The organism is candidate division KSB1 bacterium (assembly GCA_034506395.1).
GTDB lineage: Bacteria > Zhuqueibacterota > Zhuqueibacteria > Thermofontimicrobiales > Thermofontimicrobiaceae > Thermofontimicrobium.
This window is the reverse complement of sequence record JAPDPQ010000003.1, coordinates 1-57,671: the sequence shown is the minus strand read 5'-3', so window position 1 is coordinate 57,671 and position 57,671 is coordinate 1. Positions and strand designations below refer to the sequence as shown.

Here is a 57,671-nt window from a genome sequence, read left to right as displayed (position 1 = left end):
GTTGGAACTACTCGGCTACATCACCCTTGCGATCTTTATTGTGACAATGGTTCTCACGCTGTTCAGGAAGATCAATCTTCCTGTGCAGACGGTGCTGGTGCTGGTCAGTCTGGTCAATTTGCTGATTGGATTTCTGTTCCGAATTGCCAGCGATGGTTTTACCAGCGCTATTTTGCTGCCCAATGAAATGATCGGCGGGATCATCCTGCATCCGATCACGGCGCTGCTGGGCGGGTTGTTTCTGGCAGGTGCATTGGAAGCCACCAAAGGCTTTGATGCGCTGAAAGTCATCATCGCCAAATTGCAAAAAAGCCCCATAGGGCTGGCGGGAACGCTGGTCATTATCATCAATTTGCCTGTCATCGCATCGCTGCCTTGCGGGAGAATTATCGCTGCTGCACTGCTGCCGTTGCTATTTTCCTTTGGCTGGGAAGGCGGCATGGGCTTGCTGACCAAAACCCAATTGGTAGTTCTAATCGGCGCTTTCACCCGCAATGCCATGGGCTCCTGCGGGCCATCCCCGATTGGCGGTGTGGGACAGATAGGGGAGGGGTTCCTCGGCGCCTTTTTCCCGACGGCCAGCGACGGCATTTTGAGATCGCCACAAGCATTTTCGCTGATGATCGGAACCGCCATCACCGCCCTGTTTTTGAAAATTATTTCCCAGAAATTATATCCCAACGATGTCACGCTCCGAGATAAACCCACCACCATTGGTTTTGAGGAAGAAAAGAAAATCACCAAAATCAAAGCGCCGTTTCGAGGCTACCTATCGCTGATCATCTTTGTCGCCTCGTTGCTCATCGCCATTTTCCAGCCGTTCGGCAAAATGCCCGTCCAGACCGTGCTGGTGGCGGGCGGAATTTTAATTATCCTGTTTTGCCGAGCTTCTATTCAGGATTTGATGGGTGGGATCATCTTGCTGCCCGTCACGGCGATGGCGTCGGGATTTCTCGCAGCGGGCGTGCTGGCGGCTACAGGCGGATTCGATGCGCTGGGCGTGATTTTGAAAAGCCTGTCAGCGATCCAGATTCTCGGTGTGGCAGGAATGCTGGCCATCTTCGTTCAGATGCAGACGATTCTGCCGCTATCCTGCTCCCGAATTTTGACGGCAGCGCTAGTGCCTGTGCTTTATTTGTTTGGCCCAGCCAAGTTCAATCTCATCACCTGGCCGCAATTGGCGATCGTCATGGCAGCCTATATGATCAATGCCACGACATCCTGCGGGCCCTCGCCATTGGGCGGCGGCGGCACCATGGGCGAAGGCCAGATGCGAGCCGAAACTGGCTTTATCAAAGGCGCCTATACCTTCGCTTCCATGGCGATCATGGCGCCCATTGCAGCGATTTACATGAAGTTCATGAACTTTACGGTCTTTTCACCCGAGAATCCCGAATTCTCTCAGAACCTGTTGGTATTGGCGCTATTCACGCTCGTCATCATCGGCATTTCGGGCGGGATGATGGGGATCGTCAGCCGTTCCATTGGCAAAGACGTCGCAAAAAATTGGAATCTGCAGTTGATCTATTTTCTGATTAGCGGTGGGATCGCTGGGGCAGTGTTGGCGCTGGCCGTTTATGAAATAAAAATCTTGCAGATCGCCCAGGGCTTCATCGGCGGCGTGATCGCAGCGCTGCTAATTGGATTGATGGTGCCGAAGACGTTGGCGGCGGTGAGGCGAGCAGCTTAGTCTTTTGGTATTTTGAACTACAAATAGCATCGAGTTGAATGAAAATGGAGTTCTGGAGTAATGGAGTAATGATTCTCTGGGTAATCCAAAGTCAATACTCCATCACTCCAATACTCCAATAAAATGTGAGGGTGCATCATTGTTAACATTTGTCTCATTTCTTTTCGCAGGTGCGGTCTCTGGGGTGATTATCGCTTACGCTATGGACATGAAATCGACGAAGGAATTAATTCAGGGTGCAGTCGGTGGATTGATCGCTGGGCTGCTCATGGCGTTGATGTTGCCTCGTTAGTTTGAATTTTTTCGATAAAATGTGAAAGCAAATTTGGTCGATCCTGACTCAACTACTCAACTCACTTAACCACTCAACTAAGAAAAAAATGACCGAAGATAAAGACACAAAAAAAGACGAACAAGAAGACAAACCCATTGGTGCCCGCTTTGAAGAAGACCAGCCGTACGTGATGCCTGGCATTCGGCGGTTTCAGTTTTTCACCAATGTGAACGATCGAGCATTGACGAAAAATCTCAATCGGGCGGCCATGCTGGGTATTGCCTCGATGCTGGCGATCGATGTGGGCAAGGCAGTGGTCAATAAAAATCCGCAGACGATCTATTGCTACGAGTGTCGAGCCTGCTATGGCACGCAGGATAAATGTCCTGTGGGCATTGCGTTTCAAGCCGAGCTGGTGGTTTCAGCGAGAGTGGCAGATTACAATCGCTTTCTCCGCAACGGCGGATTGAAGTGCATCCGCTGCGGCAATTGCCAGAGCTTCTGCGTGCAATATTTGAATCTGCCCCAGATTTTCGGCACGATGCAATTGCAAACGATGGAAGCCCTTCGGGAAGGTAAGATTCCCAAAAGCATGGTCAAAAAAGCGTTTGAAAAAGGGCTGATCAATCAGGCGTTTATCGATGAAGTGGCGGAGTTTTTGGAAATGCCCTAATTGAGTTAGCAAAAAGCAAAATTGTTAAAATGAATAAGCTGGATTTTATCAATTATTGAGTTGAAAGCTCGAAGCACGATTTGGATGTTGCCCGATCACTTTTTAATGCCAAGCATTTTGATTATTGTTTGTATTTGTGTCATCTTTCGCTGGAAAAATTATTAAAGGCGCTTTGGATTAGATACAATATCGAAAATAATCCGCCAATGACTCATAATCTGGTTTATTTGGCTCAACAGGCGAATCTTGATTTAAATGATGAACAACTAAAATTCCTACAATTTGTCAATAGCTTTAATCTGGGGATTCGTTATCCCGATTACAAATTCAGAATCTATCAGATGTGCGATGAAAGTTTTACCCAAAAAAATTTTAGGAAGGTAGAGGAATTTCAGCAATGGCTGATGAAAAAATTATAAATGCAATTCAAGATTTTATTGCCCAATTGAAAAACGAAATTAGTATTAAATCGGTGTACTTGTTTGGTTCTTATGTCAAGGGCACCAATAAAGAATATAGCGATATTGATGTGGCAATTGTATCTGATAGTTTCAAGGGCTCGACTCTGGTTGATATTGAAAGGATTTTGAGCTTGACAAAAAATATTAACCGAATGATTGAGCCGCATCCATTTCGTAGCGAGGATTTTACCGAGGATGATCCTTTTGTTAAAGAAATCATTACTACGGGAATCAAGGTCGCTTGAAGAAAAAATATTATGGTGAGATAATATAGATTCAATTATTGATCATGATAAAGAACCAGAGTGAAAAAATAAGCAATAAATTTGACATGTCCCCCGAAGCTATCGACCGTCGGCTGAGAGAATTGGCACAATTGTACAAGCTGGGGATGGCAATTCAAAAAGCGAAGCATCTTGCAAAATTCAAAAATTTTATTCAAGAAGAAAACAAAATCAACAAAGGTGCGGAATGTGAATTTGAAAGGCGGTGATCTGTAATGAAGGCATTAACTAGAAAAGAAGTGAAAAAAAATATATTTGAGCTTTTAGAATTGGTTAAAAAAGGCGAAGAAATTTTCATCCAGAGTGACAAAGATCTAGAGACTGAAGCAGTGATCATTCCCTTCAGAAAATATAAAAAAGAAAGAAGACCTTTAGGCATCTTAAAAGGCAGAGCAAGCTATAAGATCAAAGATGATTTCAAAATGACTGATGAGGAATTACTTACGGCATGAATTATCTACTTGATACTCACACTTTGCTTTGGGTCCTATTTGAAGATGAAAAATTATCTGAAAAAGCAAAGGAAACGATAAGTAATCCTGAGAATAGGATTTTTGTTAGCCTAATAAGCTATTTTGAGATATCATTGAAATATAGTTTAGGAAAGATCGAACTTGAAAATATAACCCCAGATGAAATCCCTGATAGAGTTGAAGAGGTTGGAATTGAAACCTTAGAGGTTACTGAAAAAGAAGCTGCAAGTTTTTATAAGCTGCCTAAGGCCAAACATAAGGATCCATTTGATCGATTGATAATATGGCAGGCTATCTCAAAAAATATGGCTCTTATCTCAAAAGACCAAGAAATGAGTGAATACCAGAAATTTGGACTTAAAGTACTTTGGAATTGATGAAATAATTAAAAACCAATCTGATTACCCAATTTCCTTTTGATCGAATTACCCAAATAAGAGGAAGAAGTTGCTAAAACTGGCAGTTGAAAAAATATTCGAGCGACCCTGGCGGTTAGCCATTTTGATGATCATCACAGCCCTGGCATTTGTCTCGGGCCGAATGATCTTGTTCGCATTGTTAGGGTTATTGATTTTCATTTCAGCCATCAAAACTTATATCGTTCATAAAAAATCCTATTTCATGATTATCATCCCCGCCATTTTGGTGCTGCTAGTCACTGGCATCTACTACCTGGTGCAATACGGCAAGGTGGCGAGGTATATCAGAGATAATTATCCATTCAAACTGGAATTGGTGGATAATGGCGTTTACGAGGGTGTGGGCCAGGGACTGAGAGGCCCGATCAAAGTGGCGGTCAAGATCGAGGATGCGAAGATAGCGGATATCAAAATTCTTCAGCATCAGGAGATGATCAATGCGCTGAAGGGACTGCCCGAGCAGATCATTGCTACGAATAGATTGGACGTCGCATTGGTTCCACCCACGATCCACGGCTCCATAGAAACGACCGAAGGATTTCGAGAAGCGGTGACCAATGCGGTTTTAAACGGAATTCCCGATCGTCCGCATTTCAATACAGTCACCCAGATTATTCACAAATTTTCCCAATTTCGTTTCGGCATGACGACGTGGAATGCCCTGGCGATTTTATTTTGTATCATTTTGGTATTCGACTATACGTTGCAGCCGACCCTGGTGAGCGGCACAGGCCAGGCGTTGAATTGCTACAACTGTCAGACCTGTGTCGGCGTCTGTCCTGTGAAAATTGTGGACGGCGAGCCGTATCCCATGACCATGATTCTGGCGACTCGATTAGGGGACTATGAAAAGGTGAAGCGGCTGGCGAAATATTGTGTGGCCTGCTCCCGCTGTGCGGGCAAATGTCCCGTGGGAGATTCGGGACCCAGCATTGCGGCGGCGGCGATTTCGTATGTTCGAAAGAATAGAGCAAAGCATTTGGCATAATAATTATAGAGTACTGATGATTCACATAATCCGTTCTCACGCCTCTGCACAAGAGCTAAATGAGATGTTGGAGGCTTTAGGCAGCTATATTAAGCTGGCCGTGGATATTCGTCGGGGTATTTTAGCGGGTGGGGGAGTGCTTCATGCGGATTGCGAATCAGCGCTATTGGATGATGGGAGTTACCAAGCGGATATTTGGGGTGCCGATTGGAACCCAGAGACGAGGCAGGTGACTTATGAATCCTTGATTAACATTCGCCCGCAGCAAAATAATCGCTCTCTGGAAATTTTAGATCCTATTATTCGGGATCGACTGACTCAAATTGTTCGACAACTGCTGGATTGATCCATGAAAAATCTGAATGTGATTCGTGAAAGATATTTGCGGGATAAATTACCGATTCGTTTGGGCGGGCTGGCTGCCAATCTCAGTCGCATCAAATCATTTGCTGCCAATGAGGCGAATCGGGAGGCAGTTCTGGGATTAATCGAGGAAAGCAAGTTTTTTATCGAGTGGACTGCTGCTGAAGCCGAGATTGAGAAGGCGGCTGAATTGATTGCGTTGCAAGTTGAATTAGCTCGGTGGCAACGAAATTGGGAGAATATCTGGAGCGATACTGAGCAACGGCAGCAGGTTGCTGAACAATCGAGGCGTTGGTCAGAGAAAGTTTTAGAGATATCGGGTTTGTTCGAATAAGCTGTAGGACAAGATGCCATCTTGTCCCACATTAACAGAATAACCAGAACAGATGGATGTTCGCCAATTGGGCGAATAAGCTGGAATCTGGACTAGATACATGGTAAGGAGACGGCGCCGAGTACTTGGTACGAAAATCGACATTTGTACGTTACGCTGGTGGAGAGAGGATCAGACTTCTCGATTGATTGTTTTCTGAATTTGAGATGGAGGAGGATTGTCTCTGGTTATTCTGTTTTGATTTTTAAAATACAGGACCGTCTCTTTCGAGAAATAAATTAGAATAAAGATCATTGAGTAATATTTGTCATTCCGAACGAAGTGAGGAATCTTTCGAAGTTATGCACCTTCCGAACGAAGTGAGGAATCTTTTTCGGCTATGCATCTTCTTGAAATAGAGATTCCTCATTCCGCTTCGCTTCATTCGGAATGACAGTAATCTAATCAGGTTTAACACATACTTCTGAATCAATGGTTGCGTTGCCAACCATTTGTCTGGAGGCTTGTTTTGGCAAAAGTACGTTACGGATTTCTGATTGATTTGCGCAAATGCATCGGTTGCAACACGTGTTCGGTAGCCTGTAAAGCTGAAAACGATGTGCACCTCGGCGTATGGCAATCGTGGGTGAAACAGATTCAGAAAGGCGAATATCCCCATGTGAGGAGATCTTTTCTGCCGCTGCTGTGCAACAATTGCGAGGAGCCTATCTGTGTGACCGTCTGTCCTGTCAATGCTAATCGCATCGAGGAAAATGGCATTGTCAGCACCGACCCACACCGCTGTGTAGCGTGTCGCTATTGCATGGCAGCCTGCCCGTACGAAGTGCGATATGTTCATCCGATTAAAAAAATTGTGCAGAAGTGCAACTGGTGTATGCATCGGGTGCTCAAGGGAATTCCGCCCGCCTGCGTGGAGGCCTGCCCCGCAGGCGCACGGGTGTTCGGCGATTTGAACGATCCCGAAAGCGAGATTGCGAAGCTGATGGCCACCCAGCCTGTGCAGGTTTTGAAGCAAGAGATGGGCACCAAGCCGCATGTGTTCTACATCGGTCTTGACGTCGACGCTTATGAAATCAAACGTGAGGTAAAAGTTTTATGACCGAGCTGCTATACGATGTTGATCATCAGGTTACTTTTCGCTGGTTGATCGCCCTGTATTTTTACTTCACAGGTATGAGCGCTGGGTCATTCGTCATCTCCACCCTGGCGTACGGCTTCGGCATGACCAAATTCAAGCCCGCTGGCAAAGTCGGCGTGGTGATGGCCACGGTGCTGCTATTTATTGCCCCAGTGATGCTGCTGCTTCAGGTCGGTTGGCCTGTTCGCTCGATCTGGAACCATTTCACTTATTTGAATTTTCACTCGCCGATGACTTACGGCGCCTTCCTGCTCGTGGCTTATCCGATCAACTGCGTAATTTACGCTTATTTCATGTTCAAAGGCGACATGAAGCATACCAAAATTTTCGGTTTAATCGGTATCCCATTGGCAATCACAGTTCATGGTTACACAGGATTTATTTTAGCGTTCGGCAAAGCTCGTGCCTTCTGGAATACGGCGCTGATGCCGTTCCTGTTTCTCGTCTCTGCTGTGGTCTCTGGCCTTGCATTGATGATCCTGATTTTGATGATCAAAGATCGATTCTTTTCGAAAGAAAAGAAGGTTAATACCGAAATCGTTTATACATTGGCTAGCATGTTGGGCTGGATGATTGTGTTCGATCTGTTTCTGGTTTTTTGTGATATTTCGACGCTGTCGATTTCCCATGCCGAGGCCAAGGAGACCGCTCATCTGATTTTATTTGGCGAAATGAGCCCGCTATTTTTGGGGATCGAAAATTTATTTGGCAAAATTATCCCGATGATCATTGTGCTGACGCCGAAATTCCGAAACATCAAGACCATTGCCATCGCCTGTGCATTTGTAGTGGTTGGAATTTTGTTCATGCGGTTTGTGGTCGTTTACGGTGGTCAGGCACTGCCTATTATATAATACAATGAATGCAAAAGGCGTGACCGTCACCTGCGAGGTGACGGTCACGCCTCAATACAAAGGAATTTGAATATGAATAAAATTAATCGTCGTGACTTTTTGAAGCTTGGTGCATTGGGGGCAACGGCGATTCAGTTTAGCGGTTTGGTGCCAATTTTTGGAATCCGAGGCAGAAATGTCTCGATTTTTTCCAATGATTTTCGAAAGAGTGTGGCCACGATTTGTGACCTGTGTCCTGCCCGCTGCGGAGTGCTGGGATTTCTCAATTATGAGCGATTGGCAGCCGTTCAGGGGAATCCGAAGCATCTCAATAATCGGGGTCGCATTTGCGCCCGTGGGATTGCAGGCATGAACCTGGTCTATGATCCCGAGCGGATTTTATATCCAATGAAGCGAACAGGAAAGCGGGGTGATGGCAAATGGCAAAAGATCAGTTGGGACGAGGCGCTGAATGAACTAACGATGAGGCTCAAAGCTGTTCAGAACCAGAATAGGGGAGAGGCGTTCGTCTTTCATGCCGATCGCTTTCAAATTTCAGGTTTGACCCGAAGATTTCTCGATAATTTTAAACCAGTGACCATTCTAACCGATGATGGTTATGAGCATCCCAATAAGACCATGGCCCAGCAGAAAACCTGGGGTGAGAGCTGCGAAGTGATCGACGCTGCCAATTGCCGCTATTTCCTCGCCTTTGGCAGTAATCCGTTCGAGTCCCATCCGTTCTTCATCAATTTCAATCAGCGGCTCATCGATGGCCGAATCGACCGTCATGCACGATTGGTGACTGTTGATCCTCGGATGTCCAATACTGCGGGGCGAAGTGACGAGTGGATCCCCATCAAGCCTGGCACCGATGCTATGCTCGCCCTGGCCATGGCCAATGTGATTATGCAGAAGAACTTGTACAACGCCCAATTTATCAGCCAATGGACCAATGTTTCGGTGGCTGATTTGAAGAGCTACCTGGCTCAATTTACAGTAGAAAAAGCAGCAGAGATCACCCAGGTTCCTGCCGAGACCATCGAAAGGATTGCTGTGGAATTTGCCACTACGCAGCCTGGTGTGGCGTTCTCTGGCGGCGGTGTGGTCGATCATGTTAACGGCGTCGAAAACGAGCGCTGCATCATGCTGCTCAATGCCATCGTGGGCAACATCGATGGGCAGGGAGGCTATTGTCTGCCCAGAAAATATCAGCTCAAAGATTTCGATCCAGATCAGAAATTGGCTGACGAGCAAAATCCAATTGAGTTTCTCAAATCGATTCAAAGCAAGAAGCAAAAGGTCGATCTCTATTTTGCTTATAAAACCAATCCCGCTTACGAGCATCCCGATTGCCATTTTACCCAATCGGTGCTGAAAGATGAATCGCTGTTGCCGTTCACCGTGGTGATGGATACGGTAATGAGCGAGACGGCGGCGCTAGCGGATCTGGTTTTGCCCGCCACCACGTTTCTCGAGAGCTGGTCCCTGGATTCGGCGCCGTCGTTCGAAATGATCCCGTTTGTGACATTGGGGCAGCCAGTGATCCAGCCGCAGGGAGAATCGAAGCCACTGTACGAATTATGCTTGTCGCTGGCGCAGCGGATGGGCGGTGGCTTTGCAGCGATGGTGAACCATTCCAATGTTGAAGACTACATCAAAGCAATTGTCACACAAGTTCCAGGATTAGCCTATGATCGGCTGAAGAAAAATGGTATCTGGTATCAGGAAAATCAGAAAGCGGAATATCAGATTTATCGAACTCGGGGCTTCAATACCCCATCAAAGAAATTCGAGATCGCCCAGCGGCGCAATGGTTTGACTGCCTTGCCGAGCTATCAGCCGATCCAGGAGCATATCCATCTAGCCAAGGATGAATTGATTTTAATCCCATTCAATGTCAATGTGATGCGGTCTGATCTGGCCAATGCCAAATGGCTGGCGGAGATCCATCATGCCAATGCGGCGTTGATCAATTCGAAGACGGCTCGAGCGCTAAAGATCAAACCAGGGGATGATATTATTTTAGAATCGTCGGCAGGGGAGTTGAAAGTTAAAGCGCATGTGACCGAAGGAGTGCATCCTGAAATCATCGCTATCGCAAATGGCTGTGGGCATTGGGAATTTGGCAGGATTGCCCGAGCCGAAAAATTTGATAGCGATGATCCTGACACCAAGTTTATCTGGTGGCCGAAGAAAGGCAAATTTGGAGTTCATCCCAATTGGGTCATTGCAGCGGCTACCGACCCTATGGGCAAGGGACAAGCTTGGATGGATACGAAGGTGAAGGTGAGAAAGGCATAATGTAAAATTGTCATCCCGAACGAAGTGAGGAATCTGCTGGATAAATGAACTTTGCAAAATATAGAGATTCCTCACTGCGCTGCGCTTCGTTCGGAATGACAGAAAGATCAGGAGTTTTAAATTTCAAATGAAAATTTTCAAGACACCAACATTTGAAAAAATCAAAGATTTCGTCATCAAGCATCACATCAAAATCGTACTGATAGCGGCGCCGATTCTAGCGGTGTTGGGATTCATTGGGATGATTTATTACAATCAGATTCCATCAACATGCCTGACGTGCCATTATGTAAAAGGACCCTACGTCAGTATCGATCTCAATACCGAGCCGCATAAAGGCATTGCCGAAGGGGATGCCACAGGCTGTATGAGTTGCCATCCTGATAAATCAGTAGAGCACTGGGCTTGGCGTGGGGTCAATCAGGCCGCAGTGTTATCCCAGCGGTTTGCCAATCTGAAATTCACCGAGCCGACCAGCCCCAAATCGTTTTACACCAGCGATCAATGCCTGAAATGCCATCCCGATCGGCTCAATGTGATGGAACGAGCACCGTATCTTTTGGCCAGCGAAAAATTGGCCGAAATCGGCTTGAAGCTGAACAAGCGGCTGCATTACCGATTCGAATATTTTCGACCTGAAGATCAAAAGTTGTATCATGAACTGAAGGCCAAATCTTCGTTGAACGAAGATGAAAAAGAGCAATTGGCCTTGATCGAAAAGATCCAGTTGGGCAATTGCGGGCAATGCCATCTGCGGGAGAAGGTCGATGCGTCAGGCAAGAAGCTGGTAGATAAAACGGTGAATTTCGCTGCCCGAAATCCGATTGCATGCTCGGGCTGCCATGAGAACGTCACGCCACTGAACCACCCAGGCAAGCCGCTGCCTATGCCAACGGAGGAGGTCTGCCAGAAGTGCCATCATGGCAAAATTCATGGGAAGTTTGTGATCTTTCGGGCCGAGTGTGAGGATTTGTCGGATCAGACGAATTGTGTGAAGTGTCATCCGTATATTGGGAATTTGGTGGTTAGATGATCGAGCAATTATTGCTTTGCCTAAGGATCAAAATTTTTGACAGCAAATGTCACGAATCAACCAAAATTGCGCGAATTTTATTGGTATCAAATTGGCAGAATTGGCCTAATTCGCGGAATTAGCGGTTTATCATCTGGATGATTTTGTTTTGTGTAATTAATGTTTTAAGGAGCAAGCCGTGGCTTATATAACCGCAAAAGAAGAAAAGTTAAGTCCCGAGACCATCCGAGTGCTCAATACTGTTCTGGATATTAAAGAACCGCCAGTAGCTCGTTGTCGGTTGCTTTCGAGAGGGATCGAGCCGTATCATCGGCTTTATTTGCCACCGAATGTTCAAATCGATGGTGATCGGGCATGTATTGCTTGTGGCAATTGCATCGACTCCTGTCCCGTGCTCAGGCGAGAGCCCGATCGACGGGCAAGAACCGTGCAGCGGACTTCGTTTGCACTGGAAGTGCTGGTGGCTGAGGACTGCGAGCAATGTTACGCCTGCGTCATGGCCTGTCCTCAGGTGGATACAGGGATCAAAGATTTTGTGGTGGAGGAAAGGGTGGTAGAAGTGATTCCGCAGAAGAAAGCGTTGAAGTGGTTGGACAACTATTTTATGGTTTTTGTGGCGTTGATTATCGGAATTGTGATTGGGGTTTTTATAACATGGTAATTTTTATCCAACGGCTGATATGACGACAACGGATATGAAGAATTGAAATATCAATTGCAGTCTTATCAGCCGTTGGGTTGTTTCAATCCATTGGAAAAAATCCAGGAGGCTTTTAGATGAGCAATACCGAACAAAATACAGAAACCAAAAATTTGATTCCGATTTTTATTATGGGTAAGCGGTATGACGTCCCCCCATCGCTGACGATTCAGAAAGCGATGGAGTATGCGGGTTATCAATTGATCCGTGGCTGCGGCTGTCGAGGTGGCATCTGTGGCGCTTGTGCGACGATCTATCGTTTCCCCAACGATTACCAACTGCACTATGGTTTGGCCTGCCAGACAGTGGTCGAGCCGTACATGTACATCACGCAGATTCCGTTTTTCCCTGCCAATAAAGCAGTTTATGATCTGGAGCAGTTGCAGCCGACTGGCGAAACGGTGGCCCGATTGTATCCCGAAATTTTCAAATGCATGGGGTGTAATAACTGCACCAAGAGCTGCCCCATGGACATCAAGGTGATGGATTATGTTGCGGCGGCCATGGCTGGGGATATCAAGAAGGCGGCTGAATTATCGTTCGATTGTGTGATGTGTGGACTCTGTGCAGCGCGCTGCCCTGCGGAAGAAGTGCAATATAATATTGCCATTTTAGCGCGGCGCTTGTATGGTCGATATATTTTGCCCAAGGCAGAGCATTTAGCCCAGCGAGTCCAGGAGGTAGAATCGGGCAAATACGAAACGATGCTTCAGGAACTAATGAAGGCGGACAAAGCTACGCTAATGAAACTCTATAAGGAGCGGGAGACAGAGCCTGATAATGCGGATGAAATGTGGGAGCCTGCGGAAAAAGCATTTCTTTGATTTGTTGCAGGGAAAAATTCCAAGCACCAAATTACAAATTCCAAATAAATTGCAATTTCTAAAATGTCAAATTCCAAATGTCGGTGAATAGCATTGGCTTCTTTTTTTTATTCAGATAGCTTTTGAGTTGATCTGGTTCTATTGGTTTCGGAAATTGAATATTCAAGTGTGAGATCTATTTGGAACCTGGATTTTGTGATTTGGAATTTTGGTGACTATAGAACTTGATAAACAAATCTAATATATGAGGTATTAACATGCCATACACACCGGAGCTAAAAAATCTGATCAAAATCGTTGAGAAGACCCGTCCTGAGCGCGTGGCGAGAAAAAAACGCGGGGAAGAGTTTCCTGCGATTCCAGTGGATCAGCGCCAGGAAATCCTGCGGAAATATCACCCTGATTTTATCGAGGGGACACGCCGCCCTATCCGAGTTGGTCCAAGCAAAGGATATAGCATCGCCAATGAATATGTAGACATTCTGGAGACGAAGAGCCGTGTTGACCCGGATAAGATCAATCTTGACGAAATTGCTATGGAGACCGATGTGCTGATCATCGGCGGCGGCGGCGCTGGGAATTCGGCGGCGTTATTAGCCCGGGAGCATGGGGCAAAGGTGATTTTGGCGACCAAGTTGCGCAACGGCGATGCCAATACCATGATGGCCGAAGGCGGGATTCAGGGCGCCAGCAAAACGTGGAAAGACTCGCCCTATTATCATTATTTGGATGTCATGGGTGGCGGTCATTTTGTGAATGATCCAGAGTTGGTTTACACCCTGGTGACTGAAGCGCCGAAGGTTTTGGCTTGGCTGGAGAAGCTGGGCATGATTTTCAGCAAATTCCCCGATGGCCGATTGAAGTCAATGCACGGTGGCGGCACATCGCGCAAGCGGATGCACTATGCTGGAGATATCACCGGTGCCGAAATCATGCGCACACTTCGGGACGAGGTGCGCAATCATCCCGATGACATCAAGGTCATCGAATTCTCGCCTGCGGTTGAAATCGTGCTGGACGATCAAGGCAGAGCGGCTGGTGCAGTGCTTTATAATCTGGAGACTGAAGAATACTTTGTGGTAAAGGCGAAGGCCGTGATTCTTGCAACGGGTGGCTCGGGCAGGTTGCATATTCAAAAATTTATGACTACGAATCATTACGGTGCCACAGGCGATGGGTTGGTAATGGGATATCGCGCTGGTGTGCCTGTATGTTTCTTGCATACAGTTCAGTACCATCCCACGGGAGCAGTATTTCCAGAGCAAGCGGAGGGGCTGCTGATCACAGAAAAGGTGAGAGGAGCCGGAGCAAACTTGGTCAACATTCATGGTCAGCAATTCGTGTATGAGCGCGAACCGCGCGATGTGGAAGCAGCAGCCATCATCAGAGAATGCTCGCCAGAGCGAGGAAATGGGGTGCCAACGCCCACTGGCAAATTCGGTGTCTGGCTCGACTCGCCGATGATTGATGAACTTCATGGCGAAGGGACGGTGCGTCGGGAATTTCCTGGCAAGCATATTCTATTTCGGCGATATGGGATCGATATCTCCAAAGAGCCCATGTTGATCTACCCAACGCTCCATTATCAAAATGGCGGTCTGGAGGCGAACAACAAATGTGAAACCTGTGTTCCTGGGCTTTATGTGGCAGGTGAAGTGTTAGGCGGCGTTCATGGAGAAAATCGACTGATGGGCAACTCACTGCTGGATGTAACTGTTTTTGGACGCATTGCTGGAATGAATGCTGCGGAATACATTAAGGGTTATCAGGGAAACGGGAAGTTGTCGCTGGAGCATGTTAAAAAATATAATAAAGAAGTCGAGAGACTTGGTATTAAGGATCGGGTTGGACCAATGCTATTGCCAGATTATTCCAATCCAGAAGTCCGAAAGCGCCAGTTGACCACCCATTATTTGGGAACTATCCGCTAACTCGGTTCAATTTTTATCTTGAAACATTAAGCTGAAAAGCCTCGCCATTTACAGGCTGTCCGAAAATAGGCGCTGACCGATCGCTTACCAATTTGGTATCGATTAAATTTCAAAGATATGGATTACTTTAGCAGGTAAACGAGCGATCAGCTTTTTTAACGTTTCGAACAGATTTTTTAGAGTGAGGCTTTTTTCTTTTGATCTAATTTGCCTTGCAAATTATGAAAGAAAAAATTTACCAATATCTCAAGAACAAAGCGGAAGCTGTCACCACCAACGAGTTGATTCGGCATTTCTTTCATGTTCCGAATTCATATCCCTCACAATTCGAAATGATTTTGTCCTCACTTCTCAAAGATGATCCTCGCTTTATTTTCGATAGCAGTGGATACTGGCGGATTCGGTTACAATCCGAGCAGCCAAATTTGTCTGGTATGACTTTTTCGTTAATTGATGTCGAATCAATTCAGCTCAGCCGCGGCCACGTGATCCCCATCGCTCTTGGGGTCGTTTTGTTGAAAGATGGTTCTGAGCTCAAACGTGAAATCTTTAGGCTTCCATCACAAGAGAAATATGGCTCGCAGTTGAGGCGATCGATATCGGTACTCAGCAACCCGTTTGCCACCGCTCCTCGAATTGAGCAACATATTGACGCGCTTTATCAGGAGCTGCAAAATACCATCTTGGTGAGCGATTGGTCAGGGAAGAAACTGGCAATATTGAATGTTTGGTTTCGGCTTATTCTTGGTGTTGAACTCGAACTCGAGCGCCTCTCTTTAATCAGCCTAGCTCGTTTACTATCTCCAAAAAACAAAATTAAATCGCTCTCTGATATTGCAGTTTCCTTAGCAATGGTTTATTCGGAACCTTTGGAATTGAATGCAAGGCTTGATTTAATGAAAGAATTGACATGGCACTTTATTCATCAGCTTGATCGCCTGTCTCTGCGATCGTGGTCGGATGTGAAGAATTTCGTGGAGCGCGCCAAAACTTGGGTGAATTTTTCTCGCTACTATTTTGATCAAGATTTCATTAGAAAGTTACCTGATCGACCTGGCGTTTATTTCATGAAAGATCGTTTGGGCAATGTCTTTTACGTGGGCAAAGCGAAAAATCTGAGGGCGCGGGTAGAAAGTTATTTTATCAATCGGCTTGATTTGGATGAAAAGGGAAGGACCATTCTGGATCAGATCGCTGATTTGAGCTATGAGGTGGTTGGTTCGGAGTTGGAAGCGTTGTTATTAGAGAATCATTATATCAACGAATATCACCCGACACTGAACACGCAGTTAAATGTGCATTCAATTTCCACCCCACCAAGGGAGAAACGAAGGGTAATCGCATTTTTGCCTGGGCTCTCAGAGAAAGAAATCGTGCTGTTTTTAGCCGTGGGTAATGAGAGATTGGTCAAGTTGTCGCTCGACCGAGAACAATCGAATTGGCAGGGGTTACTGTGTGAATTGGACCATATTTTCGGTCATGATAATGATCGCACGAGCGATTATTCGAGCGAACAAATTGAAATCTTTTGGCGGTGGTTCGATTTAAATCAAAATTGGGTTAATTTTATCAATCTGGAACAATGCACCACCAGTGACCACTGTCTGGAACTGATCAAGCGATACTGCGCAGATCCGCAATTATTTTTGGAGAAAATCCACTATCGTTGATTTGAGCAGTTGCACATCCACATGATCAGCTTCCAAACAAATGGTCACTGGGCATCAAATTGCACTTAACTCAATCGCCGTCGTTAGGTGAATAGGATGGTGCGGCCAAAATAATCCGATGGATCAGGCATATTTGGCGAACAATCGATTGGCTTCATCTGGATTTTGTTTGCATTCTAACAGGGCATTGAGCATCAATGGGACCACTATGGTGGCATCGGATTCGATGACAAACATGGGTGTATCTCGAGTGAGCTTATCCCAGGTGATTTTTTCATTCGGTGTTGCGCCAGAATAGGAGCCATACGAAGTAGTCGAATCAGAGATCTGACAGAAATACGCCCACGGTTTGACCTGCTCGCGCAGATCATATTTGATCGATGGGACAACGCAGATCGGGAAGTCTCCTGCAATCCCACCTCCGATCTGGAAAAATCCCACCCCAGGTCCTTGGGATAGTTCCCGATATTGATCATAAAAAGCCACCATGTATTCGATCCCAGATTTCGCGATGGAGGCGCTACATTCACCAGTCTTCACGTACGAGGCAAATATATTTCCGAAGGTTGAATCTTCATACCCGGGGACGACCAGGGTCAAATTTGCCTCAGCAGCAGCGAGCAGCCAGCATTCCTCAGCCGGCCCTTCAAATTGATTTTCATCCAAACCGAGTACCAACTCGTAAAAATACTCATGCCAGAATCGAGATTGTCCTTTTTGCGTGGCAGCTTTCCACATCGGAACGATGATCTGCTCGACAGCGCGAAACGCTTCATCCTCGGGAATGCTGGTATCAGTCACCCGTCGCATCCCCGCCTCGAGGATTTTGGTATCGTCATCTTTGGTAAAATAGCGGTAATCGGGAAAATCTCGATAACTGTGATGAGCTACTAATCGGAATAGTGATTCTTCTAAGTTGGCGCCAGTTACCGATAAGCCGTGAACCAGTCCAGCGCGGATCGCTGGGGCGAGAGAGATTCCTAGTTGGGCAGTAGACATCGCTCCAGCCATGGCCCAGAACATTTTTCCTCCCTTGGCAATATGATGCCAGTAGGCCACCAGCGCATTTCGCAATGCCCGGGCATTAAAATTATGGTAGTTTCGGAAAATGAATTCACAGATCGGAAATTTGGTGCGATCAATGTTTGCCGCAGCCTGCGGCGTATCAGAAGCAGTTTGTGCTTTCATTGATTCAATCCTCTCGATTTTTAATCGTCCAGTTTCGGTCCTTCCATAGGAAGCTTTGAATAGTTGTCATAAAAAGGCACTGTTTTATGACACGATCTAGAAGGAGAACAGCTCAAATCGATCACTCAATTGCAATCGGATTTATTAAAATTCGCGCTTCCCTCCCAAGTTTTCGGCTTTGGGAAGAAACATAAATTCGCTCTCGGCTCTTTCACTTGCTGCCAAATATATTTCGTTTTTCTTAAAAAGTCAATAACAAATTTGAGCTGCGCAATGGTTATCATTCGCATGGCTGAAAAATCATGAATCCAACAGAGCGGAAAACCCTGTCGCCGGTGGGGTTGATGTGAAGATCTTTTTTGGATTTCACTGATGCGCTTGGCGGGTGACGAGGCTTTCAGATGAATGACGCTAATCGAGCGATTTCATCAAAAAATAAAATGAAAGACCGAAACATGCTTGCAAGGCAGCAAGGGAAATATAGGTGTAACGATCATAACGCCGAGTAGCACTATAGTATCGATTCATTTGCTGCATGGATCCAGCAACGAGATATTTTTGGTAATAATCATCAGCCTGATCTTTGAAATAAACCGTAGAAAGCCCAGTAACGATGCTGAGACCCCAGAGGCTATAGCTGATAGAACGATAATATTTTTTTATTAGCTTTTGATGTCTATATTTGGTTTGACTGAGCTCCCAGTTGTATTGATTGCGAATGAGATCGATCTGAATAGAATTATTTTTCAAATCGCTGAGTCGAACTAACTGATCGTGAAATCCCTCTTTTTTGATGACGAGCTGCTTATCGGGTGAAAGATCGATTGGGAAGGAAAGCGGGGTGTGACCGATGAGCTCATTATCGAGATAGATCGCGGCATCAAATGGGTTTGTTCGGATGGTTAGAATGGTTTTAAATTTGGGTCGTACGATTAGAGTGTCATGAGCTACGACCAAAATGCTATCTCGCCAATCGAGATTGCCCCATATATATGGATTGGGATGGCTGGCGGTGATCTGATATTTACCGGCTGGGAGTGCGAGGATCGGCAACGGGGTAAAGCCCAGTGTTTTATTGTTCAAAAATATCTCCACATGCAGCGAATCAGTCTGGATGTTGAGGAAACCAAGACTATCGGCTGGTTGGCATTTAGCTACTGGCTGATCCAGCGTGATAAAACACCAGCAGATGAGCAATGAGATGAATGTCGATAAAGAATGACGAAAGAACAAAGTCACTTCTCCTCAGCAAAAGAAAAGATATAAAGCTCATTATTTTCTGAACCAGCGATCAAATAATTTTTCCAAATCACTGGGGCCGTTCTTACCCGACCATTAGTTTTATACTTCCAACGCTCCGAACCAGTGGCCAGGTCGATGGCATAATAATGCTGATCCAAGGAGCCGAATAAAACGAAAGAGCCAGCGATCAGAGGCGCGGTGCTGATTATGCTTTTCGCTGGGAACGACCAGCGCAAAGTGCCGGTAGCTCGATTCAAGCAATAGAGCTGACCGTCGCTGGAACCGAATATTACCAGGCTATCATTTACTGCAGAAGCCTGGAGAATCTGCCCATTTGTTGCGAATTGCCAGATTAATTTGCCTGAACAAAGATGGATAGCGTAGAAATGGTTATCGGAAGAACCCACATAAACGACGCTATCGCCGATCGCCGGGGTGGCTGTTACGCTAGCGCTGGTTTTAAATTTCCAGCGGATTTTTCCATCCGAAGGATTGACAGCATAAACATTCCCGTCATCACAGCCGAATACAATCACGCCATTTCGATAGGCTGGGGATGAGCGGATCTGGTCGTCGGTTTTGGTCTGCCAAAGCCGAACCCCATTGGAGATATGATAAAGATCGACGTGATTGTAAAGCGCGGTCACAATGATGTATTGATCGACGACTAACGGTTCAGTAGCAATGTCGCCAGCATCAATTTTCCAAAGAAATTTGCCCTTGTTGAGTTGATATTTGTACAAAGTTTTATCACCATAACGAAGCGCGATGAAGAGGCAGCTATCATGATAGACGCAGGTCGCATCGACACCGATCTTGCGATGGCCGATTTTTTTCCCTGTGACGATATCCAGCGCGATGAGTCGGCCATCCATCGTGGTAAAGTAGGCAATGCCATCGACGGCTAAAATTGCAGTTCCCACTGTACCAGAGGCGTTATATTTCCATTTCAGTTGCAGAGGCAAGCGAAACTGACCCGAATGTTGATTGGTCCTTGCCCAATCCCCGGCAAACCGTTCCCAATTAGACGCTTCAAAATCTGGAAGTGTTGCGAAGTCGATCCGAATCCTTGCACAATTTAGCAACATGATCACAGCGATAAAGCTGAGCCGCAGAAATGATTTGAATTGAGCAAGTAGCCTCACGTGTCACCCGTATTAAAAGTCCCAACCGAAGAAAAACTGCTTAAATATACCTTTTTCCATGTGGAATTTGGCAGGATTGAGGAGCTCGTGGGAGTCGTTGAATTGGAATTTCTTGCCAAAGTCGAAACGCAACACGAGAAACCCACCCAACTGCCATCGAATACCCAAGCCCATGCTGCCCAAAACTGATTTCAGTTGATTGTCCCAGGCATTGCCCAGATCGATAAAACTGGCGCCGCGGATGGCGCTGAACCCCATACCACCGAATGGGAAATTAATGTTGAACCGATCGATAAACGGAAACCTTAGCTCGCCATTCACCAAAAAGATCTTATTGCCCCAAAGTGACCAGCGGCGATAACCGCGCAGGTCCCAGCTTCCTCCCATTACGAATGGTAGCGCTTCTTTGCCGTGATTGTAGCGAGTCATGGCGCGAGTGGCGAAGGTCACGCGGCGCGACAGCCGGAAATATTTGCGGGCATCGAAAATGATCGTATAGAAATTGACATTGGAGTGCTGAACGTCCAGCGTGTTTCCCAGTGTGATATTGATGCGTTCGCCATCCATCGGGCCAGAGGGCCCCCAGAGCGAGTTGTCCCGAACAAAACCAATGAAATTTGATAGCAGCAGCGCGTTTCTGCCGTTGTTTAAGCCGTACCAATCTTTATATGAGTGCCGGAAATTGATGCTGGCCTCGACCCGTTCGAACACCGAGAGCGGGTAGCTAATTGAACCAAAGCCGCCATACCGCCGTTCGTAAAAGAACCCCTCGTACCAGTTGAAATAACGGCCAGCGAAATGATACAACCCCACAGCGTAATTCATTCGATGCGACAGGTCAAGCCGAGAAATTGCGACGTTGAAACTCTCAAAAAATTCATCCCGCGTCTGGGCGTTGTTATAAATGAGAAAATGATATTGATAATTGCCCAACATATCGCTCATCGCAAGCTGGGCTCCGCCAGAAACGCCAAAGATCGGGTCCTGCATCACCGAGCTTTGGGCGACATCCAGGTTGAATTTCGGTTTATATTTTACGGCCGAAACCTTAGACTCTGCGGCGATTTTGGGCAGTGGGTTCAACTGAGTTTTGGGCAATAAGGTGTCCTTTTGAACCACTATCGCGTTTTCGTTTCGAGCAATCACCTTATCCAAACGATGGATTTGAAACGAAAATTTTTCGAACGCGGTGAACAATAACTGGTTCTCATCCACCCATTCTGGATCATAGGCACCAGTTGTAAAGTTGGTGATCTTTTTCGCGGCAAGGCGCTGATCCATCAGGGAAAAGCACGGTCGAACCACTGGAAGCGGGGTGAGAGCCTCGCCCAACCCAGCGATGATCTGTGGCAACGAGCCATTCGGATTTTCAATTAGCCAGATGTTGAACGCCCCATCCCGATCCGAGGTAAAAGCCAAATAGCGATTATCGGGAGATAAGGCTGGAGAATAGTCGTTGGATCTTCCATACGTTACATAGCTGATCTCTCCGGTTATTAAATGATAAGCAAAGAGATTGTAATAGCTCGAATCATCAATAACGGATCGATCGGAGCTGAAATAAATGAACTGGTCGCTTCGGTCCCAGATCGGATCCCGATCATCGTAAAAATCATTGGTAAGCCGATCCAGGTGACCAGTGGCAACATCAATCACATAGAGATCGCTTTTGCCATCGAAACTGATGCCAGTGAATGCCAACTTTTGCTGATCCGTCGACCAGGAGGGTGAAAACATGGTGACTATGTTGTCGAATCGAAAGCTATTAACCATTTTCCTTTGATGAATGTCGTACAGATAGATGACATCGCTCTCTCCGCTTTTGGACACGAATGCCAATGTGCCCTGGTCATTGACGTCAATTTTGCTATTAAGAACGTGGAATGATTCGAATTCATTGGTTCGTTCGCCTTTGATCAGGACTTCTACGCCGCGTTCCTTATCGGATTTTTCCTCAGACAGAGGCATGTGATAAATATTCGAATAGCCAGTGCGATTGGAAACAAATGCCATGATGTTTTTACCATGAGATCGATAGCAAGCCGGCTTGGTATTGATGCCTAGGTAAGTAATCGGTTCCGCGATCATCTCGGGAAAATCGTTTTTGGCCATAATTGGGTAATGTTGCTTCTTCAAATAATAAAGCCACTGTTTATCGAACTCCTGATAGTTCAACCCTATGGTGAGCTTTAAGACGTTGGAGAAGTTATCTTCCTTCCAAGCATTTTCGATCAATTGCACGATTTTATGTTCGCCATATTGATCGGCGATAAACTTGATGATCGCTTGCCCCTCTTTATACATCAGAAATGTGCCATAGATGCTATACATCTGCTCCAGCGGCACCAGGTAGTTATGCAACACAGCATCTTTAATGAACATTTCGGCTTCGTCGTTCCACCCCTCGGACCAATATTCGGCAAGTCCCTCAACAAACCAGAGCGGAAGAGCTGGAAAATGGGTCTTGCGATGATCTTTCAGCACGCGATAATGCTTGCTATGAGTGAAAACATGAACCAGCTCATGTCGAATCACCTTTTTGAAATCGCGGATCGATCCATTGGAAGGGACGACCACGCGCCCTTTTATGAACTCAAAGAAGCCACCAACACCCTCTGGGAGCAGATAGGGGATAGTATTGGTTTGCTGGAAATGGGAATGATTTGAATAAAAGATCAGCGGGATTCGATTGGTGATATTGTGGTTAAATTTATCCTCTAAGAACCGATAACTTTCCTCAGCCCAAGATGCACCAATGTCGGTCAGCTCTCGCATCTCTGGATAAAAATAAATATCGAAATGCTCGGTTTTTAAAATGTACCACTTGAAATTGTTATATTGGACCTTATTGCGTCCGAAATAGTATTGCGCCTCCCCCCTCGAATAAGCGATAAAAATCATCGCTATGGCCATTGCCATGCATCGAATCGATCGAGACACCTCTATCCTCATCCATTATTGGTTCGTATCCATTCGAAACAGCGACCTGCTCCAAGGTATCATTTAAAGGACTGTGAGCTATTGAAAAAAATTTCTAAGCTTTCGAATAGAACCCCTGGAGAGGTCAAACAGATTTTCATATTATATACTTTTGGGTTATCTATTGGTTCAATTTATCAGAAAATTTGATAGAAGTCAAGTGGAATTTTTGCTGTAAAGGCCAGTGGGGCTTTCAAATTTGGATCACTGATTGAGCAAAAAAATGGCGCGATTATGAATCGAATGAACTGAGTAAGGCCAAATAGCGCGAGGTTCGAGATGGATTACCTTAAAAAATCTATTTTCAGATCTATCTTTCTCAGAAAAAAAGGGCTTTGAGGACTCGATGAGTCGAATGATTTCGCTTCAATGAGAATGGTCCATTCTCGCGATGCGTGCGGAGAGATGCTTATAGAAACAGTTCACTCACAGTACTTTGTTTGGCTCCTCCATCCGAAGATGGAAATGAGCCCGCTAGCTATCGTGCTCATATGGATCAGCAGCGAGGCCCAAACGTTCATCTGCAATATTGATTAAATAGTGGTGAGCTTGAACTTCTAATCTAATCTTCGGATGCCGAAATTGTCAGCATAAATCACATTATTTCCGTATTGAGTGGTGAAGAAACCGCAGAATTTGTCTGCGTCATTTGGGCGCTTTCCTCCACTCGAATCCACAGCCGCAAGAGAGGCCAAAACCGAATAATCAGAGAGACGATAAGCAATGGCTTCAATTGCGCCGCTTTTATAGGCTAAAGTTAATTTCACCCATTCATCGGGTCGAATCTCTGGAATTTTTGCTGGTTGAGGCGACCTCATGGCATGACGGTCAGCGGCGCTTTCTTCGAGCCGTAGTTCCCAATTGGTCAGATTCCAGAATAGAAAGGCGTTGTAACCTTTGTAATATTTATCTGGTCGGGCGAGCTCCGAGCGAATCATCAGCCCAGCGCCACCCACATTTGGCACTCCCAGCATGAACTGGCAATCGACAGCAAAATTATTCAATGGGGTGTAGGCGAGATATTGGCCAAAGCTGCGACGCATTTTCACATCATTAAATTGGATATCTGCAGCACCAACCATTCCCTGGATTACTGGTACAGTATATCCTGGCTCATAATGCCATTTGATTGTATCAAGCTGCCCTTGGTCCTGTGAAAAATCTTCGTAAGCGATGTAGGTTCGGGCCATAATTCGTTCCGATAGCTCGCTCTCTCTATTGTTGGCATCCACAGTGGAGATAGCACAAAAATATTGTTGATCTGGCGCCAGGTTTCCGATCGTAAAGCTTGTTGTGTCTTTTCCGACCATGATGGTATCAGAATAGTTTTGTTCGCTGGTGCCGAAATAAATTTTATATCCGATAATATCGTTTTGTATCATTGGCTTCCAATAGAGCTTAAGCTCGGAAGCGTTGCTGGAAATCCGAATTCCCGATGGAAACGTCAAATGGTTGGCGTCTGGGGGCACTGCCCTTTTTTCACACCCATTGAGGCCAAATACTGCAATGCACAAAATAATCCTTTGGATCAAGGTTACGGAATGCATATCGCATGCACCATTTCGACTTCTTCTCCTATCAATTCAAAAGCGCCGAAACATAAGAATTTTTATTAAAAGAGTCAAGTCATTTTTTTGTATTTTCCCGAACGGGACGATTCCTTCAGCTCATCTGCCGCATCAAGAATTTAAAAATTATTGCTTGACTAGAACTGGAATTATGTTTATATTTAGTCTAAAAATTTTTTATGTTAAAGAGTCTAATTGAATGGTTATTAATCTAGGGCTGGTGTGTGAAAAGCAATGTGGTTCTGGTTGCAATATGTGTCTTGTTTCAAGCGGTAGTCGAACTGCCGAGCCTCTTTTCGCAAGCTGTCCAAACATCCTCAGGAGAAATTCGAGTTTATTTCAGTCAATCAGTTGATCCGAGCTATGCCAGATACGGTCGGATCGCCGAACGGACCAATATCTTTAATCGCTTTGCCCAGCGCGTCAATTCGGCTAAATATTCCATCGACCTCTGTTTTTATCTCATTGGTAGTAGCGATTTTGATTCGCCAGCACAGGTATTAATAAATGCCTATAAGCGAGGGGTCAAAATTCGAATCATTTATGATTATGACAAAAATAGAGAAGAGAGCAATGCTATTCGGCTGCTCAAAGAGGCAAAGATCCCGATGATTAGTGATCGGTTCGGCAATAATGATGGTCAAGCAGCCATGCATAATAAATTTATGGTAGTGGACAATCGCGATACAAGCTCGGCTTTGGATGATTGGGTTTGGACCGGCTCATATAATTTAACCAAATCGGCCACTACCGAAAACGCTGAAAACGCCATTGAGATTCAGGATCGAGCGCTGGCAAGCTGCTACACCGCCGAGTTCAATGAAATGTGGGGCAGCGATACCGATGTGCCCGATCCTGCAAAATCGCGCTTCAGCTACCGCAAGACCAATAACACGCCCCATAAATTTATCATCAATGGTATCGAAATCCAGCAATACATGAGTCCCACAGATGGCGGAGTGAATTTCCTCGTTGATGCTATTCAACGTTCGAAAAGTTCCCTCTACTTTTGCATGTTGATCTTCCAACAGAGTACCAACCCCAATAAAATTGCTGATGCCATGCGTGCCAAATGGCAGACCATTCCTGATTTCAAGGTGAAAGGCGTGTTTGATTATGAAGAAAATTATGGCAATAGCTCCAGCCAATATTTAAATATGATTGGAAGCGGCAGCAAACCGTGGAATCCGCCCGCCGATGTCCATTTGGATGGAGAATTTGGGACCTTGCATCACAAATACTTGATCATCGATGCCGATGGTGGACCAGGACAGCCGATGGTAGTGACCGGTTCTTATAATTGGAGCAACGCGGCGGAGACGTTGAATGACGAGAATTTTTTGATCATCAAGGATTCGACGATCGCCAATCTCTATTTGCAGGAATTCGCTGATCGCTATCACAAGGCTGGGGGGAAAGAACCGCTGATTGCCACGTCGGTAGATTCAGATCGGGAAAGATTGCATTCGAGATCGCCGCAACTGTTTCAGAATTATCCCAATCCGTTCAATGATGCCACAGCGATCCATTATCAATTTGATGGGCATTCTCTGAGAGATGTGGAGTTGGCGATCTTTAACCTGATGGGGCAACAGATAAAGACGTTGGTTCGTGGACTCCAGGCTGGCGGGAGCTATCAGATTTTCTGGGATGGCACGGATGATCATGGGGAAGCAGTGAGCTCTGGAGTTTATTATTATCAATTGAAACTTGATGAGATGCGCTTAATGAAGAAATTAATCGTGTTGCGTTGATCGGATATCGATATTATTAAGGAGAATGACAATATGGCGAATGAGAAGATGAGAGCGGTGGTGAAGGCCGCGCCTGGACCTGGAGCAGAGCTGCGAACCGTTGCAATCCCAGAACCAGGCGAGGGAGAAGTTTTGGTCAAAGTTAAGGTGACTTCGATTTGTGGCTCTGATTTGCATATTTATAAATGGAATTCATGGGCTGAGCAACATGTCCGTCCGCCGCAAATTATGGGACATGAGGTGGCAGGTGAAATAGTAAAATTGGGACCAGGCGTGAAGTCATTGCGGATTGGAGATTTTGTTTCCGCTGAGACCCATATTCCATGCGGCTATTGCAAGCAATGTCGTACTGGCAACATGCATATATGCAAAAACTTGAAGATTTTGGGAGTAGATACCAACGGAGCATTTGCCGAATACGTGGTGATCCCTGAGGTTGTGGCATGGAAAAATGACCCTTCAATACCGGCAGAATTTGCTTCGGTTCAAGAACCTTTGGGAAATGCAATTGATACGGTGTTGAGCGAGGACGTAGCGGGTAAAACTGTAGCGGTGATCGGCGCGGGCCCGATCGGCATGTTAGCGGTGGGGGTGGCACGCATTTCAGGCGCGTCCGACATTTTCGTAACTGATCTGAACGATTATCGATTGAATATCGCCAAAAAAATGGGGGCAACAGTCACGCTGAACCCTAATAAGGTCGATGCATATCAGGCGGTGATGGAAGCCACCCGCGGCGATGGGGTGGATGTGGTGCTCGAGATGTCTGGTAATGCCAATGCCCTCATTCAAGGCTGCCGCATGCTCACCCCAGGTGGCCGTATTTCTCTATTGGGCGTGTTCGACAATCCCGTCACGATGGAGTTCAACAATCTCATCATCTTCAAAGCGATCCGAGTGTATGGAATCACCGGTCGCAAAATGTTTTCCACATGGGAGAAAGCGGGAAATTTTTTGCGCTCAAAAAAATTGGACCTCAGCCCAGTTATCACCCATCACCTCCAATTGGCTGAATTTGAACAAGGTTTTGAGCTAATGAAGTCCGGCCAGTGCGGCAAGATCGTTTTGAAGGTCTAATCGGTTTCAACCGCCGAAGGACGCGGAATTCCTAGATTGATTCGATGCTATTTTTCCCATAAAGATTTTGGCCATCTAGCAATTGTCGACAGTTTTTCTCAAAATGGTTACATTAACAAATAGAGAGAACTTCAGACAACGAAGATAATTGAAATGGAGATCAATTGATTTACGGTATTGGCATTGACATGATCGAGGTGGCCCGATTTGAGCCGCATCTTGCGGATCGATCTCGCTTGCTCGTGAACAAGATTTTTACTCCAATAGAAATTGAATATTGCGAGGGTAAATCAAGAAATCAGGCACAGAACTACGCGGTGCGATACGCGGCCAAGGAGGCATTTTTCAAAGCGCTTGGGACAGGCTGGCGGGGTGGTCTGAGCTGGCAAGATGTGGAAGTTCGGCGCGATGAACTGGGAAAACCCTATTTGGTGCTATACGGGAAGGCCAAAGAAATTATCGAAGCGAAGCGGATCACAAGCGTTCATGTGTCGTTGTCACATCTTAAGGCCCTAGCCGTGGCTATTGTGATTTTGGAAAAGGGGCAAATGGATGAGTCAGACGGTCGCTGAACGAGAGTGAATTTCAGGAGGCATTATGTCAAATATTGGTTCTTATGAAGAACGTCTGAAGCATTTTGATTGGTCAATTGCGGAACAAGAACTCAATTATAAACCCGGCGATGTGATTAATATCGGTTGGTACTGCTCCGACCGAATCTGTGAGCAAGGAAAAGGCGCCAAGCCAGCATTGCTGTGGGAAAACTCACAAGGTCAGCAGCAGCGGTTCAGTTTTGATGATATTCGTCGTGCAAGCAATACGATCGGAGCTTTTTTAAGAAAGCTGGGGATTCAGGTCGGGGATCGCGTCTGTTTGTTTCTGGATCGGGTACCTGAGCTGTACCTCGGCTTTCTCGGGATTTTGAAAATCGGGGCAATTGCGCAGCCGCTGTTTTCGGCGTTCGGGGATGAATCGCTTTATATTCGGCTGGAGAACGCTGGCACTTGTGCCATCCTCACCCAACGAAAGCATCTTCCAAAAGTCAGAAAGATTCGGGAGAAACTTCCAGCGCTCAAGCACATCATCGTGGTGGATTATGATGGCCAGAAGCCGTTGCAAGAGCGCGAAGTGGCTTTCAATTTAGCGACCGCGCAACCAGTGGATCAGTTCGAAATCTATCCTTCAACGGCCGAGACCCCATCAGTGCTGCATTACACTTCCGGCACCACCGGTCAGCCCAAAGGTGTACAACATGTCCACTATTCGCTTATCTCTCAATATTTGACTGCGAAATGGGTGTTAGATTTGCAGGACAATGATATTTATTGGTGCACAGCAGATCCGGGTTGGGTGACAGGGACTTCTTATGGCATCATTGGGCCCTGGAGTTTGGGCATCACACAGTGCGTGCTGGACGCTGGCTTCTCCGCAGAAGCATGGTATCAATTTATCGAGAAGCATAAAATCACTGTCTGGTATACCGCCCCGACTGCCATTCGCTCGTTAATGAAAGCTGGGGATGAACTGGTCAAGAAATACGATCTCAGCTCGTTGCGCCATCTGGTCAGCGTGGGCGAACCGCTCAATGCCGAAGCAGTGATCTGGTCCGAAAAAGTTTTTGGTCGGCCATTCCATGATTCTTACTGGCAGACCGAGACCGGGTCAATCATGATCAGCAATTATCCAGGAATGAAGGTGAAACCAGGCTCCATGGGCCGACCGTTCCCTGGCATCACTGCTACAGTGCTGGATCCAAAGACCTATCAGCCCCTGACCAGCAATGGCCACGTCGGACTGATCGCATTCAAACCCGGCTGGCCAGCGATGATGCGAACCTATTGGAAGAACGAAGCGACTTATCAAAAAAAATTCATTAATGGATGGTATCTTTCTGGTGACCGAGCGAGAATTGATAATGATGGTTATTTCTGGTTTATCGGCCGAGATGATGATGTGATCAATACCGCGGGACATCTGGTCAGTCCGTTCGAAGTTGAATCCGCTTTGTTGGAACACCCAGCGGTGGCGGAGTCCGCGGTGGTGAGTAAGCCTGACCCGATTAATATGGAAGTGGTGAAGGCTTTCGTCACGCTAAAGCCAGGGTATCAACCTAGTAGCGATTTGGAACTGGACATTATGAATTTTATTCGAAGAAAGCTTTCACCGTTAGCTATGCCACAGGAGATCGAATTCATCGATTCACTCCCCAAAACCCGAAGTGGCAAGATCATGCGACGCTTGCTAAAAGCCAAAGAATGGGGTGAGGAGATCGGCGATACTTCGACCCTCGAAAACGATTGAGCGATTCTGAATCATTCACTGACACAGCCATCAAACGGTGAAGAACCTGGCCGCAGTTACAATATTCGATCGGTGATGATGAGAAGCGCTTTCCATTTTTGGAGATAAATTTTTGACTTAAAGATCACCTAACCTGAAAGGAGCAAACTCATGGACGAAATGGTGCAGATCGTATTGGATTATGTGAAAAGAGAATATCTTGAAGATGAGGACCAAGAGATCACTCCAGATACTCCATTGATTTCTGGAGGCATTGTGGATTCATTCTCTATGGTTTCGCTGAAGCGATTTTTGGAAAACAAATACAAAATAACGATTCCTGATGAAAAAGCAACGCCAGAAGCATTTGATACGGTGAATAAGATCTGCAAATTGGTGCGAGAGTTCATTTAAGCCAAAGGAAAGCCCCTTTGGGAATCGCCTTCATCCAGGGGCAAAAGTGGCTAACTGTCACTGTTCGAGAAGGCAAGTGGGTTGTCTCGAACAGAGAACCAAGCATAGGAGATGCAATTATGGCTTACAGTGATAAAGTTCGAAATATTTATCAACAGGAACTTCAAGCAATCCGCGATGCTGGGTTATTTAAAGAAGAACGATATATTCATGCACCTCAAGCGCCCGACATCGAGGTGGAATTTCCGCTCGGGTCGCCACTGAAAAAAGTGATTAATATGTGTTCCAATAACTACCTAGGGCTATCCAGTCACCCTGAAGTGATCAAAGCAGCTCATGAGGGATTGGATTACCGAGGTTACGGCATGTCGTCGGTGCGATTCATCTGCGGTACTCAAGATATTCATCATCGACTGGAGCAAGAGATGACCAAATTTTTGGGCACCGAAGATACTATTTTGTTCCCTTCGTGTATGGACGCGAATGCCGGGGTCTTTGAGGCGATTTTGACTGAACAAGATGTAATGATCTCGGATCGATTGGTCCATGCCTCGATCATCGATGGGATTCGACTTTGCAAGGCGCAACATGACACATTCAAACACTCCAATATGGAGCACCTTGAGGAAAAGCTCCAGATGCATTCCGATAAACGGCTAAAGGTGATCATTACCGATGGTGTTTTTTCGATGGACGGAGACACCGCTAAATTAGATGAGATCGTGGCGTTGGCTGAGAAGTATGATGCTATGGTATTTGTCGATGATTCTCACGCAACTGGTTTCATCGGCAAGACGGGGCGGGGCACTCACGAGAAATATGGAGTAGTTGGCAAAATCGACATCATTACTACTACGTTCGGCAAGGCGCTGGGGGGAGCTTCTGGCGGCTGTGTGTCTGGCAGGAAGGAGCTGGTGGAGCTTTGTCGCCAACGCGCACGACCTTATCTGTTTTCAAATACTGTGGCTCCGGTGATTATTGCTGGGGTTTTGAAGGTTATTGAGCTGTTGTCTCAAACCACCGAGCGACGCGATAAATTAGAATGGAATGCAGCTTATTGGCGCAAAGGGCTTACCGAGGCTGGGTTCGTGCTAAAGGAAGGTGACACGCCGATCGTCCCAGTGATGCTGTTCAATGCGAAATTAGCCCAAGACTTCTCGCGTGACTTGTATCATGAGGGCATTTACGCGATCGGATTTTTCTTCCCCGTGGTTCCCAAGGGTCAGGCGCGGATCCGAACCCAGCTTTCCGCTGCTCATGAAAAGCATCATCTGGATCGTGCGCTTGAGGCATTTATTAAAGTCGGCAAAAAATATAATATCCTTGGTAAAACCAAAGAAGAAATTATTGAGATGTACGGCTTATAGCAGAAACTGCCGGAAGCTGGGCTTAGAGTTGAACAAAGGGGGGATCAACTGCCTGCCCCTGACTGACGGCTTCCGGCACTCCTCGCTTTTGCAGGAAAAAATCCGTTTCGTGGGCTCATGCCCGATTAAACCAGTACAATGCGAAGCTCACTTTGAATAAGGACATCGAGGAGGCGGCAATGATCAAAGGTGGCGCTCCATTCTTTTCATGGATACGAATTTTCGCTTTATGCCTGATCACAAATTTGTTGGGCTCGTTCCCAACGGCTGCTCAACCGAACTTGCGCTATTATGTGGAAATCGATGAAGAAAGCTGGAACGCGTTCCATGTTAATATCACAGTGAGCAATAATCATGCACCACAATTGTACTGTGCTTTACCAAATGAGTATATTGGGCCAAATATAGATCCAGCCCCGGGCTGCGATATTTCAAAATTTGAAGTTACTGATCGCTACGGTGGACCTCTGCCATTCAAATCAGTCTCATGCAACGCTTGGCTGATTGCAACGCAAGGGAACGATATTATTAACATATCCTATCAGGTCAATGGCCGAAAGGATCTCATCTTGGGGGATCGATTATCCCGAAATTTCGCCCGCATTGATCCCAGCTCGGTTTTTATTTTCGTTCGTGAATATTTGGATAGCCCCATTTTTTTAGGCGTCCGAGTGCCGCATCGATGGAAATTAGCTACTGGCCTATCGGCTACCGAGCAGGCGTTTGAATATCGCTTAATTAATTACGATCAGCTATTACGCCATCCGCTTTATTTAGCGCCGTTCGATGAAATTTATTTTAAAATCGAAGATCGAATTTGCTATATTCTTATCGATGGTTCCAAAACCTCTGAGATTAACAAGCTCAGCTCCATAGCTACCCGTGTGGCCCATTATCAATCCAAATTGTTCAAAGAAATCCCATTCGACCGCTATTTGTTTATCTTCAAAGTTTTTTCAGCCCAGCCTGGCATTGCTTCTGCAGTATATGAGAATGTTTCGATTTCCTATTTTAGTTATGATCATCTCAAGAACAATTTCGATGCCCTTAGCTTGGTCATCGCTGGCAATTTCTTTCGCAATTGGTTCGGTTATCGTCTTCGCCCCCAGTGGTTGCAAGGTAGCATTTTGACATCTTCTCAGGTGAGCGATGGCAGTATCCTGTTGTATTATGGCCTTACCGAGTACTACGCCGGTCTAAGCTTGTTGAGAGCTGGGTATTGGAGCGAGATGGATTTCATTAATCATCAGATCCAAACCATGAATCGCTATCTGCGCAGCCCTCGAAAGAGGGTCATGGGATCAATGAAATGCTTAACCGCCGGATCGGTCGCGGAAGCTGAAGAAACAGAGGTGGATTTCTGGAAAACGACGGGGCAATTAATCGCGTTGCTGTTAGACTTGAAAATCCGAGAGGCCAGTCATAATGAGCGCAGCTTGGACGATGTAATGTTTTTTATGAACCATTGGTTCGGAGCTCAAAAGCTTCAGTACCAGGAGACTGATATTTTACGGGCGATACGGGCGGTAACTGGGGCCAATCTCAGCGATTTTTTCGACCTCTATGTCAATAGCAGCCACGAACTGCCGCTCGTAGAGACGTTGCAATCCGCTGGGATATTCATCAAAACAGCGAGAGACAGCGTCGCTGACCTCGGCGATTTTCAGCTTATGTCGGAGAGCAATCTTTTCATCCAGATCGATGCTTCCAGCCCACTAACAAAAGCAGGGGTGAAAGTAGGTGATCGCTTGATATCAATCAATAATCGTACAATTAGCTCCATGGCTCAATTAAATCGATTTTTGGAAACGGTGACGATCGGCCAGGAATTAAATTTAGCCGTGCAACGTGACGGTGCTCCGCTTATTTTGATTGCTAAAGCGACGAAACGGCCTGTGCTCACCAGTGTGCTGGTCAGCTTGACGCCTCAAAATGAACTGCAAGAAAAGATTCGAAAATCCTGGTTAGCCAAACAACTGCCATAGGAGAGCTTGCAAAAGGAAATTTTTTGATCTCATGCCTTAGGAATAAAGACATTTTTGATCTCCGATTTAATGAAAAGTGAGATTTCTGGATAAGCAAAAGTGATAATCATCGGGCACAAATTCGTTCATTGTTCAATTGCTTGGTGCATTGAAAGGTACGCGAAATCGATTATTGTATTTTTATGAATGATCATCGACCATCATTAATTGGCCGGACCATGTACATACCGCGGATGAGCTTTGGTGGTGCTCGTCTGGCGGCGGCGGCGTTTCAATCGATCGGCGTGGCTGCCCAGCCGTCTCCCGCTTCAGACGCGAAAACCTTGGAACTGGCATCGCGCTATCTCAATGGTGATGAATGTCTACCAGAGCGCATTACGCTGGGCAACTTTTTAAAAGTTATCGAAGATCCTTCGTTTGATCCAGAGCGATCTGCATTCCTTTTGCCCACTTCAGGCGGGCCATGCCGTTTTGGCCAATATCAAGGGATTTTGAGAAAAATTTTGAAGCAAAAAGGGTATGAAGCGGCTTTGGTTGTGTCCCCAACGAGCAACAACGGATATGAAGGGATTGGCGACTCAGCGCGCGAACTCATCCGAACTTTCTGGCACGCCGTGATAGCCAGCGATCTGCTCAGAAAAATGCACTTGAAATTTCGGCCATATATGCAGGCACGAGAACAGGCCAATGAGATCTTTCATCAAACGCTGGATGAACTGAGCGCAATTCTCGCTAAGCCAAACCAATCGGCCACACAGCGATTGTTCCGATTACGACAAACGCTCTTGGCCGCTCGAGATCGCTATCTCCGATTGCCAGCAAAATTCACTTACGATAAGCCTTTGATCGGATTGGTCGGTGAAATTTATTGTCGGCTGGATGAGGCCAGCAATGAATATTTGGTGAATAAGCTCGAAGAACTCGGGGCTGAAGTATGGATTTCTGATATTGCAGAGTGGGCGTGGTATACCAATGATGAACAACGTTGGCGACTTATTCGAGCTGGTAAGCGCTTCTCCCGAGAAATGCTGGCTGCAAAAATCAAATTTGCCATTCAGCACCGTGATGAGAAATTTCTCTCCTATCCGCTGCGTAACGATTTCGTCGGTTATGAAGAACCGAGCCAGATTCACGAAGTCCTCGAGCTCAGTCGACCGTACCTGCCTCAGGAAGGCGCCCTCGGAGAGATGGTGCTCAATGTCGGAAAGACCATTTTTCTATATCATAAAGGCGCTGATGGCGTGATTGACATCAGCCCGTTCACCTGTATGAATGGCATTGTCTGCGAAGCCGTTTATCCTCAGGTGAGCAAAGATTATGATAATTTCCCGATTCGCATTTTCTATTTCGATGCGACCAAAATCGATTTGGATCGGGAAGTAGGTATATTCTTAGAGCTTGCCAAGAATTATCGGGCTAATAAAAGAACTCGACGAACCTATCCTTATTACTTCAATCAACGAACCCAAAACTAAAACAAAGTGGTGACAAGCAATTTTATCCAAATTCAAAACCATAATAATGGCTTCATTCAAAACGAAATTGGGAAATAGATCCTCTTAAAAAGTTAGGAGCGAGCATGACGCATAGCAAGAGGTTATCAGTCATTTTGCTTTTAATCATTGCAATTTTCGGTTCTGCAAGTTCCCAGGATCGAGCGGTTTACATTACCGACCAGAAAAACGGCAAAACAGAGATGAAATTCACCATGGATTTTTCAAAAGTTCGCGCGCCAAAATCGCTCGACGAATTTACTCAATTGGCTCATCTGTCACCGATTCGGCAAGACACAACTGGCACTTGCTGGGCTTTCGCAACGATTTCGTTGCTCGAGTCGGAATTGGCACGCAAAGGAAAACCGATGGTGAAATTATCGGAGATGTATATTGTTTATTGGGAATACCTCGAAAAGGTAAGACAGTTCGTCCAACAACAGGGTAATTCCTTTTTCGGAGAAGGCTCACAGCATAACGCGGTATTGCGGCAGATGAAATCGCATGGCCTGGTGCGCGCCAGCGATTATAATGGACTGCTTCCAGGGGCTATCGGACACAATCACGCCAAACTGTTTCATGAACTCAAAAATTATCTCAATTATCTGAAAGAGAATGGGATTTGGGATGAGAATCAAGCCATCGCCTATACGAAGCTCGTCTTGAATAAATATTTGGGGGAACCTCCAGAAAGGATCTTAGTAGATGGCAATCCTATGACGCCCCTTCAATATATGACCGATATTTTGCAGATCAATCCAGATGATTATGTCTGTTTCATGTCATTGATGGAAGCCCCTTTCTATCAGCAAGCTGAGTATAAAGTGCCTGACAATTGGTGGCACAGCAGCGATTATTACAACGTTCCCTTGGATGAGTTCTATGGAGCGATTGTGAACGCTGTAAAACGCGGCTTTACTGTTGCGCTGGGGGGCGATACCTCAGAACCGGGCAAAAGCGCTGAGCACGATATCGCGATCATCCCCAGTTTCGACTTGCCTGCTCAATATATCGATCAATCCGCGCGCGAGTTCCGCTTTAAAAACAATAGTTCCACCGATGATCATGCCGTTCATCTGGTGGGCTATAAAAAGATCGGCCGAGACACTTGGTTTCTAATCAAAGACTCGGGTGGAAGCGCTTTTCGGGGGAAGCTCAAAGGTTACTTTATGTTCCGAGACGATTATGTTCGTCTGAAAATGCTCAATTTTATGGTTCACCAAGATGCTGTTTCAGACTTGCTCGAGAAAATACATCAGAATCAAGCGAGCCAGCAATCACGTTGAATCGACTTTTCGGATCCAGAAATATCAGAGCAGAACGTCTAATGAATCTTGCTATCGAGCGAATAACGCTTGGAGCTTTCCAATTGATCCTGAAAGGGGCAAAGCTTAATAAATAAGATAATTCTTAATAGCGATCTGTGTAAAAAGAGTCGCTGAGATACCGCGGATCAATTTCTGGGTCAATCACCATGCGAACTTATCTGATTTTTGGCATAATTATCACACTGCTTTTAACTGGTTGCGGTAAACAAAAACGTGAATCCGTAAGAGCCATAGAAATCCCAGAATTGGAGCACCTGGCTATTGAGATCAATCCCCAACAAAGCCGACCCTTTGTTTTCACCAATAAAGCTGCGGCTTTTTATTATGGGGAAACTGGAAGGATTCGGTCAGATAGCCATATGGGCTTTTACGTGATGACGCAGCGTATCCTGGATGATTATCTAACTGCGCTCGATGGGCATTTTCTGGAACGGCATCGTGCCGATAGCGTGCGGGCTTATCCTGATCATATCCTGCGATTGTACCCTGGAAAGCTTCAGGAGATGCTCTATCTTCTCGATAATCTGAATTGCTTGGTAATTGAATTTTCAGCGCCTGATGTGCGTTCGCTGGAGATCACACCGATCATGCCTGCGTTGCTTGATCTAGACCACGCTCAGATCCGATGGAATCGAAATCGCGACTTGTTAGTGATAAAATCTGAAGCCAAAGCTGGATCGTCGCAACAAGTGCCAGTTATTGGTTTCAAATTCGATGTCCCCGCTCAGTTCGATACTGGCACGCCAGAATTGCCAGAGAATCTGATCCCAGCGAAGTTGATCGGCCATTTTCGGCTAACGACCCATCATGGTCGGTTTTATTTGCTTGCCGCCGAAAGCGAGAATGAATTGCTTCAATTATCAGATTATGTAGTGAATAATGTGGTAAGATTGGTGGATGAAAAACGCAAGCGATTGATTCAGCTGCTTGGCGATTGCCATTTTGAAACCAACATTCCCGCTTTGAATAAGGCGTTTCGCTGGGCAGTGATTTCCATGGACCAGCTTATCATGCGTCAGCCTGGAGCAGGGAAAGATATCGTTGGCATCTTTGCGGGTCTGCCCTGGTTCAATAATTACTGGGGCCGGGATACGTTTATTTCGTTCCCCGGAGCTGTATTGGTGCGTGGGGATTTTGAAACTAGCCGCCAGATCCTCACAGCGTTCGCCCAGTTTCAGAATCAAGATTCAAAGGACCCAAATTATGGCAGGATTCCCAATCAGATTACAACCGAACAGATCAGTTACAACACCGCAGATGGAACACCCTGGTTTGTCCGGGCGCTCTGGGACTATTATCGATATTCGGGGGACCGGGTTACTTTAGAGTCGCTTTATCCAGTGGTGAAACGAGCGATTGAGGGGACCCTGAAGTATCATTGCGATGCTCAACGTTTTCTCACCCATGGCCCTGCTGAGACCTGGATGGATGCTCAAGGTCCAGATGGACCGTGGTCACCTCGAGGCAACCGCGCTGTGGAAGTTCAAGCGCTGTGGTACCAGCAACTTATCTGTTCTGCGAATATGGCTCATGAATTGGGCAAAAATGCCGATGCCGAAACATGGAAACAACTTGCTGATGAATTGAAAGAAAATTTTCAGAACCGCTTTTGGAATAATTCGCGATCTGCTTTGTTCGATCATCTCAAAGAAAACGATGAACCGGACAGAAAAATTCGGCCGAATCAAATATTGGCGATTACCGTGCCACAAGAGATCGCGTTGCTCCCTGCAGAACGCGAGTTTTCAGTGATGAAAGAGGTGGTCACGCAATTGACTTATAGCTATGGAGTCGCATCTTTATGGCAACACGATCCCGACTTCCATCCATATCATCAATATCCCAAATACTATCCGAAAGATGCTGCCTATCATAACGGCACTGTGTGGGGCTGGCTGGCTGGACCTGTAGTATCCAGCATGCTGAAATATGGCTATCAGAATTTGGCTATTGAGTTGCTTCTTTCGGAATGCAACCAGATATTAAACCATGGAGCGGTCGGTACTTTGTCAGAATTGCTAAATGCGATTCCAGATCCCGGGAAAGAATTGCCAGAGCCATCAGGGGCGGTTTCTCAAGCCTGGAGCCTGGCTGAATTTATCAGAAATATCAGCCAGGATCTGATTGGTATCCATCCCGATGTCCCCAATCGAAAAATTAGAATCTCTCCACACCTCCCAGACAATATCACCTCGCTTACTTGCTGTGTGCCGATACCCAATTCAGAAATGCATTTAACAATGCGGCAAGACGATCTGAAACTGGAACTGGTGATCAACTACTTAAAAGATGCTCACCCATGGGACATTGAGATTGATTATTTGGTCGATCCGACGAGAAAAATCAACTTTAAATTCGCCATCCGCCCTGAAACGACCAAAATGGTTCAGATCAATTTTGAGCCCCTTTCCGTTTCAATCGATGGGGAACAGATCGGTTATCGATTGGATCGAATTCCAATTCGAAGTGAATTGCTCAATTTTTTCACATTTGCTGTTCCTCAATTGGATAAAAATCTAAATTATCTCAAGCCACCAGCATATCCCCTTTTAAGTGGCCATCAAGTGAAAAGCTGGAATAACAAAGCTCGAAAATTATTCGATCTGGAGGCTCCAAAAAATGATGATCGAGGCCCGAATAAAAAATATGTTTATCCTACAGCGTCATATTTTAAAGACGGTATTTTCGATCTGACTCATTTTAAATTGCTATTAGATGAGCATAATTATTATTTTGAATTGAAATTTCGTAACCTGGTGCAACCGGGCTGGAATCCTGAATACGGTTTCCAATTGACTTTTGTAGCGATCGCCATTGATCAGGGCACGGACATGCCAGGAACAAGATGGATTGGTCGTAATGCAAATTTGCAGTTGCCGCGCGATTATACGTGTCAAAAGATTATCTATGTCGGTGGAGGACTTCAGATTGAGGATGGTGAAGGAAATATACTGGCCGCCTATCGTGCAGATGATCCCAAATATCCTTTGGGCAATGTGGAAGATAAAACCATATCTTTCGCAATTCCTCAGTCCTTTCTTGGGAAGTACAATCAAAAATGGCGGATTGTGATTGCAGTGGGTGGGCAGGACGATCATGGTGGAGCTGGATTAGGAGAATTCCGTGCTGTTGGAAAAACTGCTTCTCAATGGCAGGGAGGCGGCGGCGAGCAAGAAACTGGTAATTGCAATGTGTATGATCTATTTTTGGTAAAATAGAAAATCGGAATTTCTAACTTGCGCGATTTTTTTTTTCAGTTAGCGGGAAGCTAAGCGTAGAAAAAGTTATGCTTCCGAGATGATAATGGATCTTTGAATCAAAAAGACAGTTGAAGCTGATCCGAATCGGCAAAGATTTCGTTCATTTAATAGATATCGCTCTCGTTCTGAGCAATTAGCATCCATTTGGTCATTTGGTTTTAAAGGACGTGGTTCGAGATTGATACCCCGATAAATCGATCATCGATCAAAGATGATGGATTAAAATACCAGGCTCAAGTCAAACCCATCACTGGTTCCCAGGCCGAATTGATCGGTGGCAATCGCATAATTTATGTTTAAAAAAAGGCCTTTTGACTGAAAGGTTAATCCAAGTCCGGCTGAAAAGCGATCCCGCCCAATTCCGCATCTAATTTTAAACACATTCAATGCAATAAACTCTGTGGCTAATGAGATCTCCCCCTTGCTATTCCTCACCTGATAATAATCGGCTGTGACTAGAAAATTTGAAAGAGGATCTATTGCTATTCCTAACCGATAATTCGGAACATATTTTTCTTGAGTTCCAGTGGACCATTTCAAGTTCGATACCAGGTTTTTAGCTGCCAATCCGAACCTGGCTTTCTTACCCAGAGCAAACAATAACCCCAGATCGCCTCCAAATCCATTCGCAGTACTTTCCAATACTTGAAAATGTAAAAATTTTGCGGTTGCTCCGAGCGAGAGGAATGGAAGAATGCGATAAGCATAGCTTAAAAAGAATGTGTTTTCATGATAATCAAATAGCCGATCTGGCTGAGGGGTGTTGCTGTTGCGCGCCTCAATGTCATCAACGGCAAAACCAGTCCAGGCAACAGCGAAAGCTCCCCATCGGTTTGTCGGAAAGGCAGCGCTCACAAACCTGAGCTGTCGATTCAGCGACATGTTTGTAACCATGGCGCCAATTTTTGTGGTCGAAAAGAAATCCATCGCACCAGGGTTCCAAAAAGGGGCAGCATAATCATTAGAAACGGCTGTGTAGGCACCGTTCATGGCCATCGCTCGCGCACCGATGCCCAAAAAAGATAACTGATCTTGTCGAGAACCAGCCGCACTGTTCACCACCGAAACAAATAATAACACGAATATCTCAAAAAATAGCACTAAAAAATTATGATTCCAGTTCATCATCTTCTTTCTATTTTAAGACAGCAATTGTGATATAATGTGTGGCGCTTTGTGAACTTACCTTAGCAATGTAAATTCCATTAGGTACGAAATTGCCCAGATCATCGCGGCCATCCCATACATCTTCCGTATGTTCGCCAGATGATTTTAACATATACGAGAGGAGCGATCGGATCTTATTTCCTTTTATGTCGAAGATGGCGATGGTCACTGCTTCAGCTTGATGCATATAATATCGAATTCTGGTAATTTGATCGCCAGGACGAAACGGATTGGGGTAGTTATAGGCGCTATGATCGTCCAGATCAACAATATTATCGTCATTGGCGATAGCAATACTGACTTCCTCAGAAAAGGGGCTCTCATTGCCCACAGTATCATAGGCGGTAACGGCAAAGAAATATTTCATACCAGATTGCAAATTGTTTATTTTGCATTCTGTTGTTCGGCCAACTGCAATGACTTTAGAATAAGAGCGTGACGCATTTCCGTAATAAACTTTATATCCCGTTAAGTCCTTTTCTTTGTTCGGAAGCCATTGAACGATGACTGATTGATTTAAAAGCAAGAACAAAAAAATACAATTAAAATGGCTGTTGAAACAAATTTTGGGAATTTTGAATTTTGCTAACAAATTTGTCCTCATTAAGAATCTCCCGTCGATGATCAAAAATTATAGATCATAATTGTACGCAATTAATATACCAGCACCTTATTTTTGAACATAAAATAAAAAATAAATAAGAGAGCAGTAGTAATAGTGATTAAAATCTATTGAATGCATTGCTAGTATCGGGCACTAAAGAAAATATGGAAACAGCACCAAAAAATTTCTAAAATTTTATATTGACAATTATCAAAAAAATGATTATAATATATGTTTTATTTTTGAAATCAATGTTCATTTCAAAGGAGGTTGTCACTTTAAATCAGTATCAGTTTTCTTGGATCAAGTTCATTTTCAATGCGAGGAGGGAGAACAATGAGGATCTATGTTGGAAACCTGCCCAAGGATACGGAAGAGGATGACCTAATTGAAATGTTCAGCGAGTATGGGAGTGTCAAAAACATCAAAATCATTCGCGACCGTTTTTCGAATAACTCCCGCGGGTATGCCTTCTTAGAATTGCCAGACGCTAAAGCAGCCTTCGAGGCGATACGAGATTGGGATCAAGGGTCTATCGACGACCAAATCATCCGAGTTGATATCGCTAAAGCCTCACTGAAAGAATTTGAATCGTATCGACAGCAGTTGCGACATTGATATTTACAAGCTCATTCAAGCATCAACCTTTTCCAGAGATGATGTTAACTTGAGCGTCTTTGATTTACAGAACGGACAACCAAAAACTTCTCAGGAGCAGCGATCAGTTTTTTTCTAGCGATTTTTTGCTCATGCCCCTGTTTCAGGTTTTTTGATTAATCAAATTTTTTAGCATCGATCTTCGTACACCAAATTCTTGCGCAATGCAATAGAAGAGCAAAAATACCATTAACCAGGGAGGGGTAATGCACCTTCTGGATTATTTGATCGTTGCAGTATACCTCGTTGCGATGGTAGTGGTTGGCCTAGTTTTGCAGCGACGGGCATCTGCTGGAATTGATTCTTATTTTCTGGGCAACCGGAAATTGCCATGGTGGGTGTTAGGCGTATCAGGCATGGCGTCCAATTTAGACGTCAGCGGCACCATGATCAATACTGCGTGGATCTTTGCGCTGGGTGCTGCTGGCTTTTTTATTGAAATTCGCGGCGGTGTCACATTGATCATGGCTTTCTTAATGATCTTTATGGGAAAATGGAATCGCCGCGCTGAGGTTATGACCCTGGCTGAGTGGATGAGTTTTCGATTCGGCAAAGGCAAAGAGGGAGATATTGCTCGACTGATCGCTGCTATTTCCAGCATCCTGGTCACCATCGCAATGATCACATATTTCGCTGTGGGCTCGGGTAAATTCATTGGCGAATTTCTCGGCATTCCATCATTTGCAGGCTTATCATCAGAATTCTGGGCTGCCACTCTGATGATCGTTCTGGCCATGATCTATACCGTGGCGAGCGGCCTCTATGGTGTGGTCTGGACCGATCTGTTTCAGAGCCTACTCATTTTCATCACAATTATCTACATCTGCGTCATGGCAATGACGCGATTCCCACTACCAGAAAGCTTTTCCGTCTCCGTCCCAATGCGTGTCCCAGAGAATACTTTTCAGACAATCTCCACCACACGCGAAACCTGGACCAGCGTCATTCCGCCATGGAAATTGGACTTTGATCCCAATTGTGCCTATTCCATCTATAACCTCTTTGGCATTGCCATTATTTTTTATTTGATCAAAGTTATCATTGAGGGATCTGGGGGCACTGGCGGCTACATGATCCAGCGATATTTTGCGGCGAAGAGCGATCGTGAGGCAGGGCTATTGTCTCTTTTTTGGACCAGCCTGCTCTCGTTTCGCTGGCCCTTTATTGCGGCAATTGCGATTATGGGCGTCTCTTATGGCAGTAGCGTTGGTGTCATTAACGATCCCGAAAAAGTGATTCCGGTCGTTATCAACAACATGGTTCATACCGGGATGAAAGGGCTCCTGGTAGCTGGTCTCATGGCAGCTGCCATGTCCACTTTTGATTCGACGGTCAATGCTGGCGCGGCTTATTGGGTAAAGGACATTTATCAGGCATATTTAAATCCGAAAGCTTCCGAGAAAGCATTGATGCTTCATAGTCGCCTCGCTTCGATTTTCATCGTTGTTGTGGGATTAATATTCAGTCTGGCCATTAAAAACATTAATGAGATCTGGGGATGGATCACCATGAGCATCGGTGCTGGCATGATCATCCCCCAATTGACGCGTTGGTATTGGTGGCGATTGAACGGTTACGGATATGCTATTGGGACGATTGGTGGAATGGTTGCAGCAATAGTTCAAAAGGCAGCGTTCCCCAATGTCCCAGAATACGTCTCGTTCAGTTTTGCCAGCGGGATTTCGCTGGTTCTGATGGTGATCGGCACATATCTAACACCACCGACTGATGAAGCGGTCTTGAAAAACTTTTATAGGCGCACCCGGCCATTTGGATTTTGGGCGTATATTAAAAACGTTATTCCAGCCGCGACATTGCAACAGGTTGATCGCGAAAATCGGCGTGATATCGTCGCGACATTTTTTGCTGTTCCATGGCAGATCGTGCTGTTTCTGGCGATGATGATGATTGTGATGCAGCGATGGGATACCCTCGGATGGCTCTTGCTGGTCCTAATCGCTCTTTCGACTGGACTTTATCATTTCTGGTTCAAGCATCTTTCAAGAGAGGTGAGAATAGAATAATCATCAATGCAAAAAATGATTGCTTTTGGTTGTTGCGTTGTTTAAATTTAACCTTAAGAACAAAGTCAAGGGGCAATTGCCCCTTTTTCAATTCAAGAAGCTGAGGATAAGTGATCGCTAAAGCATTAAAGCAGGTATTGGTTCTCTGCTGTCTGAGTGTAATTGGGGGATATTTCGGTTGCAGCGCGAAACGACACAGTACAATTATGATCTGGCACTCAATGCGCCCCCTGGCAACCAAGATATTGCAGCAGAAATTGGACGAATTCTCAAAGAAATATCCTGGCTGGAAGTTCGCTCAACTATTCTATGAACCAGAGACCGCCCGCACCAATTATATTATCTCTGCAATGGGAGGAAGCGGTCCTGCTCTATTCTGGGGAGCCAGTGATAACATTGGGCCGCTGGTTGAGCTAAGGGTCATCAAACCATTAGAGGAATACTTTGATCCAGCGTTTTTAGATAGCTTCATCATCGAGCCGATCGCGGCTAATACCTGGTTTCAAAACCATCTCTATCAAATTGCTGATCAGGTGGGGAATCATCTATGTCTGGTTTATAATAAAAAATATGTGCCGCATCCCCCCAAAACAATGTCGGAGCTCAGAAAGCTTGGCAAGAGCCTCACCAAAGACCTCAATAACGATGGTAAACCAGATCGGTATGCTCTGGCCTGGAACTATACCGAACCGTTCTTTGCCGTTCCGTTCATCCATGGGTATGGTGGAAAAATTTTGGACGAGAATAATCGTCCCACGCTGAATACACCAGCTACTATTCAAGCCGCGCAGCTCATCTACGATTTGGCCAATAAAGATCGCATCATCCCGATGGAGTGCGACTATGAAGTCGCGAATGCTCTATTCATAGATGGCTATGCGGCAATGATCATCAATGGCCCATGGTCGTGGGGAACCTATATTGAAAATGGAATCGATATCGGTATCACTCGAATCCCCAAAATCGACGAAACCGATCTCTGGCCATCGCCCATGGTTTCGCCGCTCGGCTATTCCGTTAATATTAATTTGGAAGGCGAAAAATTGAGGATTGCCCTCGAATTGCTCAAATTTTTGACTTCGGTGGAGGTTGAGCTGGAATTTACTCGGGCACTGGGAACGATCCCATCGCGAAAACAAGCATTTTTGGATCCATCTGTTACAGATAATGAGCTGATTCAGAGCTCCATTTATCAATTAGAAGTTGGCACACTTATGCCCGTAGTTACTGAGTTGCGCTGGATCTGGGACGCCATGCGGCCCAGTTACCAATCGATCTTCACCGGGCAAATGAAACCAGCACAAGCCGCATCGGCTATGCAGCAATTGGCAGAGCGACTTATTAAAGAAAATCGAGAATAGCATGGCTGCTGGAGTCGGAACATTAAAGAACAATCGTCTTGCCTATTTATATACCATGCCAGCATTGATCGTCATGGGAATGGTGGTGGTCTATCCATTCATATACAATATCGTTCTCTCCCTTTCGAATATGAACCTGACACATTTTTACGATTGGCGCATCATCGGATTGACCAATTACATTAATGTGCTAAAAGAGGGGACATTTTGGTATTTTTTCTGGAAAACGATTTTATGGACGGTGATCAATGTTTTCTTTCATGTCACGATCGGTATATTTCTGGCGCTCATCTTAAATAAAGACATCAAAGGCAAATCATATTTTCGCACCCTGCTCATTTTGCCATGGGCTGTGCCCCAATACATCACTGCCTTAACCTGGCGTGGCATGTTCAATTCAGAATATGGTGCCATTAGTCTTATTGTTGATCGACTTTTCGGTATTCAAATTCCTTGGTTGACCACTGAATGGGGAGCTTTTGCCGCCTGTGTGATTACCAATATCTGGCTTGGATTTCCATTTATGATGATCGTTGCTCTCGGCGGACTCCAGAGCATTCCAGATGAACTCTACGAAGCAGCTGATATCGATGGGGCCTCTTGGTGGAATAAATTGCGCAACATTACCATTCCGTTGCTCAAACCGGTCATGATCCCAGCCATTACGTTAGGGATTATCTGGACCTTCAACAATTTCAATATCGTCTGGTTGGTGAGTAACGGTGGAGAACCTGCCGACAAAACTCACATTCTGGTCTCTTGGATTTATAAATCTGGCTTCCGCTATTTTCGAATGGGATATGCCGCGGCTTTCTCAATGATCATTTTTGTTATTCTCCTGGTATTCAGTTTTAACTTCATTAGAAGAACTAAGGCGGCAGAAGCTGTCTATTAAATTGTTCTTTGAAAGGAAAATAGATTGCTTGTCTTGTGGAAAGAGATTCGATTGGTCATCATGAAATGCTGGAATACCAAAATAGATCTTGGTAGATGAAAAGTACAAAATTCGTTGGCTAGAATACTACAATTTATTTTTCATAAAATTCTAAACTATCACCTCTAAAGAAAAAAAAGAATTGCCATGCATAAACCGCGCGATTTGACCCTAGCCGGCAAAATAGGGGCTTATCTCATTTTGATTGTTTTTACATTATTCGCCATTTACCCAATTTTGGTGGTGATTACAATTTCATTACGGCCTGGAGATCGGCTATTGAGCAAATCATTGGCGTTGATCCCAGATGACGCAACGCTCGAATCTTACATTCGGCTATTCACCAAAGAACCATTCCCGCTTTGGCTCGGCAATAGCTTGATCGTCTCAGGAGCGGTGATGATCGTTGGAGTGGCATTGGCGGCGACAGCCGGTTACGCTTTCTCCCGTTACAAATTTCTCGGCAGAGAAGCTGCGATGTTCAGTCTAATCACCACGCAGATGTTTCCACTTACCATGTTGCTGCTTCCGTTATTCATTATGTTGATCAAGCTGAAACTTTATGATTCATACCTCGGCTTGATCATCGCATATTCTGCCACAGCGCTGCCATTTACAACCTGGCAGATGAAAGGATATTACGATACGATCCCGTTCAGCCTTGAGGAAGCCGCCTATATTGATGGCTGCAGCCAATTTGCAACGTTTTGGCGGATTGTTCTGCCATTGGCAGCCCCAGCCCTTGTCATTACGGCGCTATTTTCCTTCATGGCTGCCTGGTCAGAATATCTGGTCGCTGCTGTTCTGATTCAAGATCAAAATCTATTCACATTGCCATTAGGATTGAAAACCTTCCAATCTGCCATGGAAACATCTTGGGGCCTTTATTCTGCTGCTGCAATCATGGTGAGTCTTCCTGTCGTCGTGCTATTTTTGTTTCTCAGCCGCTGGCTCATCTCAGGATTGACGCTCGGAAGTGTCAAGGGATAATTAGGGTCATATTAAAAAAAATGATTGACTCGAAAGTGTTAGATTCAAGCCAAATGGCCACATTAATTGTAACCATTGAGCAATAAAAGGGTAAATCCGTTATAACAACGAAGGGGAAAAAATGAGCAAATTTTCAATCGTTTCAGAGTTGTGGCAATTTTTGAAGCACCGAAAGAAGTGGTGGTTAGGGCCCATTATTTTATTTTTGCTCCTACTTGGATTTTTGATCGTTTTTATCGAGGGATCGGCTCTGGCCCCGCTCATTTACGCGATTTTTTGATGATGACTATGAAACCGATCGCAATCTATTTTCGAAAACTGGCATCGTTATTAAGTCTATTCATCATCGTCATTCTTCTGACCGTACTTTCCCCGCATTTTTTGACCGTGGAGAATATGCTCTCGATCGGACTCCAAATGTCCGTAATTGCCATAATGTCGATCGGACAGGTCTGGATTATTATCTCTGGCGGAATCGATCTCTCCGTTGGTTCTGTGCTGGCGTTGTCTGGCGTTTCAACCACTCTGTTGATTGCAAATGGAGTAAATTTGATCTTAGCAAGTGCAGTTGGCATTGCTGTGGGGGCATTTTGCGGTTTCATCAACGGATTTCTAACGGCAGTTGGTAAATTGCCACCTTTTATTTCAACCTTAGGAATGATGGGAATTGCGAGGGGCATGGCGCTGATTGTTACCAAGGGAGTGCCCATTTTCGGATTGCCAGAACAATTTGCCATTCTCGGCAATGGCCGAATTGCAGGGTTGATTCCAATCCCAGTGGTAATCACGATCCTATTGGGACTTTTCGGCCATATCGTTTTGACTCATACGCCGTTCGGGCGCTACAGCTATGCGATCGGCAGCAATTTCGAAGCTGCCCGTCTTTCTGGAATTCGCACCACTCGAACAATGATCTATATCTATTTATTAGCTGGTTTTCTGTACGGCCTTTCAGGCGTAGTTTTGGCTTCCCGATTGAGTACTGGACAGCCGACTTCAGGCCTTGGTTATGAACTTGACGTCATTGCAGCCTGCGTAATAGGCGGCGCAAGCCTGAGTGGTGGGAGCGGTACTATTTGGGGTGCCATACTGGGGGCATTGGTGATCGGCGTGTTACGCAACGGCTGCAATCTGCTCGACATCTCCGCTTTTTGGCAGCAAGTGGCCATCGGCATAATTATCGTTATTGCCGTTTTTATCGACCAATATCAAAAACGACGGTGATTTCATGCTTGAATGGTTTCGGATCACGAGTAACTCGAAATTTGAGGCTATTAATTTTTTATGTCTTGTTGGCAAGGTCTTTGGCTTGCTTTAACGCTCGAATTGATGAATCGATGATCATCGAACCGGAGTTCATCAATGAATTTTTAAGCTGGAGGAATATATCTTATGATCAGGAAAATTTTTTGGGCATTACTTATTATGTTAATTGTTTGGAATTGTGCAGGGAGATCTAAAAAAAATAAACCTCAAATATTGGTCTCACCCAAAGGGTTGGTTCATTCCTTTTGGGTAACGGTAAAAGCGGGGGCAGACTCGGCCGGAAAAGAATTCAATGCAGATGTGATCTGGAAGGGCCCTACACAGGAGACTGATATTGCAGGGCAGATCGCGATTATCGAGGATTATGTGAACAAAGGCGTAGATGCGATAGTTTTGGCAGCATGCGATGCTCAAGGGCTGATTCCTGTTTTGGAAAAAGCCCAACAACGCGGCATCCCAGTCATCACAATTGACTCGGGAGTAGATTCCGATTTGCCAATCAGCTTTATTGCAACCGATAATATTCTCGCAGCACAGAAGGCAGCCCAAAAATTGGCTGAATTGATCGGAGAACAAGGGAAAGTGGCTTGTATTCCATTTATTCCTGGAGCTGCGACCTCGAATTGGCGGGAACAAGGATTCGTCTCCGAAATAAAAAAATACCCCAATATAGCGTTGCTCCCAATTCGATATTCTCAAAGTGAGGTAGCTGTTGGCATGGCAGTGACCGAAGATATACTTACGGCCCACCCAGATCTAAAAGGGATTTTTGCTGCCAACGAAGCTGGTACGATTGGAGTCATCCAAGCATTGAAGTCCAAAAATAAGATTGGCCAGGTGAGAGTTGTGGGTTTCGATGCCGCCCCGAATGAAGTAAAAGCGCTTCAAGCTGGTGAAGTCGACGCGCTGATCGTTCAAGATCCATTTAAAATGGGATACGAAGGAGTAAAGGCCGCCATAAAAGTATTAGCTGGAGAGGTGGTTCCGAGACGAATTGATACCGGCGTCTATATTGTGACCCGCGAGAATCTCGATCAGCCAGAGATTCAACGTTTGATCCGTTAGTAACGTTTCTTAACGAAAGTCGCAGAAGATATAACCTTATTACTTTGAACGAGCCATTTGCCTCCAAGCGAAATGGGGGGAATGGCTTTTTTATTATCAGATAAAAAAAAGCAAAAAAAATCTTGACATTTTTTAATATTTCTATTATATTCTTTGCGAAGCTTCAATTTATGATCTCATTACTTAGGTCATGTGAGATTGTTTCTTTATGTATTAGCATGCATCTCACGCTTTTATTTTTGCCGACCGTTGCTTTATCATCTATTTTGCTTCTTTGATTTTCTTCACTCATCATGAACCTGCAACCGTTGACTAAGAGTTTGTTAGGCTTAGAATTCAATTCGATCTAAAGAGTTTTTTGAGGGTTTTTCATCGTTTTTTTGCTCAGGCCTCATATGATCGCCTGACTTTTCTTCAAAGATTACTTTATGTGTCGAATCTAAGTCTTAAGCACAATCGGGAGGGCTCAACAGTGAAACGAACTTCCTTTCCTATGAGTAGATACGTGTTGCTCTTTACTGGCTTAGCTTTGTTCTTGTTTAAGTTTTATTTTCCTGCCCTTATTGATAGAAACCTTGTGGCTGGTACTGCAAGCTCTATTCAAAATTCGTCTCAACAAAACCTCGCTAAACCGATGCAACCAGATCCTTGGATAAAAATAACGGTTGAACCAAGCTTAATCAAAATTTATCCCGGGGGAAAGGTCTCTCCAACGGATACACTTGAATTCACGGTTATATTCGGCAATAAAGGGACGCGGTCGATGGAGTCTGTTGTAATACAATGCTTCCCACCGAATATGTCAATACCAGTTGGAAAGGCTCCTTTAACTCAATGGGGGCAACAAATCTCAACGACGCCTGCTGGGATAATAAATGATCCGAAACTTACGGTGAATTCGCTTAATCCCAAGCTTCTCGAATTGATCGAATGGGAAATTAGCTCGATTCCCCCTGCTTCAGAAACCGAAATTGATGCCAATCAGATTGTTTTTACTCTCATTTTGGATGTAGTTGAAATTTTAAATAGGACCAGTGCTTCATTCGATCTGCAATGCTGGATTGGCATGTTCTACAAATCCAATTTATCTCAGCCAGAGGCGTTTCACGTGGTCACGATCCGTGTTGAGATCGTGCCAGACCTCGAGATAGAAAAAAATGCGGTGCCGAGCACTGTTTTGCCAGGTGATACTACCACCATTCTTTTAAGTTCTAAGAACCATAGCAGAAGAGATCTGGATGATGTCATCATCACAGATCTTTTTTGGAGCTCGAAAGGCAATGTTGATCAATGTATCGAAATCATATCTATCGATATTCCCGCGAGCGATAATACGCTTCCAAATCTTGAATGGAGAAACTTATCTTATCCGAAGGAAATGACCGAATGGAGGCGTATTTTGATCACTGTGGGCGCCAAACCTTATGAAGAGCTAAAATCATTATTCCGAGGTGAGCCAATCGTCATCTCAGACAAAGCAGTGATAATATACGGATCAGAGAGATTGGATAGCACGACCGCTTCTTTTCAAATCGTGGCACGCGACTTAGTACCGAAGTTAGAGCCGAAAATTTTCGGTAACTATGCGTCCCCAGGTTTTCCATTGCTGCTCCATACTTGGATTAAAAACATTGGATCCACGCCAACTTATGAGCAATTCTATGTCAAAATTTGGATGAACGATCAGAGGAAAACGCCATTTTTCGATCAGCTCATCGCAAATAGAATCGAGGCCGGCGATAGCCTTTATTTTGCCGTAGAAACGCCTGCCTTGCCAGAGGGAGAAGGCCACTATAAGTTTTATTTTGAAATCGATTATTTGAACCAGGTTTCTGAAATAGTTGAAACGAATAATATCGATTCGATTCTGGTGACTGCTAAGCTTCAATCGCTCAAAACCACGGTGAACAATTCAACTTGGTCGGATCGGGTGAACATATTGGATAGGTCGCCAGCTTTTCCTGAGCCCATTTTTTCATATATCCAGGTAACCGATCAAAACTATCATTATATTCGGGGATTGGCGGATGTTAATAGCTGGTCCTCGATGGACTGGGTCACTCCCATTGGAGCGAAAGTTCGGGAGATATGGAAACCTATCCAAGAATATCATGGGGAGAATAACCAGGTTCCTTCCGTAAGAGATATCTCTTCGTTGAATATTGCGCGGATTGATGAGAATTTTTCTAATGGTTTCTCAGTGGCAATGATTATCGACGCAAATATTGAACCTGCTGATACCAGCAACACGAATACCGCGGCCAGAACCCTTATTCGGCAAATGAGATCTCAAGATAAGATGGCCATTATCCAATTCAGCGGGAGCGTCCATTTGGCCACAGATTTTACAGCAGATACAGCAGCGCTGATGAACGTGATCCAAAAACCTCTACCAGCTTCGAATGATCATCGATTGTATGACGCAATTTTTTCTGGCATTGAACAAACTGCACTTACCCATGGCAGAAAAGCGGTATTCGTATATACTTCATCGCCAAATTCTGGTAGCTTTCATGGTTTGAATGATGTCATTCATCATGCTGATACCCTGGGAGTACCTGTTTTCGTTTTCGGTTTTGGCAATGCGGATCAGGCAAATCTCAAACGACTGGCGGAGGAAACTGGAGGCATTTTCATTTATGAAAAAGATACGCGAGATATGTGGTACATTTTCAAGCTATTTGCTGAAATGTTCAAGAACCATTACGTGCTGGCCCATACGACCACGGACACTACACGGGATGGGACTTGGCGTCTGGTCGATATAACGGTCAATTATCCTGCCATAGGTCTTGTCGATTCGGATATTGGAAAATACAAGGCTCCCAATATTGGTGTGGATCTATCTGTCATGATCACAGCCACGACCGACTCTTTCAGTGTAGGAGGAAGCTATCCAATTCAATATGTGGTGCCAAATGAGATTTATAGCTACCACATCAGCTATGAGAATCAGGGATCAATTCCATGTTATAATGCGGTGCTGAAAAATATTTTATCAAAATACGTCGATGTAGTACCTGGTACTTTTAGTTGCAGTCCGGCAAGCACATCTGCTGATCAGCATCAGTTGTTCTGGCAAATTGATTCATTAATGCCTGGTGAAAGAAGCTCAATTAATTTTGATGTTCAGGTCAAAAAGTTGATGCCAAAATGGCAGATCGCGATCATTGATTCAGCACTCATTTTGCATAATCAGGATGAAAAGCCAGAAAACAATATTTCAACGAACATCGTTTTTAAGAAGCGCGAGGACGTTCCTCCGCCAGTTATCAGAGCCATGCCTGAAAAAATTCGGCCTCACGATCCAATCACAATTGAGCTCCAAGTTTTCGAGATATTTGTTGAGTGGGATCTTCTCGTCTACTTTGAGGATGGAGCGATTGTAACTACCTATGCAGATTCATTCATTGCACCTCATACACCACTTTTGCCAGTGGATTCAGCGGATCAATGGTATCGGATCATTCCAGATTTTACTGATACCTGGAAGCGCACCGATAAACAGCAGGAGAAAATTAGGTTCAAATTCAACGGCATAAATAGAGATTCACAGAAAGTTGAGGCGGAGGATACTGTCACGGTAGAAGCAGAGTTCGAATGTAGGGTCCATCCCATCGTCATTAAGCCTGCTGTACCTGGCGAATCAGATCGGTCTTTTATCGATTTGGTGCTGCCCAAAGATCATGTAGCGACTGCCTCCATCTATAATGTTGCTGGGGAATTGGTGAGAAAATTACCAGAAACTCCAAATTTGCTGGCTGGAGAAAGATACAATGAAATTTTATCTTGGGATGGAAGGGATGATAACGGCAATCTGGTTGCCAGTGACGTCTATGTCATCGTCATCAAGGCTGGCTCGAATCAAACATCGAAAAAAGTTATCGTGATCCGATAATATCGATTCGATAAAAACGGAGGGACTCAGAATGCGAAAGCTAATCTTTTTGATAATCTTCCTTCTATCTGGGATATCTGTATTGTCTGCTCAATCAAGCGGGACAGGTGCTAACTTTTTGAAGATTCCAGTTGGTCCCCGACCGATTGGATTAGGTTCAGCGTTTACTGGTGTTGGTGATAATGTTTATACCATTTACTGGAACCCTGCGGGGATCGGATTAATTCGCCGCTGGGAAATATCAGCCATGTATAATAAGTATTTCGCTGATATGTATTATGGCGCAATCTCTGGCTTGAAGCAATTTCAATGGTTAGGAAGCAGAAAAACGGGTGTTGGATTGGGTCTATTTTTTCATGGAATTCCTGAGTGGAAGGATGATCTAAATAATGAAAAGGCCAGCGCCAGCAATATTATGGTTTCAGCCGCGTTGGGGCAGCGACTGGATTGGCTATCGAAAAATGTGTCGATCGGTTTGAATGTAAAGTTTGCTCGAAGCACTTTGGTTGAATATGACGCTTACACTTTAGCCACCGATTTTGGGATTCTATCCAGATGGGATTTATTCAGTCATCCATTCATGATTGGGGCAACGATCCAAAACATAGGGTTTCAAACCGCTTTCATCAAAGAAAAATCGCCTATTCCTATGGGGTATCGATTTGGACTTAGTTATCGTTTCCTCGATTGCGATTACCACCATTTACTGCTTGCCACAGACCTGGCCAAATATAAGTATAGCAATTGGAAGCTGGGGCTCGGAGCAGAATATTGGTTCCGAAATTTAATTGCTGTTCGGAGCGGGTATGCATTTGACAAAGATGATTTGGGTGATTTTTCGTTCGGTGTGGGCGTTAAGCTGGATGCCTTCAATTCGGGGTTGCAATCCGATTACACGCAATCTGATTTCGGTGATGCGCTAGGTTATACTCGATCCGGCGCGATCGGGGTATTTTCCGTGAGTCCCGAGCCATTTTACCTGATATCGCCCCAAAATGGTCACATTTTTGGTCCTCAGGATACAGTCAAATTATGTTGGGAGCCGGTGGAAGACCCCGATTTTTGTGATGAAATCCGGTATCGGAATATTATCGATGCTGATTCAACCAAGCTGAAAGAAATGGCTGAGCAGATTTGCAAATATCCAACTACAAAAGTCCAATTAATGAATGATCAAATCGTATATGACGCATCCGTTCGATTGACAAATCTTCCTCCCGGAACTTATTTTTGGAACACCATCGCAATTGATCGAAAAGGTCATACGCGGTTGGCATCTGCGACCGGTTATAAACATCGAAAACAAGGCTCTGAAAGCGTCCGCTGGTTCATTCAGGCAGCCCCGGATCTGATAATTAGGCAGATTGCATTTCAGCCATCTGCTACATTGCCTGATTTGGATGACGATACCCAAGGAAATGTTATAATCGAAGTCGCCAACATCGGCAATTGGACTGCTTACAAATTTAATGTGGCATTAAGCGATTCTTTCGATTGTGAAGCAATTACGAAAGTCGTAGCGCAATTCAGTGTTGATAGCTTAAGACCAAGGCAATCGAAAAAGTTCTCATTTCTTTGGAAAACCAATGAAATCGGTCGACATCATTTCATTGGTCAAGTCGATCCAGATAATCGAGTGTTCGAATCGAATGATAGCAATAATGGAAACTTATGTTACGCGATTACGATCCCCCGTGGGAATGTATTCGCTGCTCAAGAAGAATTAAAAACGAAAAAAGTTATTTTTAGCTATTATGAAATTCCGATCGTCCCTTTGGTTTTTTTCGCCCAAGGATCGAATATTGTAGACGATGATTTCTACCGAGAAGATAGAATAAAGCCCATGCCGTTGCTTAAAGTCATCGCTGAGCGTCTGATCCAGCATCCTGAATTCAAAATTCAATTGGCTGGCTATATTGATCCGATTACCGAAAAAGGTCAAAATCATTTAGCTGCGGAACGAATGCAAAAAGTTAGAGAGATTTTGGTGGACTCGTTAGGTGTGCCGGCGCATCAGATCGGGTTACATTCAAACTATGATATTGCTCAACGGCGCTTGGAACGAGCCCCTGAGCCAATGGTCAATGCGGAGAATCGTCGTGTTGAGATTCTGTTTAACTCTGACAAGCTTGAAGACCATTTTGCACTATTCGGCCCCTTAGAAATCTCTCACCCGCCTCAAATCAGCGATGGTCTGGTTTTCATTTCCCATTTAAAAGCGTTTGTTGATATTTCTTCATGGCAGTTAATTATTCAGGAGAGCCCTAGCAGAAATAATGTATATCGAATAGCATTTCGAATTGATCCAGAGACTCATCCGATCGACATGATCGACAGCACCGTCTGGATCGGCAGGGATAACGAAAACCGATTAGTGACCTTAAATCAACGCTACAATTATTTCGTTTATGTTCAAGATCGTTTTGGACGCGAATTTACCTCTGATACCAAGGAGTTTTATTTGAAATGTGATATGATAGAAGACCAGGAGGTGCAGGTGCATCTCAACCAGTTCGACAGTCCCAAGGAATTTTTTGCATTTAATGAATTAAGAATAGATAATCTGGTCGAGCGCTTGTGTCAGTCCGAATCGCTCAAGGTGAAATTCAATGGTTATGCATGCGATATCGGAGGCTTCTCTTACAATGTAAATTTGGCCCATCAGCGCGCTGAGACTTATCTTGAACTGATGAGAAAAAAATTAAAAACAAAATGTCCTTCAGTAGCGATCGAGGAAAAATTAGTCCCAATTGATCCCGTTGATGTGCTGATTAAAAAATATACGGGACATCCAGGCAGCTATGCCGAGCCATTCCAATACCTGAATCCATGCAGTTTGAAAGAATATGTTTTTCCGTTGGATGATCCTTATGGGAAGATTTTGAGTAGGCGTGTGGATATTATTTTGCTCAAAAAGCCTAAAGCCACGGAGGTGAAATAAAGATCAACTCGGCATGCGAACCATTATGCTAAATTCAGAATCAGGGGTTAGATGGCTAAAAGAAAGAGAATTCTACTCAAACATATGGTTTCATTCTGATAAAAAGAGCTTTGTAACATAATTTTTTCGAACTGCAATGGTGATATTTCTCCAGCTAAAAAAATTACAAAATAGCGAAGAAAGTGCTTGATTTTTAGAGGAGAAATTATTATTATCACTTAAAATTACAAAAAGTTTATCAGAATTATCAATACTCAATTACTTTCCAAAACAGTAAAGATCAGTAAGATACATTGATATTGTGACACAATTAGGGCAAAATCGACTAAAAATAATTCAGACCCAAATAATGTCCCATAAATAACGGTGTGTCGTATGCGCGTGTGTCGCAAGCTTACGGTAAAGTGCCTCTCCATTCATGATTGACAGCTAGCCAATAGAATTTCCTAATACCGTTATTTATCAATCAAAATATCCCGAATCCCAACGAGGTCACTTATGAAGACCAGATCAAAAATATTAACACTGTGCATAGGAATAGTGCTAATATTTTGGATGTTTGGTTTGTCAGACTTGAGTTGGTCAGCAACGAAATCCATTCGCACCGATCCAATAGGCGTCTCATCTGACGATCAAAATTTCCCCAGCGATAAATCCGCACAACCTAAAAATGATTCGATAGCAACTATCATGTGCGACAAATATCCGCCTTATTTTACTGACTTGAATCCTAAGGCAGAACAGAGGGGAGTACCGAGAAACACGATCATTAAATTTCGCGTGAATGATGACTTCCGTCCAAAGAAGAATGAGTGGGATAGATATGGCGTTGATACTAGCAAGATTTTTATTTCCATCAAAAGCCGTTTTTGGGGAATTGACAGTGTTCGACCTAATAAAATTACGCTAGCGGACAGCATATTCAAGGTGGATTGCGAATATTCCTCCCCAATGCCTTTTGATTGGTCAGACACAGTTACTGTGATTTTATTCGCTCAAGATGTTTCTTATCTTAAGAATCAAGCCGAAACAAGCTATGTTTTTTATACGTTGGAGGATTCGGCTGGTCCGGTGATCAATCCCTATGATCCTTATCCTGACCAGATAAATGTGCCAGTGGATGCAGCGGTTCATTTTTGGGTGTGGGATAGTTCAGGAGTGGATGTTGATTCAGTATTTTTGGATATAGTGAGTGATTCGGTGAACGTGAGTCATGCGAAGCCAGAGACGACCAAGGTGGCGGGAGATACGGTTTATTTTCGATATCAGCCGGATCGTTCATTTGCTTACGA

The 57,671-nt window shown here is 44.9% G+C and carries 45 protein-coding genes; 38 read left to right on the top strand and 7 right to left on the bottom strand.

Annotated elements, in window-relative coordinates:
* Position 1 precedes the first annotated feature (1 nt).
* The 17 genes from ONB37_02695 (at position 2) to ONB37_02615 (ending at position 16,392) form a co-directional block, all read left to right on the top strand.
* A complete protein-coding gene (locus ONB37_02695; GenBank protein MDZ7399053.1) occupies positions 2-1,690 on the top strand; it encodes a hypothetical protein in 1,689 nt (562 codons plus the stop codon).
* Between the two features lie 139 nt (positions 1,691-1,829).
* Entirely contained in the window at positions 1,830-1,982 is a 153-nt protein-coding gene (locus tag ONB37_02690; protein MDZ7399052.1) for a hypothetical protein, read from the top strand.
* 88 nt (positions 1,983-2,070) lie between these two features.
* The gene (locus tag ONB37_02685; GenBank protein MDZ7399051.1) at positions 2,071-2,637 is read left to right on the top strand and encodes a hypothetical protein; all 567 of its coding nucleotides are present in this window, start codon (positions 2,071-2,073) and stop codon (positions 2,635-2,637) included.
* 397 nt (positions 2,638-3,034) lie between these two features.
* On the top strand, positions 3,035-3,343 hold the full coding sequence (locus ONB37_02680) for a nucleotidyltransferase domain-containing protein (protein ID MDZ7399050.1): 309 nt from the start codon (positions 3,035-3,037) through the stop codon (positions 3,341-3,343).
* Between the two features lie 254 nt (positions 3,344-3,597).
* Positions 3,598-3,834, top strand: a complete 237-nt coding sequence (locus tag ONB37_02675) for a prevent-host-death protein (GenBank protein ID MDZ7399049.1) — start codon at positions 3,598-3,600, stop codon at positions 3,832-3,834.
* The gene (locus tag ONB37_02670) at positions 3,831-4,232 is read left to right on the top strand and encodes a type II toxin-antitoxin system VapC family toxin (protein MDZ7399048.1); all 402 of its coding nucleotides are present in this window, start codon (positions 3,831-3,833) and stop codon (positions 4,230-4,232) included. The genes ONB37_02675 and ONB37_02670 overlap by 4 nt, the downstream gene beginning before the upstream one ends.
* A 70-nt stretch (positions 4,233-4,302) precedes the next feature.
* Positions 4,303-5,262: a 4Fe-4S dicluster domain-containing protein gene (locus ONB37_02665; GenBank protein MDZ7399047.1), complete on the top strand. Its 960-nt coding sequence runs from the start codon at positions 4,303-4,305 to the stop codon at positions 5,260-5,262.
* Between the two features lie 16 nt (positions 5,263-5,278).
* Positions 5,279-5,608, top strand: a complete 330-nt coding sequence (locus ONB37_02660) for a DUF5674 family protein (GenBank protein ID MDZ7399046.1) — start codon at positions 5,279-5,281, stop codon at positions 5,606-5,608.
* 3 nt (positions 5,609-5,611) lie between these two features.
* A complete protein-coding gene (locus ONB37_02655; GenBank protein MDZ7399045.1) occupies positions 5,612-5,959 on the top strand; it encodes a hypothetical protein in 348 nt (115 codons plus the stop codon).
* A 508-nt stretch (positions 5,960-6,467) separates the two neighbouring features.
* Positions 6,468-7,058: a 4Fe-4S dicluster domain-containing protein gene (locus tag ONB37_02650; GenBank protein ID MDZ7399044.1), complete on the top strand. Its 591-nt coding sequence runs from the start codon at positions 6,468-6,470 to the stop codon at positions 7,056-7,058.
* Entirely contained in the window at positions 7,055-7,951 is an 897-nt protein-coding gene (gene nrfD, locus ONB37_02645) for a polysulfide reductase NrfD (GenBank protein MDZ7399043.1), read from the top strand. The genes ONB37_02650 and nrfD overlap by 4 nt, the downstream gene beginning before the upstream one ends.
* A gap of 72 nt (positions 7,952-8,023) precedes the next feature.
* Complete coding sequence (locus tag ONB37_02640) at positions 8,024-10,234, top strand: molybdopterin-dependent oxidoreductase (protein ID MDZ7399042.1); 2,211 nt, start codon at positions 8,024-8,026, stop codon at positions 10,232-10,234.
* 127 nt (positions 10,235-10,361) lie between these two features.
* On the top strand, positions 10,362-11,267 hold the full coding sequence (locus tag ONB37_02635) for a hypothetical protein (GenBank protein MDZ7399041.1): 906 nt from the start codon (positions 10,362-10,364) through the stop codon (positions 11,265-11,267).
* A 178-nt stretch (positions 11,268-11,445) separates the two neighbouring features.
* Positions 11,446-11,928, top strand: a complete 483-nt coding sequence (locus ONB37_02630) for a 4Fe-4S dicluster domain-containing protein (GenBank protein MDZ7399040.1) — start codon at positions 11,446-11,448, stop codon at positions 11,926-11,928.
* 116 nt (positions 11,929-12,044) lie between these two features.
* Complete coding sequence (locus tag ONB37_02625; protein MDZ7399039.1) at positions 12,045-12,791, top strand: 4Fe-4S dicluster domain-containing protein; 747 nt, start codon at positions 12,045-12,047, stop codon at positions 12,789-12,791.
* A 257-nt stretch (positions 12,792-13,048) separates the two neighbouring features.
* The gene (locus ONB37_02620) at positions 13,049-14,722 is read left to right on the top strand and encodes an FAD-binding protein (protein ID MDZ7399038.1); all 1,674 of its coding nucleotides are present in this window, start codon (positions 13,049-13,051) and stop codon (positions 14,720-14,722) included.
* A gap of 221 nt (positions 14,723-14,943) precedes the next feature.
* Entirely contained in the window at positions 14,944-16,392 is a 1,449-nt protein-coding gene (locus tag ONB37_02615) for a nucleotide excision repair endonuclease (GenBank protein ID MDZ7399037.1), read from the top strand.
* A gap of 123 nt (positions 16,393-16,515) precedes the next feature.
* Here ONB37_02615 and ONB37_02610 read toward each other — a convergent pair whose 3' ends face one another.
* From ONB37_02610 to ONB37_02590, 5 genes are all read right to left on the bottom strand, one after another.
* Positions 16,516-17,535 carry a deoxyhypusine synthase family protein gene (locus tag ONB37_02610; protein MDZ7399036.1) on the bottom strand — a complete coding sequence of 340 codons (1,020 nt, stop codon included), beginning with the start codon at positions 17,533-17,535 and terminating at the stop codon, positions 16,516-16,518.
* A 456-nt stretch (positions 17,536-17,991) separates the two neighbouring features.
* Positions 17,992-18,813 carry a PEGA domain-containing protein gene (locus tag ONB37_02605; GenBank protein ID MDZ7399035.1) on the bottom strand — a complete coding sequence of 274 codons (822 nt, stop codon included), beginning with the start codon at positions 18,811-18,813 and terminating at the stop codon, positions 17,992-17,994.
* A gap of 2 nt (positions 18,814-18,815) precedes the next feature.
* A complete protein-coding gene (locus ONB37_02600; GenBank protein MDZ7399034.1) occupies positions 18,816-19,967 on the bottom strand; it encodes a PQQ-binding-like beta-propeller repeat protein in 1,152 nt (383 codons plus the stop codon).
* A gap of 12 nt (positions 19,968-19,979) precedes the next feature.
* Positions 19,980-22,907 (bottom strand): hypothetical protein, encoded by a 2,928-nt coding sequence (locus ONB37_02595; GenBank protein MDZ7399033.1) that lies wholly within the window; start codon positions 22,905-22,907, stop codon positions 19,980-19,982.
* A gap of 596 nt (positions 22,908-23,503) precedes the next feature.
* Positions 23,504-24,493, bottom strand: a complete 990-nt coding sequence (locus tag ONB37_02590; GenBank protein MDZ7399032.1) for a fibronectin type III domain-containing protein — start codon at positions 24,491-24,493, stop codon at positions 23,504-23,506.
* 245 nt (positions 24,494-24,738) lie between these two features.
* On the opposite strand from ONB37_02590, the gene ONB37_02585 reads away from it, so the two are divergent.
* The 10 genes from ONB37_02585 (at position 24,739) to ONB37_02540 (ending at position 39,430) form a co-directional block, all read left to right on the top strand.
* A complete protein-coding gene (locus ONB37_02585; protein MDZ7399031.1) occupies positions 24,739-26,268 on the top strand; it encodes a phospholipase D-like domain-containing protein in 1,530 nt (509 codons plus the stop codon).
* Between the two features lie 33 nt (positions 26,269-26,301).
* Positions 26,302-27,345, top strand: a complete 1,044-nt coding sequence (gene tdh, locus ONB37_02580) for an L-threonine 3-dehydrogenase (protein MDZ7399030.1) — start codon at positions 26,302-26,304, stop codon at positions 27,343-27,345.
* 164 nt (positions 27,346-27,509) lie between these two features.
* A complete protein-coding gene (locus ONB37_02575) occupies positions 27,510-27,917 on the top strand; it encodes a holo-ACP synthase (protein ID MDZ7399029.1) in 408 nt (135 codons plus the stop codon).
* Between the two features lie 25 nt (positions 27,918-27,942).
* The gene (gene acsA / locus ONB37_02570; protein MDZ7399028.1) at positions 27,943-29,646 is read left to right on the top strand and encodes an acetate--CoA ligase; all 1,704 of its coding nucleotides are present in this window, start codon (positions 27,943-27,945) and stop codon (positions 29,644-29,646) included.
* A 150-nt stretch (positions 29,647-29,796) separates the two neighbouring features.
* Positions 29,797-30,039, top strand: coding sequence for an acyl carrier protein (locus tag ONB37_02565; GenBank protein ID MDZ7399027.1), 243 nt, complete (start codon positions 29,797-29,799; stop codon positions 30,037-30,039).
* A gap of 119 nt (positions 30,040-30,158) precedes the next feature.
* A complete protein-coding gene (locus ONB37_02560; protein ID MDZ7399026.1) occupies positions 30,159-31,406 on the top strand; it encodes a glycine C-acetyltransferase in 1,248 nt (415 codons plus the stop codon).
* A gap of 179 nt (positions 31,407-31,585) precedes the next feature.
* Complete coding sequence (locus tag ONB37_02555; GenBank protein ID MDZ7399025.1) at positions 31,586-33,391, top strand: PDZ domain-containing protein; 1,806 nt, start codon at positions 31,586-31,588, stop codon at positions 33,389-33,391.
* A gap of 218 nt (positions 33,392-33,609) precedes the next feature.
* Entirely contained in the window at positions 33,610-34,866 is a 1,257-nt protein-coding gene (locus tag ONB37_02550) for a hypothetical protein (protein ID MDZ7399024.1), read from the top strand.
* Positions 34,867-34,970: 104 nt separating this feature from the next.
* Positions 34,971-36,170, top strand: a complete 1,200-nt coding sequence (locus tag ONB37_02545; protein MDZ7399023.1) for a C1 family peptidase — start codon at positions 34,971-34,973, stop codon at positions 36,168-36,170.
* Between the two features lie 188 nt (positions 36,171-36,358).
* Positions 36,359-39,430, top strand: coding sequence for a GH116 family glycosyl hydrolase (locus ONB37_02540; GenBank protein ID MDZ7399022.1), 3,072 nt, complete (start codon positions 36,359-36,361; stop codon positions 39,428-39,430).
* Between the two features lie 261 nt (positions 39,431-39,691).
* Here the strand turns inward: ONB37_02540 and ONB37_02535 are convergent, their stop codons facing one another.
* Together ONB37_02535 and ONB37_02530 are read right to left on the bottom strand one after the other, a co-directional pair.
* Positions 39,692-40,552 (bottom strand): hypothetical protein, encoded by an 861-nt coding sequence (locus ONB37_02535; GenBank protein MDZ7399021.1) that lies wholly within the window; start codon positions 40,550-40,552, stop codon positions 39,692-39,694.
* Positions 40,553-40,607: 55 nt separating this feature from the next.
* Entirely contained in the window at positions 40,608-41,243 is a 636-nt protein-coding gene (locus ONB37_02530; protein ID MDZ7399020.1) for a fibronectin type III domain-containing protein, read from the bottom strand.
* A gap of 336 nt (positions 41,244-41,579) precedes the next feature.
* Between ONB37_02530 and ONB37_02525 the strand changes: the two genes are divergently transcribed.
* From ONB37_02525 to ONB37_02475, 11 genes are all read left to right on the top strand, one after another.
* Entirely contained in the window at positions 41,580-41,861 is a 282-nt protein-coding gene (locus tag ONB37_02525) for an RNA-binding protein (GenBank protein MDZ7399019.1), read from the top strand.
* A 245-nt stretch (positions 41,862-42,106) separates the two neighbouring features.
* A complete protein-coding gene (locus tag ONB37_02520; protein ID MDZ7399018.1) occupies positions 42,107-43,924 on the top strand; it encodes a sodium:solute symporter in 1,818 nt (605 codons plus the stop codon).
* A gap of 110 nt (positions 43,925-44,034) precedes the next feature.
* Positions 44,035-45,285: an extracellular solute-binding protein gene (locus ONB37_02515; protein MDZ7399017.1), complete on the top strand. Its 1,251-nt coding sequence runs from the start codon at positions 44,035-44,037 to the stop codon at positions 45,283-45,285.
* 1 nt (position 45,286) lies between these two features.
* A complete protein-coding gene (locus tag ONB37_02510) occupies positions 45,287-46,180 on the top strand; it encodes a sugar ABC transporter permease (GenBank protein ID MDZ7399016.1) in 894 nt (297 codons plus the stop codon).
* Positions 46,181-46,366: 186 nt separating this feature from the next.
* Positions 46,367-47,209, top strand: coding sequence for a sugar ABC transporter permease (locus ONB37_02505; GenBank protein MDZ7399015.1), 843 nt, complete (start codon positions 46,367-46,369; stop codon positions 47,207-47,209).
* Positions 47,210-47,330: 121 nt separating this feature from the next.
* Entirely contained in the window at positions 47,331-47,489 is a 159-nt protein-coding gene (locus ONB37_02500) for a DUF5989 family protein (GenBank protein MDZ7399014.1), read from the top strand.
* A gap of 8 nt (positions 47,490-47,497) precedes the next feature.
* A complete protein-coding gene (locus ONB37_02495; protein MDZ7399013.1) occupies positions 47,498-48,433 on the top strand; it encodes an ABC transporter permease in 936 nt (311 codons plus the stop codon).
* Between the two features lie 168 nt (positions 48,434-48,601).
* Positions 48,602-49,540, top strand: a complete 939-nt coding sequence (locus tag ONB37_02490; GenBank protein MDZ7399012.1) for an ABC transporter substrate-binding protein — start codon at positions 48,602-48,604, stop codon at positions 49,538-49,540.
* A gap of 472 nt (positions 49,541-50,012) precedes the next feature.
* Positions 50,013-53,438 carry a VWA domain-containing protein gene (locus tag ONB37_02485; protein ID MDZ7399011.1) on the top strand — a complete coding sequence of 1,142 codons (3,426 nt, stop codon included), beginning with the start codon at positions 50,013-50,015 and terminating at the stop codon, positions 53,436-53,438.
* Positions 53,439-53,520: 82 nt separating this feature from the next.
* A complete protein-coding gene (locus tag ONB37_02480; protein MDZ7399010.1) occupies positions 53,521-56,379 on the top strand; it encodes a PorV/PorQ family protein in 2,859 nt (952 codons plus the stop codon).
* Positions 56,380-56,943: 564 nt separating this feature from the next.
* Positions 56,944-57,671: hypothetical protein (locus ONB37_02475; protein ID MDZ7399009.1), on the top strand; the 728-nt coding region annotated here is incomplete at its 3' end.

What these genes read in the sequence shown, in the direction of transcription:
- ONB37_02685 (MDZ7399051.1), top strand. Translation starts at nt 2,071, where the DNA reads ATGACCGAAGATAAAGACACAAAAAAAGACGAACAAGAAGACAAACCC.
- ONB37_02680 (MDZ7399050.1), top strand. Translation starts at nt 3,035, where the DNA reads ATGGCTGATGAAAAAATTATAAATGCAATTCAAGATTTTATTGCCCAA.
- ONB37_02675 (MDZ7399049.1), top strand. Translation starts at nt 3,598, where the DNA reads ATGAAGGCATTAACTAGAAAAGAAGTGAAAAAAAATATATTTGAGCTT.
- ONB37_02670 (MDZ7399048.1), top strand. Translation starts at nt 3,831, where the DNA reads ATGAATTATCTACTTGATACTCACACTTTGCTTTGGGTCCTATTTGAA.
- ONB37_02660 (MDZ7399046.1), top strand. Translation starts at nt 5,279, where the DNA reads ATGATTCACATAATCCGTTCTCACGCCTCTGCACAAGAGCTAAATGAG.
- ONB37_02655 (MDZ7399045.1), top strand. Translation starts at nt 5,612, where the DNA reads ATGAAAAATCTGAATGTGATTCGTGAAAGATATTTGCGGGATAAATTA.
- nrfD (MDZ7399043.1), top strand. Translation starts at nt 7,055, where the DNA reads ATGACCGAGCTGCTATACGATGTTGATCATCAGGTTACTTTTCGCTGG.
- ONB37_02640 (MDZ7399042.1), top strand. Translation starts at nt 8,024, where the DNA reads ATGAATAAAATTAATCGTCGTGACTTTTTGAAGCTTGGTGCATTGGGG.
- ONB37_02635 (MDZ7399041.1), top strand. Translation starts at nt 10,362, where the DNA reads ATGAAAATTTTCAAGACACCAACATTTGAAAAAATCAAAGATTTCGTC.
- ONB37_02625 (MDZ7399039.1), top strand. Translation starts at nt 12,045, where the DNA reads ATGAGCAATACCGAACAAAATACAGAAACCAAAAATTTGATTCCGATT.
- ONB37_02620 (MDZ7399038.1), top strand. Translation starts at nt 13,049, where the DNA reads ATGCCATACACACCGGAGCTAAAAAATCTGATCAAAATCGTTGAGAAG.
- ONB37_02615 (MDZ7399037.1), top strand. Translation starts at nt 14,944, where the DNA reads ATGAAAGAAAAAATTTACCAATATCTCAAGAACAAAGCGGAAGCTGTC.
- ONB37_02590 (MDZ7399032.1), bottom strand. Translation starts at nt 24,493, where the DNA reads ATGCATTCCGTAACCTTGATCCAAAGGATTATTTTGTGCATTGCAGTA.
- tdh (MDZ7399030.1), top strand. Translation starts at nt 26,302, where the DNA reads ATGGCGAATGAGAAGATGAGAGCGGTGGTGAAGGCCGCGCCTGGACCT.
- acsA (MDZ7399028.1), top strand. Translation starts at nt 27,943, where the DNA reads ATGTCAAATATTGGTTCTTATGAAGAACGTCTGAAGCATTTTGATTGG.
- ONB37_02565 (MDZ7399027.1), top strand. Translation starts at nt 29,797, where the DNA reads ATGGACGAAATGGTGCAGATCGTATTGGATTATGTGAAAAGAGAATAT.
- ONB37_02560 (MDZ7399026.1), top strand. Translation starts at nt 30,159, where the DNA reads ATGGCTTACAGTGATAAAGTTCGAAATATTTATCAACAGGAACTTCAA.
- ONB37_02555 (MDZ7399025.1), top strand. Translation starts at nt 31,586, where the DNA reads ATGATCAAAGGTGGCGCTCCATTCTTTTCATGGATACGAATTTTCGCT.
- ONB37_02550 (MDZ7399024.1), top strand. Translation starts at nt 33,610, where the DNA reads ATGTACATACCGCGGATGAGCTTTGGTGGTGCTCGTCTGGCGGCGGCG.
- ONB37_02545 (MDZ7399023.1), top strand. Translation starts at nt 34,971, where the DNA reads ATGACGCATAGCAAGAGGTTATCAGTCATTTTGCTTTTAATCATTGCA.
- ONB37_02540 (MDZ7399022.1), top strand. Translation starts at nt 36,359, where the DNA reads ATGCGAACTTATCTGATTTTTGGCATAATTATCACACTGCTTTTAACT.
- ONB37_02530 (MDZ7399020.1), bottom strand. Translation starts at nt 41,243, where the DNA reads ATGAGGACAAATTTGTTAGCAAAATTCAAAATTCCCAAAATTTGTTTC.
- ONB37_02525 (MDZ7399019.1), top strand. Translation starts at nt 41,580, where the DNA reads ATGAGGATCTATGTTGGAAACCTGCCCAAGGATACGGAAGAGGATGAC.
- ONB37_02520 (MDZ7399018.1), top strand. Translation starts at nt 42,107, where the DNA reads ATGCACCTTCTGGATTATTTGATCGTTGCAGTATACCTCGTTGCGATG.
- ONB37_02510 (MDZ7399016.1), top strand. Translation starts at nt 45,287, where the DNA reads ATGGCTGCTGGAGTCGGAACATTAAAGAACAATCGTCTTGCCTATTTA.
- ONB37_02505 (MDZ7399015.1), top strand. Translation starts at nt 46,367, where the DNA reads ATGCATAAACCGCGCGATTTGACCCTAGCCGGCAAAATAGGGGCTTAT.
- ONB37_02500 (MDZ7399014.1), top strand. Translation starts at nt 47,331, where the DNA reads ATGAGCAAATTTTCAATCGTTTCAGAGTTGTGGCAATTTTTGAAGCAC.
- ONB37_02495 (MDZ7399013.1), top strand. Translation starts at nt 47,498, where the DNA reads ATGAAACCGATCGCAATCTATTTTCGAAAACTGGCATCGTTATTAAGT.
- ONB37_02490 (MDZ7399012.1), top strand. Translation starts at nt 48,602, where the DNA reads ATGATCAGGAAAATTTTTTGGGCATTACTTATTATGTTAATTGTTTGG.